53 protein-coding genes, 2 tRNA genes, 2 pseudogenes and 1 riboswitch (1 of these 58 only partly in view) are annotated in these 57,504 nt (G+C 63.5%); of the genes and pseudogenes, 47 read left to right on the forward strand and 10 right to left on the reverse strand.

The window, feature by feature from the left end:
• Positions 1–475 precede the first annotated feature (475 nt).
• From J7E82_RS05570 to J7E82_RS05605, 8 genes are all read left to right on the forward strand, one after another.
• The gene (locus tag J7E82_RS05570) at positions 476–1,174 is read left to right on the forward strand and encodes a hypothetical protein (RefSeq protein ID WP_214861309.1); all 699 of its coding nucleotides are present in this window, start codon (positions 476–478) and stop codon (positions 1,172–1,174) included.
• An 86-nt stretch (positions 1,175–1,260) separates the two neighbouring features.
• Positions 1,261–2,091 (forward strand): class F sortase, encoded by an 831-nt coding sequence (locus tag J7E82_RS05575; RefSeq protein ID WP_251041503.1) that lies wholly within the window; start codon positions 1,261–1,263, stop codon positions 2,089–2,091.
• Between the two features lie 259 nt (positions 2,092–2,350).
• Positions 2,351–3,415 carry a 3-isopropylmalate dehydrogenase gene (locus tag J7E82_RS05580; RefSeq protein ID WP_214861311.1) on the forward strand — a complete coding sequence of 355 codons (1,065 nt, stop codon included), beginning with the start codon at positions 2,351–2,353 and terminating at the stop codon, positions 3,413–3,415.
• Positions 3,416–3,560: 145 nt separating this feature from the next.
• Positions 3,561–4,673 carry a branched-chain amino acid aminotransferase gene (locus J7E82_RS05585; protein ID WP_214861313.1) on the forward strand — a complete coding sequence of 371 codons (1,113 nt, stop codon included), beginning with the start codon at positions 3,561–3,563 and terminating at the stop codon, positions 4,671–4,673.
• An 87-nt stretch (positions 4,674–4,760) separates the two neighbouring features.
• The gene (locus J7E82_RS05590) at positions 4,761–5,543 is read left to right on the forward strand and encodes an MBL fold metallo-hydrolase (RefSeq protein WP_308113632.1); all 783 of its coding nucleotides are present in this window, start codon (positions 4,761–4,763) and stop codon (positions 5,541–5,543) included.
• Positions 5,544–5,584: 41 nt separating this feature from the next.
• Positions 5,585–6,361 carry a fumarylacetoacetate hydrolase family protein gene (locus J7E82_RS05595; RefSeq protein ID WP_214861315.1) on the forward strand — a complete coding sequence of 259 codons (777 nt, stop codon included), beginning with the start codon at positions 5,585–5,587 and terminating at the stop codon, positions 6,359–6,361.
• Positions 6,362–6,431: 70 nt separating this feature from the next.
• Positions 6,432–7,970: a glutamate--tRNA ligase gene (gene gltX, locus J7E82_RS05600; protein ID WP_214861317.1), complete on the forward strand. Its 1,539-nt coding sequence runs from the start codon at positions 6,432–6,434 to the stop codon at positions 7,968–7,970.
• A 12-nt stretch (positions 7,971–7,982) separates the two neighbouring features.
• The gene (locus tag J7E82_RS05605) at positions 7,983–8,699 is read left to right on the forward strand and encodes an HAD family hydrolase (RefSeq protein WP_214861319.1); all 717 of its coding nucleotides are present in this window, start codon (positions 7,983–7,985) and stop codon (positions 8,697–8,699) included.
• A 34-nt stretch (positions 8,700–8,733) separates the two neighbouring features.
• On the opposite strand, the gene J7E82_RS05610 is transcribed toward J7E82_RS05605, so the two are convergent.
• Complete coding sequence (locus J7E82_RS05610; protein ID WP_214861321.1) at positions 8,734–10,161, reverse strand: hypothetical protein; 1,428 nt, start codon at positions 10,159–10,161, stop codon at positions 8,734–8,736.
• Between the two features lie 342 nt (positions 10,162–10,503).
• On the opposite strand from J7E82_RS05610, the gene J7E82_RS05615 reads away from it, so the two are divergent.
• From J7E82_RS05615 to J7E82_RS05630, 4 genes are all read left to right on the forward strand, one after another.
• Positions 10,504–10,575: transfer RNA gene (locus tag J7E82_RS05615), tRNA-Gln, on the forward strand.
• A gap of 130 nt (positions 10,576–10,705) precedes the next feature.
• A tRNA-Glu gene (locus J7E82_RS05620) sits at positions 10,706–10,778 on the forward strand.
• Between the two features lie 203 nt (positions 10,779–10,981).
• Positions 10,982–12,805: a dynamin family protein gene (locus J7E82_RS05625; RefSeq protein ID WP_374223594.1), complete on the forward strand. Its 1,824-nt coding sequence runs from the start codon at positions 10,982–10,984 to the stop codon at positions 12,803–12,805.
• Positions 12,802–14,421, forward strand: coding sequence for a GTPase (locus J7E82_RS05630; protein WP_214861328.1), 1,620 nt, complete (start codon positions 12,802–12,804; stop codon positions 14,419–14,421). Before J7E82_RS05625 ends, J7E82_RS05630 begins: the two co-directional genes overlap by 4 nt.
• Positions 14,422–14,477: 56 nt before the next feature.
• Here J7E82_RS05630 and J7E82_RS05635 read toward each other — a convergent pair whose 3' ends face one another.
• Both J7E82_RS05635 and J7E82_RS05640 read right to left on the reverse strand, forming a co-directional pair.
• Complete coding sequence (locus J7E82_RS05635) at positions 14,478–15,020, reverse strand: DUF1697 domain-containing protein (protein ID WP_214861330.1); 543 nt, start codon at positions 15,018–15,020, stop codon at positions 14,478–14,480.
• A 31-nt stretch (positions 15,021–15,051) separates the two neighbouring features.
• Positions 15,052–15,771, reverse strand: coding sequence for an IclR family transcriptional regulator (locus J7E82_RS05640; protein ID WP_024817183.1), 720 nt, complete (start codon positions 15,769–15,771; stop codon positions 15,052–15,054).
• A gap of 110 nt (positions 15,772–15,881) precedes the next feature.
• Between J7E82_RS05640 and leuC the strand changes: the two genes are divergently transcribed.
• From leuC to J7E82_RS05670, 6 genes and pseudogenes are all read left to right on the forward strand, one after another.
• Entirely contained in the window at positions 15,882–17,330 is a 1,449-nt protein-coding gene (gene leuC / locus J7E82_RS05645; protein WP_214861332.1) for a 3-isopropylmalate dehydratase large subunit, read from the forward strand.
• Between the two features lie 9 nt (positions 17,331–17,339).
• The gene (gene leuD / locus J7E82_RS05650; RefSeq protein ID WP_214861334.1) at positions 17,340–17,939 is read left to right on the forward strand and encodes a 3-isopropylmalate dehydratase small subunit; all 600 of its coding nucleotides are present in this window, start codon (positions 17,340–17,342) and stop codon (positions 17,937–17,939) included.
• 169 nt (positions 17,940–18,108) lie between these two features.
• A complete protein-coding gene (murA, locus tag J7E82_RS05655; RefSeq protein ID WP_214861336.1) occupies positions 18,109–19,434 on the forward strand; it encodes a UDP-N-acetylglucosamine 1-carboxyvinyltransferase in 1,326 nt (441 codons plus the stop codon).
• Between the two features lie 12 nt (positions 19,435–19,446).
• Positions 19,447–20,199 (forward strand): annotated as a pseudogene (locus tag J7E82_RS05660) (lysophospholipid acyltransferase family protein); the annotation flags it as partial.
• A gap of 161 nt (positions 20,200–20,360) precedes the next feature.
• Positions 20,361–21,413 (forward strand): NAD(P)H-dependent glycerol-3-phosphate dehydrogenase, encoded by a 1,053-nt coding sequence (locus J7E82_RS05665; protein ID WP_214861340.1) that lies wholly within the window; start codon positions 20,361–20,363, stop codon positions 21,411–21,413.
• A 2-nt stretch (positions 21,414–21,415) separates the two neighbouring features.
• Complete coding sequence (locus J7E82_RS05670; protein ID WP_214861342.1) at positions 21,416–22,561, forward strand: D-alanine--D-alanine ligase family protein; 1,146 nt, start codon at positions 21,416–21,418, stop codon at positions 22,559–22,561.
• Between the two features lie 18 nt (positions 22,562–22,579).
• Here J7E82_RS05670 and J7E82_RS05675 read toward each other — a convergent pair whose 3' ends face one another.
• Positions 22,580–23,011: a DUF3515 domain-containing protein gene (locus tag J7E82_RS05675; protein WP_251041511.1), complete on the reverse strand. Its 432-nt coding sequence runs from the start codon at positions 23,009–23,011 to the stop codon at positions 22,580–22,582.
• A 237-nt stretch (positions 23,012–23,248) separates the two neighbouring features.
• Between J7E82_RS05675 and J7E82_RS05680 the strand changes: the two genes are divergently transcribed.
• From J7E82_RS05680 to rsmD, 4 genes are read left to right on the forward strand one after another with little or no spacing between them, the layout of a single operon-like run.
• Positions 23,249–24,262 (forward strand): thiamine-phosphate kinase, encoded by a 1,014-nt coding sequence (locus tag J7E82_RS05680; RefSeq protein ID WP_214861522.1) that lies wholly within the window; start codon positions 23,249–23,251, stop codon positions 24,260–24,262.
• 22 nt (positions 24,263–24,284) lie between these two features.
• Positions 24,285–25,289 (forward strand): DAK2 domain-containing protein, encoded by a 1,005-nt coding sequence (locus J7E82_RS05685; protein WP_214861524.1) that lies wholly within the window; start codon positions 24,285–24,287, stop codon positions 25,287–25,289.
• Positions 25,279–27,594, forward strand: a complete 2,316-nt coding sequence (locus tag J7E82_RS05690; RefSeq protein ID WP_214861346.1) for an ATP-dependent DNA helicase RecG — start codon at positions 25,279–25,281, stop codon at positions 27,592–27,594. Before J7E82_RS05685 ends, J7E82_RS05690 begins: the two co-directional genes overlap by 11 nt.
• Positions 27,595–27,603: 9 nt before the next feature.
• Entirely contained in the window at positions 27,604–28,170 is a 567-nt protein-coding gene (gene rsmD, locus J7E82_RS05695; RefSeq protein WP_214861348.1) for a 16S rRNA (guanine(966)-N(2))-methyltransferase RsmD, read from the forward strand.
• On the opposite strand, the gene J7E82_RS05700 is transcribed toward rsmD, so the two are convergent.
• Together J7E82_RS05700 and J7E82_RS05705 are read right to left on the reverse strand one after the other, a co-directional pair.
• Positions 28,167–28,895 carry a fused MFS/spermidine synthase gene (locus tag J7E82_RS05700; protein ID WP_308113634.1) on the reverse strand — a complete coding sequence of 243 codons (729 nt, stop codon included), beginning with the start codon at positions 28,893–28,895 and terminating at the stop codon, positions 28,167–28,169. The genes rsmD and J7E82_RS05700 overlap by 4 nt on opposite strands.
• Before the next feature lie 101 nt (positions 28,896–28,996).
• Positions 28,997–30,166, reverse strand: a complete 1,170-nt coding sequence (locus J7E82_RS05705) for an aminotransferase class I/II-fold pyridoxal phosphate-dependent enzyme (protein ID WP_214861526.1) — start codon at positions 30,164–30,166, stop codon at positions 28,997–28,999.
• 152 nt (positions 30,167–30,318) lie between these two features.
• On the opposite strand from J7E82_RS05705, the gene coaD reads away from it, so the two are divergent.
• The 7 genes from coaD to ftsY all read left to right on the forward strand — a co-directional run bounded on the left by coaD (position 30,319) and on the right by ftsY (position 38,475).
• Positions 30,319–30,801, forward strand: a complete 483-nt coding sequence (coaD, locus tag J7E82_RS05710) for a pantetheine-phosphate adenylyltransferase (protein ID WP_214861352.1) — start codon at positions 30,319–30,321, stop codon at positions 30,799–30,801.
• A gap of 208 nt (positions 30,802–31,009) precedes the next feature.
• Positions 31,010–31,534 (forward strand): DUF177 domain-containing protein, encoded by a 525-nt coding sequence (locus J7E82_RS05715; RefSeq protein ID WP_214861528.1) that lies wholly within the window; start codon positions 31,010–31,012, stop codon positions 31,532–31,534.
• A 37-nt stretch (positions 31,535–31,571) separates the two neighbouring features.
• The gene (gene rpmF, locus J7E82_RS05720) at positions 31,572–31,775 is read left to right on the forward strand and encodes a 50S ribosomal protein L32 (RefSeq protein ID WP_214861354.1); all 204 of its coding nucleotides are present in this window, start codon (positions 31,572–31,574) and stop codon (positions 31,773–31,775) included.
• Positions 31,776–31,791: 16 nt separating this feature from the next.
• Positions 31,792–32,538, forward strand: a complete 747-nt coding sequence (gene rnc / locus J7E82_RS05725; protein ID WP_214861356.1) for a ribonuclease III — start codon at positions 31,792–31,794, stop codon at positions 32,536–32,538.
• Positions 32,539–32,562: 24 nt separating this feature from the next.
• Positions 32,563–33,516 carry a bifunctional DNA-formamidopyrimidine glycosylase/DNA-(apurinic or apyrimidinic site) lyase gene (gene mutM, locus J7E82_RS05730; RefSeq protein WP_214861358.1) on the forward strand — a complete coding sequence of 318 codons (954 nt, stop codon included), beginning with the start codon at positions 32,563–32,565 and terminating at the stop codon, positions 33,514–33,516.
• A gap of 88 nt (positions 33,517–33,604) precedes the next feature.
• On the forward strand, positions 33,605–37,246 hold the full coding sequence (gene smc / locus J7E82_RS05735; RefSeq protein ID WP_214861530.1) for a chromosome segregation protein SMC: 3,642 nt from the start codon (positions 33,605–33,607) through the stop codon (positions 37,244–37,246).
• A 20-nt stretch (positions 37,247–37,266) separates the two neighbouring features.
• On the forward strand, positions 37,267–38,475 hold the full coding sequence (ftsY, locus tag J7E82_RS05740; RefSeq protein WP_214861360.1) for a signal recognition particle-docking protein FtsY: 1,209 nt from the start codon (positions 37,267–37,269) through the stop codon (positions 38,473–38,475).
• 65 nt (positions 38,476–38,540) lie between these two features.
• On the opposite strand, the gene J7E82_RS05745 is transcribed toward ftsY, so the two are convergent.
• A complete protein-coding gene (locus J7E82_RS05745; protein WP_251041504.1) occupies positions 38,541–39,767 on the reverse strand; it encodes an MFS transporter in 1,227 nt (408 codons plus the stop codon).
• 231 nt (positions 39,768–39,998) lie between these two features.
• On the opposite strand from J7E82_RS05745, the gene J7E82_RS05750 reads away from it, so the two are divergent.
• Both J7E82_RS05750 and J7E82_RS05755 read left to right on the forward strand, forming a co-directional pair.
• Complete coding sequence (locus J7E82_RS05750; protein WP_214861362.1) at positions 39,999–41,330, forward strand: ammonium transporter; 1,332 nt, start codon at positions 39,999–40,001, stop codon at positions 41,328–41,330.
• A complete protein-coding gene (locus J7E82_RS05755; protein WP_214861363.1) occupies positions 41,327–41,665 on the forward strand; it encodes a P-II family nitrogen regulator in 339 nt (112 codons plus the stop codon). The genes J7E82_RS05750 and J7E82_RS05755 overlap by 4 nt, the downstream gene beginning before the upstream one ends.
• Before the next feature lie 63 nt (positions 41,666–41,728).
• Here the strand turns inward: J7E82_RS05755 and J7E82_RS05760 are convergent, their stop codons facing one another.
• Positions 41,729–43,117, reverse strand: coding sequence for a glucose-6-phosphate dehydrogenase (locus J7E82_RS05760; protein ID WP_214861365.1), 1,389 nt, complete (start codon positions 43,115–43,117; stop codon positions 41,729–41,731).
• 168 nt (positions 43,118–43,285) lie between these two features.
• Here J7E82_RS05760 and ffh point away from each other — a divergent pair, with 168 nt between their 5' ends.
• Both ffh and J7E82_RS05770 read left to right on the forward strand, forming a co-directional pair.
• Entirely contained in the window at positions 43,286–44,866 is a 1,581-nt protein-coding gene (ffh, locus tag J7E82_RS05765) for a signal recognition particle protein (RefSeq protein WP_214861373.1), read from the forward strand.
• Positions 44,867–44,971: 105 nt separating this feature from the next.
• Positions 44,972–45,688, forward strand: a complete 717-nt coding sequence (locus tag J7E82_RS05770) for an alpha/beta hydrolase (protein WP_214861374.1) — start codon at positions 44,972–44,974, stop codon at positions 45,686–45,688.
• Between the two features lie 27 nt (positions 45,689–45,715).
• Here the strand turns inward: J7E82_RS05770 and thiC are convergent, their stop codons facing one another.
• Positions 45,716–47,542 carry a phosphomethylpyrimidine synthase ThiC gene (thiC, locus tag J7E82_RS05775; RefSeq protein ID WP_214861377.1) on the reverse strand — a complete coding sequence of 609 codons (1,827 nt, stop codon included), beginning with the start codon at positions 47,540–47,542 and terminating at the stop codon, positions 45,716–45,718.
• Positions 47,537–47,643, reverse strand: a riboswitch (TPP riboswitch). (Overlaps the previous gene by 6 nt.)
• 107 nt (positions 47,644–47,750) lie before the next feature.
• Between thiC and J7E82_RS05780 the strand changes: the two genes are divergently transcribed.
• From J7E82_RS05780 to J7E82_RS05835, 12 genes are all read left to right on the forward strand, one after another.
• Positions 47,751–48,833 carry an amidohydrolase family protein gene (locus tag J7E82_RS05780; protein WP_214861380.1) on the forward strand — a complete coding sequence of 361 codons (1,083 nt, stop codon included), beginning with the start codon at positions 47,751–47,753 and terminating at the stop codon, positions 48,831–48,833.
• A gap of 142 nt (positions 48,834–48,975) precedes the next feature.
• Complete coding sequence (locus J7E82_RS05785; protein WP_251041519.1) at positions 48,976–49,803, forward strand: VOC family protein; 828 nt, start codon at positions 48,976–48,978, stop codon at positions 49,801–49,803.
• A gap of 95 nt (positions 49,804–49,898) precedes the next feature.
• A complete protein-coding gene (locus tag J7E82_RS05790) occupies positions 49,899–50,336 on the forward strand; it encodes a hypothetical protein (protein WP_214861384.1) in 438 nt (145 codons plus the stop codon).
• Positions 50,337–50,556: 220 nt separating this feature from the next.
• On the forward strand, positions 50,557–50,979 hold the full coding sequence (rpsP, locus tag J7E82_RS05795) for a 30S ribosomal protein S16 (protein WP_214861534.1): 423 nt from the start codon (positions 50,557–50,559) through the stop codon (positions 50,977–50,979).
• A 1-nt stretch (position 50,980) separates the two neighbouring features.
• The gene (locus J7E82_RS05800; protein WP_214861386.1) at positions 50,981–51,223 is read left to right on the forward strand and encodes an RNA-binding protein; all 243 of its coding nucleotides are present in this window, start codon (positions 50,981–50,983) and stop codon (positions 51,221–51,223) included.
• Between the two features lie 142 nt (positions 51,224–51,365).
• The gene (gene rimM, locus J7E82_RS05805; protein WP_214861388.1) at positions 51,366–51,902 is read left to right on the forward strand and encodes a ribosome maturation factor RimM; all 537 of its coding nucleotides are present in this window, start codon (positions 51,366–51,368) and stop codon (positions 51,900–51,902) included.
• Positions 51,899–52,708 (forward strand): tRNA (guanosine(37)-N1)-methyltransferase TrmD, encoded by an 810-nt coding sequence (trmD, locus tag J7E82_RS05810; RefSeq protein WP_214861396.1) that lies wholly within the window; start codon positions 51,899–51,901, stop codon positions 52,706–52,708. Before rimM ends, trmD begins: the two co-directional genes overlap by 4 nt.
• A 260-nt stretch (positions 52,709–52,968) precedes the next feature.
• Complete coding sequence (gene rplS / locus J7E82_RS05815) at positions 52,969–53,328, forward strand: 50S ribosomal protein L19 (protein ID WP_214861398.1); 360 nt, start codon at positions 52,969–52,971, stop codon at positions 53,326–53,328.
• Positions 53,329–53,407: 79 nt separating this feature from the next.
• On the forward strand, positions 53,408–54,100 hold the full coding sequence (gene lepB, locus J7E82_RS05820; protein ID WP_214861405.1) for a signal peptidase I: 693 nt from the start codon (positions 53,408–53,410) through the stop codon (positions 54,098–54,100).
• On the forward strand, positions 54,101–54,943 hold the full coding sequence (gene lepB / locus J7E82_RS05825; RefSeq protein WP_214861412.1) for a signal peptidase I: 843 nt from the start codon (positions 54,101–54,103) through the stop codon (positions 54,941–54,943). It abuts the gene before it with no gap.
• Entirely contained in the window at positions 54,943–55,860 is a 918-nt protein-coding gene (locus tag J7E82_RS05830) for a ribonuclease HII (protein WP_214861414.1), read from the forward strand. Before lepB (J7E82_RS05825) ends, J7E82_RS05830 begins: the two co-directional genes overlap by 1 nt.
• A gap of 73 nt (positions 55,861–55,933) precedes the next feature.
• A complete protein-coding gene (locus tag J7E82_RS05835; protein WP_214861416.1) occupies positions 55,934–56,278 on the forward strand; it encodes a DUF2469 domain-containing protein in 345 nt (114 codons plus the stop codon).
• 70 nt (positions 56,279–56,348) lie between these two features.
• On the opposite strand, the gene J7E82_RS05840 is transcribed toward J7E82_RS05835, so the two are convergent.
• On the reverse strand, positions 56,349–56,630 hold the full coding sequence (locus J7E82_RS05840; RefSeq protein WP_214861418.1) for a hypothetical protein: 282 nt from the start codon (positions 56,628–56,630) through the stop codon (positions 56,349–56,351).
• A 149-nt stretch (positions 56,631–56,779) separates the two neighbouring features.
• Between J7E82_RS05840 and J7E82_RS05845 the strand changes: the two genes are divergently transcribed.
• Both J7E82_RS05845 and J7E82_RS05850 read left to right on the forward strand, forming a co-directional pair.
• Positions 56,780–57,136 (forward strand): YraN family protein, encoded by a 357-nt coding sequence (locus tag J7E82_RS05845; protein WP_214861419.1) that lies wholly within the window; start codon positions 56,780–56,782, stop codon positions 57,134–57,136.
• Positions 57,136–57,504: pseudogene (locus J7E82_RS05850) on the forward strand (magnesium chelatase domain-containing protein) (its annotated part continues 315 nt past the right edge of the window); the annotation flags it as partial. The gene J7E82_RS05845 and the pseudogene J7E82_RS05850, both read left to right, overlap by 1 nt.

The following is a 57,504-nucleotide window of genomic DNA, read 5'->3' on the forward strand; positions in this document are numbered from 1 at the left end:
ACTAAAGACTCAGCCCACTAGAGGCGAAGAAAGCTTCATTTTCCCATTATGCGGACGCCCTCACGTGGACTTGCATTCACGTGGGGGCGTCCGTTTTTTGTACCGCGTCGCCGGGCTGAATTCCCGTTCCAAGGGTCTTCCCTGAATGTGGAAAAAGATCGTGGTTTAGCTTGATCCAACAATGCGACCAATCTTGATCCAACATTTCGCGCACCTTGACCCAATATTGCCGAGCATATGGAACTAAGTAGTGGCGTCCCGGTGGGGCCCCAGTAATCGAGTACTGACTACTCGGGCGTGAAATAAAACGGCACTCTAATCTAAAAAGGCAAGCGAACTGATGACACTTTCTGGGGAGTAACTGTCACCAATCATGTCGCTGTTTGAGGTCTCAAATAGTTGTCTTTCTTTTCCTAATTTGGTTACTCCGCAAAATTGTTCGGTTTAAATCAAATTTGGATTGGAGGGACCTGACATGAAAAGAACTATTGCTGCGGTAGGGGTCGCGGGCCTCGGGATGTTTGGCGTGACGCTGGCCGCTACGGTATCGGCTAACGCTGCGCCCGGCGATGACAAAAAGATCACTATTTGCCACGCCACGAGCTCGGAAGGCAACGCCTTTGTCCCTGAGACCATCAGCGTGAGCGCCCTGAGGGCGCATACGCGGGACACGCTGGACATCGTTCCAGTAAATGACGGCGACGTTATGCCGAACGGCAGGAACCTGACGCCTGCGAACATCGCAATCCTCGAAGCAGACTGCGTGACCTCGGCTGTGCCGACGCCGACGCCGACTGTGGAGCCGTCAGTGGAGCCGTCGGTGGAACCGACAGAGGAGACGGCCGTAGTCGTCCAACCGCCCGCAGAGCAGCCGGCCGCGGTACAGCCGGCCGCGGTACAGCCACCAGCGGTACAGCCGGCTGCGGTACAGCCACCAGCGGTACAGCCACCAGCGGTACAGCCGGCCGCGCCAAAGCCGGCAGCTGTGAAGCGCGCGCCCGCTGCGGCTCCTGCTTTAGCGGCAAGCAATGTGGGCTACAACGTCCAAACCGCTGCAGGCGGAACCTCCGCCGGCATTCCCACATGGCTAACCGCCCTGACTGCTCTCTTCACCGCCGGCGCCGCGCTGGTGCTTTGGAGGGGTGGAGCACGAGCAAGGAACGCCAACGGCTAGATCGGCCACCGGCCTAATAGAAACGGCCTAATAGAAACGGCCAAGTAAAACGGCCCAGGTAAAAGTAAAAGTAGCGGGCGGGTGTCATGGAAGATCTCCACGGCACCCGCCCTTACAACCTCACGATCCACCTGGAGGGTTCCATGGCAAGTCACCGCAGGATCCGGCAGTCACCGGGGGATGTGGTCCGCGGTCTGCTCCTGAGGCGCGTGGATGTGCTCATGCTGGCGATCTGCGCACTGGGCCTGCTGACCGCCTGGCTTATCTATGGAACTACCGGTGCTTATGGAGCCGCCAGCTCCGCAGGATACAGCAGCAGTTCAGCGATAGTCGTTAATGCCGTTCCAACCGCCGGCGCGTCTGCAACCACGGGCCCAAGCATGTCGCCCACAGCGATCGAAGGCCCGAATCCAGCAGTGCCAGCCGACGCACAGGGAACACCCGAGTCTCTGGCAGCCGACCCTGAAGCCGCCTTTCCTGCAGCGTCGGCTCCGCTGCGCCTGAATTATCCGGCGGCCGCCATGGACGTGGCAGTCCACCCACTGGCGCCAACCGCTGGCAGCCAGAGCATCGAACCGCCGGCTACCAAGGAAGGTTACTGGCTAACACCCTTTGGCGTCCCCGGAGGCGGATCGACGAACACTACCTACATCATCGGGCACAGCTGGTTGGACCAGGATGCCCCCTTCAACCACCTGAGTTCGGCTGCGGCCCCAGGTCACGAGCTCACGGTAACCACTTCAACCGGCGTCATGACCTACAGGGTGGATTCGGTCACCACGTATTCAAAATCGGCGCTGAAGGACAGTCCTATTTGGGAAGTCGCGCCCAACCGCCTTGTCCTTGTCAGCTGCTATTCGCAAGACCCTTGGGGCCAGAACGTGACGGTGGTGGCCTCGCCGATTCCCGGCCGGTAACCCGACACCGTCCCGGACGCTCTCACCTTCCCGTCTTCCCGTCCGGATGCTCCCTCACCTTCCGTCCCTCCTGTCTGGATGCTCTCCCGAGTTCCGTCCCCTCCATGGAACGGGGTGAGCGAGAGTCAGGATTTCCTCGGCGGGAGGTGGGAGAGGATCACGGGTGAGGGGGCGGGTAGTGAGAGTGGATCCTGAGATTCAGTTCGGATAATGAGACAATTTTGACCAGCATGTGGATGGTTTGGCTAAGCTGAACGCCATGAGCGCACCGTACCCGTCCTCGACAATTAATCTTGCCGTTATCCCCGGTGACGGCATTGGCCCCGAGGTTATTGCCGAGGCCATCAAGGTCCTCGAGAAGGTCGTCGCCACCGAAGGCGTCACCCTCGAACAGACCCACTACAAGCTCGGTGCCCAGCACTGGCTTGAAACGGGAGAAACCCTGCCGGACGAGGTGCTCGCCGATCTGCGAACCAGGGACGCCATCCTCTTTGGAGCCGTTGGCGCCGCCCCCGGAGACACCAGGATCCCTTCCGGAATTATTGAACGGGAGATGCTGCTCAAGCTCCGGTTCAGCCTGGACCACTACGTAAACCTTCGGCCGTCCCGTCTCTATGGAAGCGTGGGCAGCCCCCTTGCCAACCCGGGGAACATCGACTTCATTGTTGTGCGGGAAGGTACCGAGGGGCCCTATGTCGGCAACGGTGGAACCCTGCGTGGTGGCACCCCCCACGAGGTGGCCACCGAAGTCTCCCTCAACACTGCCCACGGCGTGGAGCGGGTTGTGCGCGACGCCTTCCGCCGCGCCAGCGAACGTCCCCGTAAACACGTAACGCTCGTCCACAAGCACAACGTCCTGGTTTACGCCGGACACCTCTGGAAGCGAACCGTCGAGGCTGTCGCCCAGGAGTTCCCCGAAGTAACCCACGATTACCTGCACATCGACGCCGCCACGATATTCCTGGTCACGGATCCACAGCGCTTCGATGTGATTGTCACGGACAACCTCTTTGGCGACATCATTACGGATCTGGCCGCGGCAGTCACCGGCGGAATTGGGCTGGCGGCGTCCGGCAACATCAACATGGACCGTACGGCGCCCTCCATGTTCGAACCCGTCCACGGCTCAGCACCGGATATCGCCGGCCAGCAGAAGGCCGATCCCACCGCCGCCATCCTCTCGGCCGCCCTGCTCCTGGACCACCTCGGCTACACCGAAGCCGCGCGGAAGGTTGAAGCAGCCGTGGCGGCCGACGTCGAAAGCCGAACAGGTGAGACGCGCAGCACCGCCACGATTGGTGACGCGATTGCCGCCGTCCTTTAGGCCCTTTCCTCAGGCGTAAGCTTGAGCTGAATCACTTATATACTGCCGTGGTCCGGCATTGAGACAAGCCTGCATTGAGACAATGCTGTTGAATAAGCAGGCGCGACTCCCTTTCACGGACCATGCAGCCGACCGTGGAGGAACCATGACTCAGACTGCCCATGGCGTCGAATTCACCCAGCATCTTTCGGCCAACCCGAAGTCTGCTGAAGAGCGTGCAGCCATCCTGGCGAACCCGGGCTTTGGCGATCACTTCACCGACCACACGGCAATTGTCGACTACAAGGTAGACGCCGCAGGAAACGGTGGCTGGCACGATGCCCGGGTGGAGCCCTATGGCCCCATCAGCCTGGATCCCTCCGCTGCTGTTCTGCACTATGGCCAGGAAATCTTTGAAGGGCTCAAGGCGTACCGCCATGCGGACGGTTCCGTCTGGTCCTTCCGTCCTGAGGCTAATGCTGCACGACTGAACAAGTCGGCGCGACGCCTCGCCCTCCCGGAGCTGCCTGAGGAGTACTTCCTCGGGGCTATCCGCGAGCTTGTCGCCTTGGACAAAGAGTGGGTGCCCTCCGGCGACGGTGAAGCCCTCTATTTGCGCCCGTTCATGATCGCCACCGAGGCATTCCTCGGCGTACGTGCAGCCCGTGAAGTCTCGTTCCGGGTGATTGCGTCGCCAGCCGGGAATTACTTCGGCGGCGAACTGAAGCCGATCTCCATCTGGATTTCCCGTGAGTATGCAAGGGCCGGACGCGGCGGTACGGGTGCAGCCAAGTGCGGCGGCAATTACGCGGCATCCCTGATTGCGCAACAGGAGGCCGAAGCCAACGGCTGCAAGCAGGTTCTCTTCCTGGACCACTTCAATGACGATGCCGTTGAGGAACTCGGCGGAATGAACGTCTTCTTCGTGCTGAAGGACGGCTCGCTGGCCACGCCCGCGTTGACGGGCACAATTCTGGAAGGTGTCACGCGCTCCTCGATCATCCAGGTGGCCCGGGACATGGGCCGCGAAGTCAGCGAACGCAAGATCACCCTCGCCGAATGGCGTGTTGGCGTGGCCTCCGGTGACATTGCCGAGGTCTTCGCCTGCGGCACTGCCGCCGTCATCACTCCGATCGGTGTGCTGAAGGACGCTACGGAGTTCATTGGCTCGGAGGACGCAAAGGCCGGTGAGACCACCATGGCCATCCGTGAGAAGCTGCTCGGGATCCAGACCGGCACGGTTGAAGACACCCATGGCTGGCTGACCCGCCTCGCCTAAACAGCAGGAACTGAAAAGACTCGACGGCGGCCCGTCCACCTCAGTGGACGGGCCGTTGGCCTTCCCACTCGATGCAAAGATGGAACCGTGAAAGAGCACAGCACATCCGCGCTCAGGCGCAGCACCGACCTCACCCGCTTCCGTTTGGCCCCCAATCCCGGACCCATGAGCCTGGAGGGAACGAATTCATACGTCATTGCGGCAGAGGCAGCGGAGGGATGCGTCATCGTGGACCCCGGCCCCCTTGACGAGCCACATCTTCGGGAGCTCGGGCGGGCCGGCAACGTTGAACTGGTCCTGATCACTCACCGCCACCCCGACCACACCGCCGCAGCTGCCCGATTCCATGAACTGACGGGAGCGCCCGTCCGCGCCTTGGACCCGGCCCACTGCCATGGTGGCGGGCAACTGCGCGACGGCGAAGTCATCCAAGCCGCCGGCGTTGAGATCCGTGTTCTCGCCACCCCCGGCCATACCTCCGACTCTGGCTGCTTCCATCTGCCCGACGACGGAGCCCGGGGTTCCGTCCTGACGGGAGACACCATCCTGGGTCGCGGCACCACCGTGCTGGAATACCCGGATGGCACGCTCGGCGATTATCTGATTTCCCTGGACAGGCTCGAGGCTTTGGGTCCTGCCACGGTGCTCCCGGCCCACGGACCAGTGCTTCCGCAGCTGGACGTGGTCTGCCGCCAGTATCGCCAGCACCGACTTGAACGTCTGGACCAGATCCGGGCGGCGCTTCGACAGCTTGGTTCAGATGCCGGCATAGCAGCCGTCGCAGACGTGGTGTATGCCGACGTCGACCCTTCCGTCCGGCCGGCCGCCGAAAACTCCGTGGCGGCCCAGCTGCAATACCTGCGGGGATGATCCGGCGGTGAGGGCCACGGGCGGACGGTAGGCTTGGAGCCATGCGTATTGCCCGTTTCGTAGTCGATTCTGATCCCCTGTACGGCATTGTGGAAGGTGACTCCGGAAGCGAGGAAGTCACTGTCATCCACGGCGACCCCTTCTTCCATGGGGTCGAACGCACCGCAGTCAGGCACAAGCTTGAGGACGTGCGGCTGCTGGCTCCCATTATTCCCCGCAGCAAAGTGGTCGGAGTGGGCCGCAACTTCGTCGAACATGCCCACGAGCTTGGCAACGACGTTCCGCAGCAGCCACTGCTGTTCCTGAAGCCCAACACCGCCGTCGTTGGTCCCAACGATCCGATCGTGCTGCCGGAATTCTCGGAAGAAATCAGCTATGAAGCTGAACTCTGCGTGGTGATCGGGCGGATCTGCAAGGACGTTCCCGAGGAACGGGTGGACGACGTCATTTTCGGCTACACATGCGGAAATGACCTCACCGCCCGTGATGTCCAGAAGAGCGACCTTCAGTGGACCCGGGCCAAGGGATTCGACACCTCGGCTCCGCTGGGTCCCTGGATCGAGACAGAGCTGGACCCGGAGGACGTTGCCATCAAAGGCTGGCTGAACGGTGAACTGCGCCAGGACGGCAGCACGTCCCAGATGATCCGCGGCGTGCGCGAGCTGGTCTCCATTGTTTCCCAGGCCTTCACGCTCCTGCCCGGGGACGTCATCATGACCGGCACCCCGGCCGGCGTCGGGCTCGTCCGCGAGGGCGACCGGTGCGAGATCGAAATCGAGGGCATCGGCAAGCTCTCGAATCCCGTGGTGCGCCGCTAAACGGTGCCGCTAAACCGCGCCTCGGGCGTGCGTTTCCGGCCTGCTGCAAGACGGTAAAGTTGGAACCACTATGACTACCTCTGCCTCCGATTCCAGCGCTGGATTTAACAGACCAAACCCAGCCACGATCCCCGCCGTCACCGCTGAGACCCCTGTACGGGTCAGGTTTTGCCCGTCTCCCACTGGCACGCCGCACGTCGGACTGATCCGCACCGCCCTGTTCAACTGGGCCTATGCCCGGCATACCGGCGGAAAGCTCATTTTCAGGATCGAGGACACCGATTCGGCCCGTGACAGCGAGGAAAGCTACCACCAGTTGCTGGAGGCCCTGAAGTGGCTTGGCATCGACTGGGACGAGGGCGTTGAGGTTGGCGGACCGCACGAACCGTACCGGCAGTCACAGCGGGGGGAGCTCTACCAGGACGTCATCGCCAAGCTGAAGGCCGGCGGCCACGTGTACGAGTCCTACTCCACTCCGGAGGAGATCGAAGCACGCCACCGGGCAGCCGGCCGCGACCCCAAGCTCGGCTACGACGGCTTCGATCGCCACGTCACCGAGGAACAGCTGGCCCAGTACAAGGCAGAGGGCCGTGACGCCGTGCTGAGGCTTCGCATGCCTGACGAAGACATCACGTTCACTGACCTCGTTCGCGGCGAGATCACCTTCAAGGCTGGATCGGTACCGGACTTTGCCGTTGTGCGTGCGAACGGAGCCCCGCTCTACACCCTGGTCAACCCGGTTGATGATGCCCTGATGGGCATCACGCATATCCTTCGTGGTGAAGACCTCTTGAGCTCGACACCCCGGCAGATTGCGCTCTACCGCGCCCTTTACGCCATTGGCGTTGCCGAGTACATGCCTGAATTCGGGCACCTGCCCTACGTCATGGGCCAGGGCAACAAGAAGCTCTCCAAGCGCGACCCCGAGTCCAGCCTCTTCCTGCATCGCGAACGGGGCTTTATCCGCGAGGGGCTGCTCAACTACCTTTCCCTGCTGGGATGGTCCCTGAGCGCCGACGAGGACATCTTCACTGTTGAGCAGCTGGTGGCTAACTTCGATATCCACGACGTCCTCGCCAACCCCGCCCGCTTCGACCTCAAGAAGGCCGAGGCCATCAACGGCACCCATGTGCGGATGCTGGAGCCGGCCGACTTCCGCGAGCGTCTCGTCCCCTACCTCCGCGCGGCCGGGCTTGTGGGCGAAATCCTGAGCGACCGCGAGGAGGAGATCCTCGTCGAGGCTGCCCCCCTGGTCCAGGAACGGATCACGCTTCTGGGCGAGGCGCCCGAAATGCTCGCGTTCCTGTTCAAGGACGACGACAAAATCGATATCGCCGACGACGCCCGCAAGGGACTGCCCGAGAACCTCGCCGAAGTGCTCGACGCCGCCATCGCCGCACTCGAGCCGGTGGAGGACTGGAGCGCCGAGAACATCCAGACTGCCCTCAAGCAGGCACTGGTGGAGGACCTGGGCATCAAACCGCGGCTCGCTTTCGGCCCGGTTCGTACCGGAATTTCCGGACGTCGGGTCTCGCCGCCGCTCTTTGAATCCATGGTGATCCTGGGCAAGGAGTCCTCATTGAAGCGGCTTCGGGCCTTCCGCGGCTGAAACGGGCTACGAATGCAGCAAGTCCTGGCTACGGCCTTCGGCAATGTCCAGGGTGTCCTCTTCGACATCGACGACACCCTGGTGGACCTCGAGTTCGCCATGACGACGGCGCTGCGGGACGCCAGCGAGCATCTCCTGCCCGGCCTCGACACGGCGGGGTGGGAGAAGTTCGGCAGGATCTTCACGCATGAAACCACCCATTTCTACGACCGCTACCTCGCGGGAGAGCTGACTTTCAATGAGCAGCGACTGCTGCGAGGGAGGGCGGCGCTTGGCCACTTCGGCGTAGTGCTGGACGACGGCGAAGAGTCCCATGCCTGGCTCACCCACTATGCCAGGCTGCAGCCCACCTATGTCCGGGCCTTCCCGGATGTGGTGCCCCTGCTTGACGCGCTGGACGCGGCCGGAATCCCTTATGGTGCGGTCAGCAACAATGTCCACGACTACCAGCGCGCCAAGCTGGATGGTGCGGGGCTTTCGCGGATTTCCACGCTGGTGGGAACGGACACTATGGGAGTGCCGAAGCCTGACCCCGCCATCTACCTGGAAGGGGTCAGGCTGTTGGGCACCAGTCCCGAGACGACCCTTTACATCGGGGACAATCGCTTGCTTGACGCTGAAGGCGCCGTCGCCGCTGGGCTTTTGGGTGTGTGGCTCAACCGGATCGGCGAGCCGGCCCCCGGCTTCGCAGGCCATCAGATCCGGTCACTCGATCGGCTGCTGGGCTAGCCGCCGCTGCGGGCCTAGGGCCGCTGCCGTGGGCCTAGGACCGTCGAAGCCGCAGCTTCCGCAACACCGCGAACGCCCCAACGGAACCAACGCCCATGGCGCCCAAGAGCGCGGCTGCAGTTCCGGCGTCGGACGTTCCGAGCATTCCCGACGGTGAGACGGCTGCGGCGCCTGAGTGTAGTTGTTCGGTTCCCGCGGCCAGGCGGTCGTTGCCGTCTGCCAGCTTCTCCGCTCCTGCAGCGAGGCGGGTGGAACCATCCGCGAGTGCATCGTTCCCGTCGGAGAGGCGACCAGCCCCTTCCGCAAGCGCACGCGATCCGTCCAGCAGGGTGGGCGTCCCAGGGTCGGCAGCAGCAACTCCCTGAATGCCGTTGTTAAGCGAGGTGGCACCCTCGGCGAGCCGGGCTGTTCCTTCCGTGAGGTTCGCCGTCGCCTTCAGGAGTCCTGGCCTGTCGGGGTCACCGGGAACGCCATCCATTCCTACACGAATCTTCGCAGTGCCCTCCGCAAGCTGCCGGGTTCCCAGGACGACGCCGGGGGAGGCCGGGTCCTCGCTGTTAAGCTTCCCCGAGAGTACGGAGAAGCCCTCCGTCAGCCGGGCCGCTCCGGCGTCAAGCTTGACTGTCCCATCCCGTAGCGCGCTGGTACCCGACTTCAGCTGGCCCGCCCCGGCCTGGAGCTGGCCTGCGCCGGCATCCAAACGCTGCGCGCCGTCCCTTAGCGCCCTGATCTTGTCCTTAACAACGGCGAGCGGAACCAGTCCTTCCGGTCCGTCGGCGGCTTCGAACAGGTTCTGCAGGCCCTGTGCCAGTGCGGCCGAGCCTGTTCCCAGCGTGGGATCGTTGCCGGCGCCGGGGTATCCCTTGAGCTGCGCAGTGCCCGCGGCGAGACGCTCAGCCCCGGCGTCCAACTGGCCCGCACCAGTCTTGAGCTGTGTGGCTCCGTTGAACAGCCGCGTGGCGCCGTCGGCCAGGTTGTTCTCTGCGTTGGCGCCAGGGGTCGGAGTCAGCGCGGCGGAAAGCTGGAGTGCTCCAGCGGAGAGCTTGCGGGCGCCGTCATCGACTTTGTATACGCCGGGAGCGAGTTTGGCATTGACATCATTCTGGATTTTGAGGGCGCCGGCGGAGAGCCTGCCGGCGCCTTCCTGCAGTTTGTCGGCACCGGGCGCCAACTTGCCTTGGATGCCGGCCAGGAGCTTGCCCGCGCCCACGGAGACCTGTTCGGCACCAGCGTCTGCCCGGGCGGCACCGTCCGCAAGCGTGAGGGCACCGTCCTTGAGCTGTGTCGCGCCTGCAGAGGCCTGCCCCGCCCCCTCCTTGAGCTGCTCCGATCCGCCCGTGATCCGTGCGGTGACAAGTGTGTAGAAGGCCAGCAAGGCAGTGACAAGAAGGGCCAGGATGGCCAGGGCGATAGTTTGACTGCGGCTCCGCAGGCGCGGAGCAGTGGCACGACTTTGTGTCACGGAACTTCCTCTCGACGATTCCCGCGTCTCTTCCCGGAGGGATCTTGCCGCGGGCCAACCCCCATGTGATTCAGCCAACAGCAAGGAATGCGGTGGCCGGTGATTACTTCTGGATGGACAGCGAGTAGTTACTGATTAGTAACTTACCGAGAGTAAACTTAGAAGTGCCGGATTGGCAAGGAGCTTTCCTGTCAACCCACGATCCTGGTGAGTATCGAGGAGCCCTGAAGGGGATGGGTCGTGCCGATTTGTGATGCCGGAACCTGTCGGGTAAAGTAATTACTCGTGCTGAGGGGCACGGAGAGCTGGCGGGGGCCGGTTCGACCGTCCTGAAAGTGCCATTGGGATATGGTGTAATTGGCAACACTACGGTTTCTGGTACCGTCATTCTAGGTTCGAGTCCTGGTATCCCAGCTCTGAATAATCCGCGGATTTATGCAGAAAAATCGGAGGCTTTAGCTCGGTAACACCGATTTGGAGCAAAGCTGAATGTGTGAAATACTCATTGAGCTTGATTGCCGGATGGCAACAAAATAAAGTGCAAGGCCCCATCGTATAGCGGCCTAGTACGCCGCCCTCTCACGGCGGTAACGCGGGTTCGAATCCCGCTGGGGTCACAAATTCCCCGGAACCTCCCAAAGGTTCCGGGGGATTTTTTCTGTTCCGGGGGCTTTCTGTTCCCGAGGTTCTCTTTGGCAATTGTGGGGCTGAATTCCCTTGGCTTTCTTCCAGGGCCCTTTCGGCTGAACTTCCGCAGGCCATTCGGCTTGACCGGTCCTGAAACGAACCAAATCCGGATCCCAACTGGCATGATAAAAGTGTGAGTGCACAGGACGCTCCTGTTCCTTCGGAGGGGAATTCATCGGCAGCCGGTTCGCTGGAGGCGGTGAAGCTGCTCGAGGCCGTGCGGTCCAGCCTCGGACGGACCTTGCTGCCCCTGGACCTTCCGGGTTCGGAGGACGCCCGGATGCTCGTCCGGGACTCGCTGGCCCAACTGGATGATTACGTCCTTCCGCGGTACCGCAGCCTGGATGCACCGCTACTGGCCGTCGTCGGCGGTTCTACCGGTGCGGGAAAATCAACCCTCGTGAACGCACTGGTGGGGCATCCAGTGACCCGCGCTGGCGCCATCCGCCCTACCACGAGACAACCGATCCTTCTTCACCATCCAAGGGATGCCTCATGGTTTCAGGGCCAGCGCATCCTGCCCGGCCTGAGTCGAATCCAGGGGACTCTCGCAGAGCGGCCTTTCAAGCCTGAGGCCGGCAAACAGGGGGAGCCGGATGCCGTCACGTCGCTGGTCCTGCTGGGAGACCCGGCGATCCCGGAAGGAATCGCACTCCTGGACGCGCCGGACGTTGACTCGATCTCAGACGAGAACCGGAAGCTCGCGGGCCAACTTCTCGCCGCAGCAGACCTTTGGCTCTTTGTAACTACGGCCAACAGATATGCCGACGCTGTCCCCTGGCGGCTGCTGCTCGACGCCGCATCCCGCGACATCTCCGTCGCCGTGGTTCTGGACAGGGTCCCTCCACCCGCCGAGCAGGAGGTACGAGCAGACCTCCGGGACATGTTGCGCAAAGAAGGGCTGGGGGAGTCGCGGCTCTTCGTGATCCATGAGTTCGCCCTTACTGCTGATGGCATGCTTCCTGCCAAAGCAACGGTGGAAATCGGCGACTGGCTTCGGGAAATCGCCGCAGATTCTGCGGCCCGGGCGGACATCGCCCGTCGGACACTTAGGGGCGCGGTCAAAGCACTCAGCGGCAAGGTCAGAGGCATAGCACGGGCTGTCCAGGACCAGGACGACGCCGCGGAGGCGCTCACTGGCCACGCCACCGAAGCCTACGACCATGCAGCGGATCGCATCCTGGACGCCACGAAGGATGGAGCCCTCCTGCGCGGCGAGGTACTGTCGCGTTGGCAAGACTTCGTCGGAACAGGCGAGTTCTTCAGGGCACTGGAACAGAACGTCGGGCGCGTACGCGACCGGATCGGGGCGTTCTTCCGCGGCGAGCCGGCCCCTGCCGTGAAGGTGGAAACAGCCATTGAAAGCGGGCTGCAGGCTGTCATCCTGGCCGAGGCGGCCAATGCCGCCGAAGAAACAGACAGGCGATGGCGTGCCGATCCTGCAGGACGCCAGCTGCTTGGAGGGAGCGACTGGTCCGCCACACGCCCCGGATTCGATGATCGCGTCGCTGCAGAGATCCGGGACTGGCAGGAGGCCCTCATGGAGCTAATCCGTACTGAAGGCCAGGACAAACGCACCCAGGCCCGGTGGCTGTCGTTCGGAATCAACGGCCTGGGGGCGGCACTGATGATTGTGGTTTTCTCGATGACTGCCGGACTGACCGGCCTGGAGCTGGGAGTCGCGGGCGGCACCGCCGTTGTCGGACAGAAGCTGCTGGAGGCAATCTTCGGAGAAGACGCCGTGCGACGGCTCGCCAAGACTGCGCGCGACGACCTTTCCGTCCGCTGCAGGAAACTGCTTCGGGAGGAAAAGCAGCGTTTCCTGGACAGGCTGGCGGAGGCTCGGGGCGGTCCCCCCGATGCCGCGCCGGAATCGACTGGCATGACCCAGGCGCAACAATCGATCCTCCTTGAAGAGCATGCCGCAGCCCTTGGGGCATTGGCGGCAGCCGCATGAGCCGGCACGGCCTTGCCCGTCAGGCTTCGCAACTGGACATGCGCCTCGAAGCGCTCAATACGGCGAGGGAACTGGGCGACGGCGTTCTGCCCGCCCGCTCGCTCGAGGCGGCCTACGGAGTCCTCGAACGTGCGAGTTCGCGCAGGTCCCTGTCTGCCGACCACACGGTAGTGGGTTTCTTCGGTGCGACAGGCAGCGGCAAGTCATCCCTCTTTAACGCTGTGAGCGGGACCTCCCTGGCGACGGCGGCCGCCCGCCGGCCAACGACGTCCGAGCCGCTCGCCGGCATCTGGGGATCAGACGGAAGTGAACCCCTGCTGGACTGGCTGGGGGTTCGGCAGCGGCATCCGCTCGCCGCAGTTCCCGGTTTCGCGGACGAAGACACGGGCCTGATCCTCCTGGACCTGCCGGACTTCGATTCAACGCGGGCCGCAAACCGCCACACGGTGCAGCGATTCGTGGGGCTCGTTGATGTCCTTGTCTGGGTGCTCGACCCCCAAAAGTACGCGGACGCAGCCCTGCATTATGGCTTCCTGGCCCCGCTGTCGGCCCACGGCGCCGTCACGATTGTCGTCCTGAACCAGATCGATCGGCTGCCGCCTCAGGACGTGCCGCCAGTCCTGGCGTCGCTCAAGGGAATTCTGTCCCGCGATGGCCTCGGCAACGTCCAGGTCCTTCCCGCTTCAGCACTGACGGGAGCAGGCGTGGACGAGGTGCGCTCGGCGATCAGGGCAGTGGCACTGCGGAGGGAAGCGATGTCCCTGCGGCTGGCTGCCGACGTCGATACCTCGGCCCGGCAGCTGGCAGAGGCGTCAGGAGAAGGACGGGCGGCGGGTGTCACGCAATCCGCGCGGGACCTGCTCACCGAAGAGCTGTCGACGGCGGCCAACGTGCCCGTGGTGGTAGACGCCGTCGAGCGTTCCTACAAGCGTGAGTCCGTGAGGCGAACCGGCTGGCCTGTGACGCGTTGGCTTGTTCGGTTCCGGCCCGACCCGTTGCGCCGGCTGAACCTTGGCCGCACTGGCACCAATCCGCAAGTTAACAGGACATCGCTGCCTCCCGCTGGTGCTCCAGAACGGGCACGCACTGACGCCGCCGTCCGGGACTTTGCCGATGCCGCATGCGCGGGCGCCCCGGGGCCCTGGCGGGCCGTCATCCGCGCAGCAGCGCGGGATGGACGGGAGGAGTTGCCGGATGCCCTGGACCAGGCAATTGCGGGAACGGACCTGGCGAGCGCCCGAAAGTCATGGTGGTGGCCAGTCTTTAATCGTGTCCAATGGCTGGCTTTGCTGGCGGCCGTGGCAGGCCTCGGCTGGCTGGGCGTGCTGGCCGGCCTGGGATATCTGCAGCTGCCCGTTCCAGAGGCGCCACGCGTAGAGGGCTGGCCAGTTCCCACTCTCCTGCTGCTGGCAGGAATTGTCGTGGGAATTTTCCTGGCAATCACGGGCAAAATCATCGCCTCCGGTGCCGCTCGGGCTCGGGCGGGATCAGCAAGGAAACGGCTGAGGGCCGCTGTGGCAAGGGTAGGGGAGGAGCGCATCGTGGAGCCAGTTCAGCGAGAGATCGCCAGACTGGAATCGTTCAGTGCCGCACTGAGGAAAGCGCTGGGGAAGTAGCGGACCCGCTGCGTCTCAGCTGCTATTTCTCCCCGGCCCTTCCTTCTGAATGGCCGCTATTTCTGAATGGTCGCGGCGGCGTCGCGGACCTTGATCAGGGTGCGCAGATTGCGCGTGGTGGTGGATGCCTTGTAGCGCGGCTTTGCCGAGATCTTGCTGAAGGGACTGTCGATGGTTCCTCCGGCTGGAGCCAGCCAGGCCAGCGCCCCGGGAGCCAGCCGGAGCTGTTCCACACCGCCGGCCGCAGTCACCGCGGCGAAGAGTTCGTCCAGCATGGCGGGATCGGAGGAGAGGGTGACGTAGCTGTGGGTGGCCTTGTCATCGGCCGGATAGGGACACTTGTCCACCAGTTCCCCGACTTGTTGGGGCATGAGGACCACCACCCAGGCGTCATAGCCGAAAGCTTCCCGGAGACGGGCTTCTACCGCATTCTTGACAGCGGTGGCGTCCAGGTCGCTCTCCAGGACAACATTGCCGCTGGCCAGCAGCGTCTTCACGCCTGCGAACGGGAGGCTCTCAAGGGCGGATCGGAGTTCGGCCATCTTGATGTTGATGCCGCCGACATTGATTCCCCGCAGGAAAACCGCATAGCTGCTCATGCGGCCACCCTATAACGGGGATGAATCGCTGCTAGTCGTTATTCTTACGCAGTGCTTCCGTGAGCAAGCGGGCGGCGTTGCACACTACCTCGGCATGGAGCCGTCCAGGCTGGCGCGTCAGGCGTTCGATCGGCCCCGAGATAGAGACAGCCGCTATGACCCTGCCGGAAGGACCGCGGACCGGTGCGGACACCGAAGCTACCCCCGGTTCGCGTTCACCCAGGCTCTGGCCCCAACCACGACGGCGGACACCGGCCAGGACAGTCGGCGTGAAACGTGCGTTCTGCAGGCCTTCGAGCAGGCGGTCGTGATCTTCCCATGCGAGCAGGACCTGTGCCGCGGAACCGGCCTTCATGGACAGCTGGGTTCCCACGGGAATGGTGTCCCGCAGGCCGATGGGGCGTTCTGCGGAGGCAACGCATACGCGCCAGTCGCCCTGCCTGCGAAAGATCTGGGCGCTTTCGCCGGTGGCGTCCCGCAACTGGATCAGCACGGGCCCCGCCGAGGCAATCAACCTGTCCTCGCCGGCCGCCGAGGCGAGCTCCACGAGGCGGCTGCCCAGCACGAAGCGTCCTTGGATATCCCTGCTGACCAGACGGTGGTGGACCAGTGCCAGGGCGAGCCTGTGCACAGTGGGCCGGGCGAGTCCGGTTGCCGCTACGAGCTGCGCCAGGGTGGTAGGCCCGGCTTCCAGTGCATCAAGCACCTGGGCCGCTTTATCGATAACGCCGACTCCACTAGAATTGTCCATGTACTGATATTGCCGTCTCAATATCTGAGATGCAAGTTGTTTCACTAGCGTACTCCGCGGCCCTGCTGGTTCAGTGGAGGAGTAGAGCAATCCGTTGAAGGGAGCTGGCCGTGGGAAAGACACTGGCCGAGAAGGTCTGGGATGCGCACGTGGTGCGCAAGGGCGAGGGCGAAGGAGCCAACGCACAGCCCGATCTTCTTTTCATTGACCTGCACCTCGTCCACGAAGTGACTTCTCCCCAGGCTTTTGAGGGCCTCCGTCTCGCGGGGCGTCCGCTGCGCCGGCCCGACCTCACCATCGCCACCGAGGACCACAACACCCCGACGCTCGATATCGACAAGCCCATTGCAGACCTCACCAGCCGGACGCAGATCGAAACGCTGCGCGCCAACTGCAGGGAGTTCGGGGTACGCCTTCACTCCCTGGGCGACGCCGAGCAGGGCATTGTGCACGTTGTCGGGCCGCAGCTTGGCCTGACCCAGCCCGGGATGACCATTGTCTGCGGCGACTCCCACACTTCCACTCACGGTGCATTCGGTGCACTGGCGATGGGCATTGGCACTTCAGAAGTAGAGCACGTCATGGCCACCCAGACGTTGTCACTGAAGCCGTTCAAGACCATGGCCATCAATGTCGAGGGAACCCTTCGTCCGGGGGTCACCGCCAAGGACATCATCCTGGCCGTCATTGCCAAGATCGGCACTGGCGGAGGCCAGGGGTACGTGCTGGAGTATCGCGGTTCGGCCATCCGGGCATTGTCCATGGAGGCCCGCATGACTATCTGCAACATGTCCATTGAGGCAGGGGCCCGCGCCGGACTCGTGGCTCCGGACGAGACCACTTACGCCTATATGCATGGCCGCCCGCACGCCCCCGAAGGCTCCGAGTGGGATGCAGCGGTGGAGTACTGGAACACCCTGCACACGGACGAGGATGCAGTGTTCGACGCCGAGGTGGACCTGGACGCCGACACCCTGGAACCTTTCGTAACCTGGGGAACAAACCCGGGCCAGGGCGTCTCCCTGTCCCAGTCCGTGCCGTCCCCCGAAGATTTTGGCGACGAGAACGCCAAGCTGGCCGCTGAGCGTGCCCTGCAGTACATGGGACTCGAGGCGGGGACCCCCATGAAGGACATCCGTGTGGACACAGTCTTCCTCGGTTCCTGCACCAATTCCCGGATCGAGGACCTCCGCGCCGCGGCCGACATCATCCGCGGCCGGGCCAAGGACCCCAATATTCGCATGCTCGTGGTTCCCGGTTCCGCCCGGGTAAGGCTTGAGGCTGAGGCAGAGGGACTGGACAGGGTCTTCAAGGATTTCGGTGCCGAATGGCGTTTCGCCGGCTGCTCAATGTGCCTGGGCATGAACCCGGACCAGCTGGAACCTGGCGAACGCTGCGCGTCCACGTCCAACCGCAACTTCGAAGGCCGGCAGGGCAAGGGCGGGCGCACGCACCTCGTCTCACCGGTGGTGGCAGCCGCTACGGCAGTCCGCGGAACGCTCAGTTCGCCGTCGGACCTGGACTTTGTTCCCGCCGCCCTCAACACCGACGCCGCCTAGGAGGTCCCCATGGAAAAGTTCACCACCCACACCGGCATCGGCGCGCCCCTGCGGCAGAGCAACGTTGATACGGACCAGATCATCCCTGCCGTGTACCTCAAGCGCATCACCCGGACAGGCTTTGAAGACGCGCTCTTCGCAGGATGGCGCAAGGACAGCTCCTTCATCCTGAACCAGGAGCCCTTCAAGAACGCCTCTGTCCTCGTGGCAGGTCCGGATTTTGGAACAGGATCCTCCCGGGAGCACGCGGTCTGGGCCCTGAAGGACTACGGCTTCAAGGCCGTCCTGTCTTCCCGTTTTGCCGACATCTTCCGCGGCAACTCGGGAAAGCAGGGCCTGTTGGCGGCCCAAGTCGCGCAGGACGATATCGAACTGATCTGGAAGGTGCTGGAGAATGCTCCGGGCACCGAGATTAAGGTCGACCTTGTTTCCAAGACCGTTGAATGCGGGAACGTCGTAGCCCCTTTTGACATCGACGACTACACCCGCTGGCGGCTCCTGGAAGGCCTGGACGACATCGGACTGACCCTCCAGCACGAGGAAGACATCACTGCCTACGAGGCCACAAGGCCTTCCTTCAAGCCCAAGACGCTGCCGGCGCGAAGCTAGCCTCGGCAGAAAAGAACGCGGGTCACTTAAGGCCCATTCCCGACGCGGGATGGGCCCTAAGTGACCCCGCGTCGCTTAAGGTGCATTTCGGTTCGGTAGAGCCAGCTTTTATGCTTAGCTGGAGCCTTTGTAAGTGTGGGGGCCAAATCTCGTGAGGAAACCGGTATAGATGAGTAGTGTCCTGACAATCCGCGGCGGAGTCCCGCTGACCGGTCGCGTAACCGTACGCGGCGCCAAGAACCTTGTCCCCAAAGCCATGGTTGCGGCACTGCTTGGAAACGAGCCCTCCGTCCTGCGCAACGTCCCGGAAATCAAGGATGTTGAGGTTGTCAGAAGCCTGCTCGAACTCCATGGTGTGACGGTGGACAAGGATCCCGTCAGCGGTGACCTGACCATGGATCCCAAGGACGCCAAGACGGCTCCCAGCACCGCAATCGACGCCCACGCAGGGGATTCGCGTATCCCGATCCTCCTGTGCGGCCCGCTCATCCATGCCATTGGAGAAGCCTTCATCCCTGATCTCGGCGGCTGCAAGATCGGCGACCGCCCCATCGATTACCACCTGAACGTCCTGCGGCAGTTTGGGGCCGTCGTCGAGAAGCGGCCCGGTGGCATCCACATCTCCGCGCCGCGGGGGCTTCACGGTGCCAAGATATCCCTGCCCTATCCGTCCGTCGGCGCGACGGAACAGGTGCTGCTGAGTGCAACGCGGGCAGAGGGCATTACGGAACTGAGCGGCGCAGCTACTGAACCTGAGGTGATCGACCTCATTTCGGTCCTGCAGAAGATGGGCGCCATCATCAGCGTGCAGACCGATCGCACTATCAGGATCGAGGGTGTCAAGGATCTCGGCGGGTACAACCACCGTGCGCTTGCGGACCGCAATGAGGCCGCCTCATGGGCGTCTGCGGCACTCGTCACCCGTGGCGACATCTTTGTCGAGGGCGCTTCCCAGCGCGACATGATGACGTTCCTGAACACCTACCGCAAGGTCGGCGGAGGAATGGATATCGGCGACGACGGCATTCGCTTCTATCACCCGGGTGGCAAGCTGTCGCCGCTGGTGCTGGAGACTGACGTGCACCCCGGGTTCATGACGGACTGGCAGCAGCCACTGGTGGTCGCCCTCACACAGGCTGAGGGCGTGTCGATCGTGCACGAAACCGTGTATGAAAACCGTTTCGGCTTCACCGACGCCCTGGCACGCATGGGGGCAACCATCCAGGTTCACCGCGAGTGCCTGGGTAGCGTCCCTTGCCGCTTTGGCCAGCGGAACTTCCTGCATTCAGCCGTGATTTCCGGCCCCACTCCGCTGTCCGGGACCGACATCGACATCCCGGACCTTAGGGGCGGGTTCAGCCACCTGATTGCCGCACTGGCGGCCACCGGCACCTCCAAGGTCACCGGGATCGACATCATCAACCGCGGCTACGAGCGCTTCACCGAAAAGCTTGCCGGCCTGGGCGCAGATTTCGACATAACCACAGCAAAGTAACGGGGGACCCCTTTGAAGGAGACGGCCAAGAGCCGCGCCACTTTTGTGATCCTTGCCGGGATTGCACGTCCGCTGCTGAACCTCCTGATGGACAAGAAGTGGGAGGGCACCGGGAAGCTGCCCGCCGGAGGCTTCATCGCAGCCCCGAACCATTGCACCGAAATCGATCCGCTCGTCGTCGGACACATGCTGTACAACCAGAAGCGGCCGCCGCATTTCCTTGCCAAAGCCGGACTCTTCAAGGCACCGGTCCTGGGGTCGCTGCTGCACGCGACCAGACAGATTCCGGTGGAACGTTCGACGGCGGGAGCGAACCGCTCGCTGCAGGTCGCCCAGGAGGTGGTGGACGCCGGTGGGGCCATCATCATCTATCCGGAAGGCACGCTGACCCGGGACCCCGACTTGTGGCCTATGAAGGGGCACACTGGGGCGGCCCGGCTTGCGCTGCTGACTGGCGCACCCGTGGTGCCCATGGCGCATTGGGGTTCCCACGAAGTGTTTCCGCGCTACGCCAAGCGGCTGCATATCTTTCCCAGGAAGACCTCCCGCATCCTTATTGGCGATCCCGTGGACCTCAGCGAGTTCGCCGACCGGCCTCTCGACCGTGCGACCCTCCTGGCCGCAACCGACGTGATCATGGATTCGATCACCGCGTTGCTGGCAACACTCAGGGGGGAAGAACCGCCCGCCGAACGCTGGGACCCGAGCGCCCACAACCAGGCAAAACACGGCCGTTTCCACCACCGGGGCCATGGTGGAGCGCCAGCGCCGTCAGGGTCTGCCGAACCGTCGGATTCGGCTGCACCGTCAGGTCAGGCCGGGCCGTCGGGTCAGGCTGAACCGTCAGGTCAGGCCGGACCGTCGGGTCAGGCTGAACCGTCTGGCGAGGCCGCGCCGTCGGATTCTGTAATCGGGGACGGCAGTAAATGACAGCCGACGAACGTGGGTCATCGTCGCCGTCGTCAGTGGCGGTCCTCGGGGCCGGTTCCTGGGGAACCACGTTTGCGAAGGTCCTTGCGGATGCGGCCCGTGCCTCCGGCGTCGAACGAAGCATCAGGATTTGGGGCCGGCGGAGCGACGTCGTTGATGAAATCAACATCAGGCACCGCAACGACCAGTACCTCAAGGACATCGTCCTGCCGCCCAACATTACGGCGTCTACCGACGTCTCTGAGGTGCTGGACGGGGCGGAACTCGTAGTCCTGGCCGTGCCTGCCCAATCCCTGAGGCCTCAGCTAAGCGACTGGAAGCCCTACCTGGCACCCGACGCCATTGTTGTATCCCTTATGAAGGGCCTGGAGCTCGGCACCGACTCCCGTATGAGCGAAGTCATTGCCGAAGAGCTTGGCCTTCCGCCGGAACGGGTCGCAGTGGTCTCCGGTCCGAACCTGGCGATGGAAATTGCCCGGCAGGAGCCGACGGCGTCAGTGGTTGCCTGCCGGGATGAGGCTACGGCAAGCTGGATCGCGCACTGCTGCACGGCCCCGTATTTCCGCCCGTACACCAGCACTGACGTTGTCGGCGTGGAAATCGGCGGAATCGTCAAGAACGTCATTGCCTTGGCGGTGGGCATCTGCGAAGGAAAGCAGATGGGCGATAACACCAAGGCCTCGGTCATCACGCGCGGGCTTGCCGAAACGTCGCGGCTGGCTCTGGCCTTGGGCGGGGAAGCCCACACCATGGCGGGCCTTGCGGGCCTGGGTGACCTTGTGGCTACATGCTCCTCCCCGCTGTCCCGCAACCACACTGCCGGCAGGCTCCTGGGAGAGGGGCTTACCCTCGAACAGGTCACGGCCCGCATGACGCAAACCGCCGAAGGCATCAAATCCGGCCATGCCGTGCATGAACTGGCCGGCAAAGTAGGCGTTGAAATGCCCATTACGGCGGCAGTCGTTGCAGTGCTGGAAGGCAAAATGTCCGTTGATGAACTGGGACCACGACTCCTGTCCCGCGAACTGAAGTCCGAAGGCGATAACTGACTGTGACTGAATCCTTGACCTCCCAGAACACTGTCGCAGGCAGACGTCCGCGCGTCGCAATCCTTTTCGGGGGACGCTCAAGTGAACATGCAGTCAGCTGCGTCACCGCAGCCGGCGTCATGGGTGCCATAGACACCAGCAAATACGACGTCATCCCCATTGGAATTGCGAAGTCCGGCCAATGGGTGCTCGCCTCGGGGGACACCAGCAAGTGGTCCCTCAGTGCCAAGGCGCTGCCCGAAGTTTCACCGTCCGGGCAGACCGTTACCCTGGCCGAAGTGGGCGGGGAACACCAGCTGGTGGTGACGGCTCCCAACGAACTTCCACGCGAATTGGGCGCAGTGGACGTCGTCTTCCCGCTCCTGCATGGACCATGGGGAGAGGACGGAACCATTCAGGGCCTGCTGGAGCTCTCCGATACCCGTTACGTCGGCGCCGGTGTGCTGGCTTCCGCCGTCGGCATGGACAAGCACTACATGAAGGTGGTCTTCGAGTCCGCCGGCCTGAGGGTGGGACCCTACATTGCCGTCACGGACAGGCAATGGACTACCGACCCTGAGGCCGTCCGCAAGCGCGTTGACAGGCTCGGCTACCCGGTCTTCGTCAAACCTGCACGCGCCGGTTCATCCATGGGCATCTCCAAGGTCGATTCGCTTGAGGGCCTGGACGAAGCCATTGAGGAAGCGCGCCGCCATGACTTGAAGCTTGTCATAGAGGCCGGAATTACCGGGCGTGAAATTGAATGTGCGGTGCTGGAAGGCCGCGGAACCGAGCCCCCCAGGACGTCCATGCCGGGCGAAATCGTCGTGGCCTCCGGAGAGCACGAGTTCTATGACTTCAATGCAAAGTATGTAGAGGATGATGCAGCAGCCCTGAGTTGCCCTGCCGATATTCCGGATGAGGCAATAGCACGCGTTCGCGAGCTTTCGGCAATGGCTTTCGACTCCGTCGGGGCAGAGGGACTGAGCCGGGTGGATTTCTTCTACACTCCGGATGGCGAATTGATCATCAATGAAATCAACACCATGCCCGGCTTCACGCCCAAGAGCATGTATCCGCAAATGTGGGCAGCTTCGGGGTTGGGCTACGCGGAGCTGATCGACGAGCTCATTTCCCTTGCCCTCAATCGCAAAACCGGGTTGCGGTAAGGCGCTCTTGCACGGGAGCTAGCCAGTCGGCAGGTCCTGAAGTTCTTCCTGTCCAACGCAGCCCCGGCTGGCGGGGATCTTCCCCGCCGCCGCCGCCAGTTCAGCCAGCACGGTTGCGGAACTTATTTGGTCCGGATCCATCAGGATTTCGGTTGCAGGCTCCCTGCCAAAAGTAGTCAGGGTCCACACGGGATCGCCTTCCTTGATCACCCAGTCGATTCCGTTGACGCTGACGCACCGGTCCGTCGTCGGGCCTGGAACGTTGACGCCGCACCGCAGGATCACCTTCGAAGGCTCGCCCCACGCCGCCGTCGCCTGGCTGTTGGTCTTGCGCAGGGCTGCGTCCCCCAGGGCATCGGGAAGTGCCACCATCATTGGGGCGCATGCCGGATTTGCGGAGTCTTGTGCAGGTTCAACGTCGACGGCGGGGGAGCAGGCGGTAAGTGCCATGGCCGAAAAGACCAGGGGTGCGGCGACATGTCGCTTCCTGGTGTCCCGGCGGGAGTGGTTCTTTGGCATCATCCCAGCCTATCCCGGTCCTTGAAGCTCCCGTTTCCACAAGTGCTTCGGGGTCGTGAGCGGCCCGGCTGCGCCGGCAGCCTGCGTCTTGTTGTCACCGCTTCGCGATAGCGTAGAGCTGTGCCCGATGAACAACCCCTCGATGAAAAACCACTCGATGAACAACCCTTGGACGAGCCAGCACTGACCGTAGCTGCCCTGTCCGAAGCCGAACTGCTGGAGCGGATCTTTCCCCGGCTCACGGACGGCGACCACGTCCTTCTTGGCCCCGGCGACGACGCCGCTGTCGTCGCTGCGCCGGACGGGCGGGCGCTCATTTCCATCGATACCCAAACCCAGGACCAGGACTTCCGGCTGGAGTGGCGGAACGGTTACCGCACCACAGGTTTCGACGTCGGGTGGAAGGCGGTGGCCCAGAACCTGAGTGACATCAACGCCATGGGAGGCCGGGCAACATCCCTGGTAGTCAGCCTGACCATGCCTGGCAGCACTCCCGTGGACTGGGTTGAGGATTTTGCCGATGGACTGATCGCCGGCATTCACGAGCTGGGGGCCGACGGGTGCTCCGTCGCCGGAGGAGACCTCGGCCGGGGCCGTGAGATTGCCGTGACCGTTGCCGTGATCGGCACCCTTGACGGTCGTCGGCCGGTCCTGCGCTCCGGCGCAGTTGCGGGGGACACCCTTGCCCTCGCCGGATCCCTCGGACGTGCCGCGGCAGGCCTGGCGCTGTTGGAAAGCACTGTGGTGCTGGATTCCCTGTCACCGCTGCAGCGCGCACTCGTGGACACCCAATGCCGGCCCGTTCCACCCCTTCCGGCCGGACCGGAGGCGGCTCGGGCGGGAGCCACGGCCATGATGGACGTCTCAGATGGCCTGCTGCGTGACGGTGGCCGCCTTGCGAAGGCCAGTGCCGTGGTCCTCGATCTCGACCCTGTTGCCCTCAAGACCCTGGCCGACCAACTCGTCCCGGCGTCGTCCCTCGTGGACGCAGATCCCCTGGACTGGGTGCTCGGTGGCGGCGAGGACCATGGCCTCCTCGCCACATTCCCGGCGGATGTTCAGTTGCCGTCCGGCTTCACTGCGATAGGCTCAGTCCAGGCCGTTGGCGCGGGAGAGCGCAGCGGCGTCCGGATAGCGGGACAGCCCGCTGACACCGTGGGATGGGATCATTTTGCAGACTAAGATTGCCGCCAACGCGCAGGCGATGAAACGGTGGTTGGGCAAGGCCGAAACCACTCTCGGCAATCACAGCGACCGCCTGAACGCCATCAATATCTTCCCGGTGGCTGACGGTGACACAGGAACCAACCTCTACCTCACCGTGCGGGCTGCGAAACTTGCTGTCGAGGAGGCCCCGAACGACGTCGGCGCCCTTTTAGCCCAGGCGGGCCAGGCAGCCATGGAACAGGCCCGCGGCAACTCCGGCACTCTGTTCGCCGTCTTTCTTTGTGCTGCCGCTGAGCCTCTGGTCGGTAAGCAGCGGCTCAGTGCGCCGTTGCTTGCCACTGCGTTGAACCGGGCACAGATCCGGGCTTGGTCTGCTCTGAGCGAGCCCGTTCCGGGAACGATGCTTTCGGTACTGGAAGCGGCCGCCATTGCCGCCGGAGCTGTGGATTCCGCCCAGAACGGGGACGACAGCAATCACTCCTTGGCCCAGGCGCTGGATGCCACTGTTGGCGCAGCCTTCGAAGCCGTGGTCCGAACGGAGGACCAGCTCGCGCCCCTGCATGAAGCCCATGTTGTGGATGCGGGCGGGGTGGGGATGCTGCTGATCCTCGATTGCCTTCGTTCGGCGGTGCTGGGGGAGGAGATCGGCGAGGACCTCCTGGACGGGCTGCACGGCTACAGGCTGCAAGACCCCCACATCCACACCGATATGCCGGATGACGACGGCGTAGAGGTCATGTGCACGATCTCGCTGTCGCCGCTTGACGCGGCCATGCTCCGTCAACGGCTCGACGAAATCGGAGACTCCGTCATCATGAGCCAGGTTGGAGGACAGCCCGGCGAGGAGCCCGACGAGCAAAGCTATCGTTGGCGCGTTCACGTCCATGTGCCCGACGCCGGACCTGCCGTCGCCCTGATCCGCTCACTGGGGGAACCCGCTGACATCAGTGTCAGCCAGCTGGCCCTGCCCCGTGATCCGGCGGCCCTGGACCCGGTAGCCCTGGACTCCGTAGCCATGGACCAGCAAAGACATGACGCCTGAGCACCTCAACAAGGCCGGGCGTCCGAACGAGGAACCACGGCTGCCGCTTGAGCGGAGGATCGGCAAGCGTTCGGCCGCTGTTATCGAAAAGAACCTCGGCTTGCACACCGTGGGCGAACTGCTGAACTATTTCCCGCGGCGATACCTCAGCCGCGGCGAACTAACCCCGATCAGCCAGCTCCCCCTCGACGAGGAAGTGACACTCGTCGCCCGCGTTTTGTCCAACTCCACCCGCCAGATGCGCGCCAGGCGGGGATCCCTGACTGATGTGGTTGTCACGGACGACACCGGAGGGGGCGGCCGTCCGGGCATGCTGAAGATCAGTTTCTTCAACGGCTTCCGCGCCAGGAGCGAACTCCAGCCCGGACGCCGTGCCATGTTCTCGGCGAAAGTCACCCGTTACGGCGGATCGCTCGGGCTCACTAATCCCGACTTCATGCTGCTTGACGACGACCCCGAACTCGCCGGGTCAATGGACCCGGAGAAGCTCGCCGCCATGCCGATCCCGGTCTACCCGGCCACGGCCAAACTCACCAGTTGGTCCATCCACAAAGTCATTTCGACGCTCCTGGACACCGTGGACCTCGACGCCCTGGAAGATCCCCTGCCGGACGGGATCGTCCGCCGTGAGGGTTTCCTGAACATTGCACGGTCCTACCGCCTGATCCACTCGCCGGAAACGGCAGTTGACTGGCAGCTCGCGAGGGATCGGTTCCGTTACCAGGAGGCGCTGGTCCTGCAAGCCGCCCTGGCCCGTCGTCGGGCACAATTGGCGGCCGAGGAGGCGACAGCGAGGCGTCCCCGGCCGGACGGATTGCTTTACGCCTTCGATGCCCAGCTTCCCTTCACCCTGACAGCCGGCCAGTCCGCCGTCGGGAAGACCCTCTCGGAGGAACTGGCGAGGGACACTCCCATGAACCGCCTCCTCCAAGGCGAGGTTGGCTCGGGCAAGACCATCGTGGCCCTGCGTGCCATGCTGCAGGTGGTGGACGCCGGGGGACAAGCCGCGCTGCTGGCCCCCACCGAGGTACTCGCCGCCCAGCACTACGAGTCGATCAGGCGAACGCTTGGTTCGCTGGCGCGCGACGGACTTTTCGGCGGCGCCGGAATGCTCGGGGCCAGTGGCGGCTCGGATGGCGTGCAGGTCACGCTCCTCACCGGTTCCATGCCGACGGCGGCCAGGAAGCAGGCGATGCTGGACGCGGCTTCAGGCAATGCCGGCATCATCATCGGAACCCATGCCCTGTTAAGTGACAAAACCTCCTTCCAGGATCTAGGCCTGATCGTCGTCGACGAGCAGCACCGCTTCGGAGTGGAACAGCGCGATGCCTTAAGGGCCAAAGCCAGCAGGCCTCCGCACCTGCTCGTCATGACAGCCACCCCGATCCCGCGGACTGTGGCCATGACAGTCTTCGGCGACCTGGAGACCTCCATCCTCGATGAACTGCCTGCGGGCAGGGCGTCAATTTCCACGCACGTTGTCGGGCTCGCCGAGAACCCCGCCTGGGCGGACCGGATCTGGACCCGCTCCCGGGAAGAGATCGACGCCAGCCATCAGGTCTATGTCGTCTGCCCCAAGATCGGAGATGACGACGACGGCGACTTCAGTCCGGGCGAAGAAGAACTGGATGCAGAACCGGGCGATGTGGAACTGGGCGAGTCGGACCTCGAAGGCGAAGCCGCGTCCCGGGTGCTCGCCTCAGTGAACGGCGTCGTGGAGCTCCTGCGGGAAGAACCGGCGCTGCGCGGTATCCGGATCGAACCACTGCACGGCAGGCAGGACCCGGCAGTGAAGACCACAACGATGGCCTCGTTTACGGCCAACGAAACGTCCGTACTGGTTTCGACGACGGTCATCGAAGTGGGGGTGGACGTCCACAACGCCACCCTCATGGTGATCCTGGATGCGGACCGCTTCGGCATCTCACAGTTGCACCAGCTGCGTGGCCGCGTAGGCCGCGGTGGCCTGCCGGGGACGTGCCTGCTTGTCACGACGCTTGAACCAGGCCATCCCAGCCGGCGTCGCCTTGACGCCGTGGCCGCAACAACCGATGGCTTTGAGCTGTCCCAGGAGGACCTCAAGCTCAGGCGTGAGGGCGACATCCTGGGCGCGTCCCAGTCCGGAGGGCGATCAACGCTGCGGCTGTTGCGAGTCCTGGAACACGAAGAGGTCATTTCAAGGGCTCGGGAGGATGCCCAGGCGATCGTTGCAGCAGATCCGGACCTCGCCGGCCACTCCACCCTGGCAGCCGCCATCGATGAGTACTTGAACCCCGAAAAGGAGGCGTTCCTTGAACGCGGCTAGGAACAGCGGATGAGCCGGATTATTGCCGGAGTTGCCGGAGGTACGCCCCTTGCCAACGTGCCCGGTTCCGCCACGCGACCCACCACAGATCGCGTGAAGGAGGCACTCTTTTCCCGGCTGGAAGCCTTGGACGCCATTGTGGATGCCCGAGTCCTCGATCTCTTCGCGGGGTCGGGTTCGCTGGGCGTGGAGAGCGCCAGCCGGGGTGCTGCTTCAGTAGACCTGGTGGAGTTCGATGCCCGCGCCAGCGATATCTGCCAGCGGAATGCCGACCTGATCAACCAAGTGCTTGGCGGCAAGACCGTGACCGTCCACCGCTCCAAGGTCGAGTCATTCCTTGACCGGACCCAGGACGGCATTCGGTGGGATCTCGTGTTCCTGGATCCGCCGTACCCCCTGGATGAATCCGCGCTGGGGTCAGTGTTGTCCAAGCTCGCCCCGTTCCTGGACGCGGCCGCCGTCGTGGTGGTTGAGCGTTCTTCCCGAACGCCGGAGCCGGATTGGCCGGAGACCCTGGAGCGGTTCGCGGAAAAGAAATACGGCGAAACCCGGCTCTGGCTCGCAGAACCAGCCTAGCCAGCGATCCTGTCCAGTTCGACGCCGGCCAGCACGGTTGCCGGGTGGGGGCCGCGCGCGGTGAGCTCCTCTGACCAGCCGGATGGCCAGCGTGCCTGGGTCCCGATGAGGATAATGTTGCCGGGGTAGCGGCCGTCAAACATCCCGCTCTCGGCGAAGGCCGCAACGTCAGGCATGGCCTCCCGCAGCGCGGCGACCTGGCTTCGGACCAGCGTCAGTCCGGGTTCGTCGCCGACATTGACGATCAGAACGCCATCCGGTTGGAGCCTGGCGGCCACCTCACGATAGAACTCGGCGCTGGCCAGATGTGCGGGCGCCTCCGGCCCGGAGAAGATGTCCAGGATCACGACGTCGAACCGGGATTCGGAGGGGAAGCGGTTGAGGACGTCCCTCGCGTCACCGATGTAGGTCTGCAGCTTGGTACCGTCCGGCAGCGGCAGGCGCTGAAGCACGAAATCGAGGAGTTCGCGCTCTAGCTCCACGGCAAACTGCTCCGACCCCGGTCGGGTCGCCTGGATGTACCTTGCCAATGTAAGGGCGCCCGCACCGAGGTGCATAGCTGTTATCGGCTGCCCTGCCGGCGCGGCAAGGTCGACCACATGGCCTATCCGACGGAGGTATTCGTAGAGGATCTCCGCGGGAGAGGCGAGATTGACGTGCGACTGTTCGGCGCCGCCGATACTCAGCACGTAGGCACCGTCCGTGAAGGTGTCCGGCTCAATCACGGCATGCTGGCCGGAAGCGCGCAGGAAACGTGTTCCAAGCGGGGACTCTGGATCGCTACGTTTTGGACCCGGGCGATCCCTGTGAGATCTGCCCACCCCGATCAGAGCCTGTCCCGTAGCGTGGCCAGCCTGGCTGCGGCTTCCTCCAGGACCTCGGTCTTCTTGCAAAAGGCGAAACGCAGGAGGCTGCGAGTTCTGGCCTGGCCCTCCGGGTGGCAGAACACGGGCACGGGGATAGCTGCGACGCCCACCAGCGACGGAAGCCGCCGTGCCAGCTCAACTGAATCGGCGGTGCCCAGGGGCGCCGTATCGACGTTGATGAAATATGTTCCCTGGGGGAGGAAAACGTCCAGCCCCGCGGCCGAGAGGCCCGCCGCAAGGATATCGCGCTTGTGCTGGAGGGCGGCCGCGATGCCTGAGTAGAACTCATCCGGCAGGCCAAGGCCCACCGCGATGGCAGGTTGGAATGGCGTCCCCGAGCTATAAGTAAGGAACTGCTTGACAGTACGGACGGCCGCGACCAGTGACGCCGGGCCGCTCAGCCAACCGACTTTCCAGCCAGTGAACGAGAACGTCTTGCCGCCCGAGGAAATCGTAATGGTGCGGTCCGCTGCCCCTGGCAGGCTGGCCACAGGGACATGCCCGACGCCGAAGGTGAGGTGCTCGTACACCTCATCGCTGACGATGATGGCCCCATATTCGCCGGCCATTTGCACCACGCGTTCCAGTACCTCGCGGGGGAATACCGCACCGGTCGGGTTGTGCGGGTTGTTGAGGAGCACCACCTTCGTCTTTGCTGAGAGGGCGGCTTCCAAGGCATCCAGGTCGGGCATGAAATCCGGCGCCAGCAGGGGGACTGTGCGATGTGTTGCTCCCGCCAGTCCAATCATTGCGCCGTAGGAATCGTAGAAGGGTTCAAAGGTGAGGACTTCGTCCCCGGGCCGGATGAACGCCATGAGGGATGCCGCGATGCCCTCGGTCGCGCCGGTGGTGATGATGACTTCGGTCTCCGGATCAGGGGTGAGCCCGTAGAAGCGCTCCTGGTGGGCGGCCACGGCTTCGCGAAGTTGGGCGATGCCCTTGCCCGGCGCGTACTGGTTGGCTCCGGCGGCGATCGCCTCCTGCGCCGCAGCCTTGATTTCTGCGGGGCCGTCCTCGTCGGGAAACCCCTGCCCAAGATTGATGGCACCGGTAGCGACGGCGAGGGCGGTCATCTCCTCGAAAATGGTTATGCCCAGGGCGCCGTCGGGGGAAAGGAGGTTCGCTCCCATAGCCGCGCGCTGCCACGGCGCTGGCGTCTCCAGTCGGGATGAGGCCGGGCTTGTCACTGGCTGCTGCCTTCCTGCGGGCACGGGTCTCGGCTGGTCCGGACCTGGCGCTTCAGTCATGGTATCCCGGAGGCTGCATGGGGTAGGTTCGAAGCATGAGACGCGCAGTGTGCCCTGGCTCCTTCGACCCCATCCACAACGGCCACCTTGAGGTCATTGCGCGGGCCGCAGGTCTCTTTGATGAAGTCATCGTCGCGGTATCCACTAACTACACCAAGAAGTACCGCTTCACCCTTGACGAGCGTATGGACATGGCCAGGGAGACTCTCGCGTCGTTGCGTGGAATCATCGTCGAGCCTATGGGTGAGGGGCTGCTCGCGGAGTACTGCAGGCACCGTGGCGTCTCCGCCATAGTCAAAGGCCTCCGCTCCTCCTCGGACTTCGACTACGAACTGCCGATGGCTACCATGAACCGTCAGCTCACGGGCGTGGAGACGGTCTTCCTCCCGGCGGAAGCCCACTACGTTCACCTGTCGTCCACCCTGATCAAGGAGGTCTCGCTCCTCGGCGGAGACATTTCTGACTTTGTGCCTCGATCAGTGCTGAAAAGGCTTCTCGCGGGCGAGTCCCGCCCCTGACCGGAACTTCAACAGGTAAGCTGTTTCGGTACCTTAGGAGCCCGGACCCATCTGCTTTCGGGGACGATGGTTTCTATGGGGCCCGATCGGCCTGGGGAGAGCACGCCGGACCCTGTCCGGTTTGAGTCCCTTGGCGGGATCAGGCTAAGATAGTACGTCGGTCATATGTTCTACAGGAGTTCTCATCAAACGTGATGCTGGTTCGCCCCTGACGCTCGACGTCAGGGATCTCGGACGCAGTCCGGGAACCATGCGGACACTCAAGGAACATGTACCTGCACCAAGTGACCTTGGTGTAGCGCTCATTGGCGTTCAGGAAGGCTCGGATATCGAGCTCGACCTGAGGCTTGAGGCCGTACACGAAGGAATTCTGGTATCAGGAACCGCGCTAGCCGAAGTTGTGGGCGAGTGCGGTCGATGCCTGGATCCCCTTGCGTATGACCTTGAGGTCAATGTGCAAGAGCTTTTCTTCTACGAAGGCATTCAGCTTTCCGACGGAGAAGACGATGAAGAGCAACGTCGAGTCGAGCACGATCTAATCGATCTTGAGCCGGTGTTGCGGGACGCAGTGGTGACCATGCTGCCGTTCCAGCCGGTGTGCCGGGAAGACTGCCAGGGTCTTTGCTCCGAATGTGGAGTTCGCCTGGAAGATGAACCGGGGCACCACCACGAGGTCTTGGATCCTCGCTGGGCTGCCCTGGCTGACCTGGCTAAGCCTGACCGGCAAAATTGATTAACAAGTGTTGGACTAAGAGAGAAATGAGTTAGCCGTGGCTGTTCCCAAGCGGAAAATGTCTCGCGCAAATACCCGCGCACGCCGCTCCCAGTGGAAGGCAACTGCCCCCCACCTGGTAAAGACCATCGAAAACGGCCAGGTTACCTACAGCCTGCCGCACCAGGCAAAGGTCGTTACCGACTCCGCCGGCACCGCGCTGTTCCTTGAGTACAAGGGCCGCAAGGTCGCTGACGTCTGATCTGCCAGCAGGTCTGATGCCTTCAACTGAAGAGCTTCTGAAGCGTCTCGGCGTCGATATCGACGCCGAGACGCTTCGTCTTGCTCTAACTCATCGTTCATACGCCTACGAGAACGGTGGCATTCCCACTAACGAACGGCTTGAGTTCCTCGGGGACTCCATTCTGGGTTTCTCCGTCACGGACGCCCTCTACCGTGACAACCCGGACCTGCCCGAAGGCGAACTCGCCAAGCGGCGCTCCGCCGTCGTGAGCACGCGGGCACTGGCCGCTATTGGCCGTGAGCTGGGCATCGGGGAATACATTTACCTTGGCCAGGGCGAAAAGCTCACGGACGGCAAGAACAAAGCGTCCATCCTGGCGGACACCATGGAGGCCCTCATTGGCGCCACCTACCTCTCCAACGACATTGAGACTGCCCGCCAACTGGTCATGCGGATGGTCGGTCCGCTCCTTCGCGACGCCGCCGCCCTCGGCGCGGGTACTGACTGGAAGACCAGCATCCAGGAGCTGACGGCCAGCCGCCAGCTCGGCGCCATCTTCTACGCGGTGGAGGGTTCCGGCCCCGACCACGCCAGGACCTTCGAGGCGATATTGCAGATCGGCGGCGTCGCGTACGGCAAGGGCTTTGGCCATTCGAAAAAGGAAGCCGAACAGGAAGCAGCGGCCGATGCCTGGCGCTCCCTGAGCCAGCAAGGCGCCGCGACTCGCTCTTCCGGAGGCCACAGCCGCTCCACAGGCACCCCCGGCACCCTAAGCAACTAATCCACTGCGCCTGAGTAGTCCACTGTGCCCGAGCTTCCTGAAGTCGAAGTAGTACGACGCGGCCTGGCGCGCTGGGTTCGCGGCCGGACTGTCACGAGTGTCGAGGTAATTGATCCGCGATCCATTCGGCGGCATGCCCTGGGTGTTGAAGACTTCATCGGCAATCTCGAGGGCGCAACCGTGACGGACGTCGTCCGTCGTGGAAAATTCCTGTGGTTGCCACTAGAAGCGCCTGGATCCGATGACGGCCAGGAACTTCCCGGCGTGGCCCTCATGGCGCACCTGGGCATGAGCGGGCAGCTGCTCGTGCAGGATCCCGCTGTGCCGGATGAGAAGCACCTGAAGGTGAGGCTCCGGCTGAGCGATTCCGAAGGCATGCCTGAGGAACTGCGTTTTGTCGACCAGCGGATCTTCGGCGGTCTTTTCATAACGTCCCTGGTGCCCACTCCCGACGGCGGTCCCGGCGGCCTCGGGGAGACCCCCCTTCCCGAAATTGCCGAGGAAGCATCGCACATCGCGCGGGATCCGCTGGACCCCTATTTCGACTTTGAAGCTTTCTTCCGACGGCTTCATGCTCGCAAGACCGGCCTGAAACGCGCTCTCCTGGACCAAGGGCTGGTGTCAGGCATTGGCAACATCTATGCGGATGAGGCGTTGTGGCGGGCACAGCTTCACTATGCGAGACCGACCGACACGATGCGGCGCAAGGACGCCCTCAGGATCGTGCAAGCGGCGACGGATGTCATGAGGGATTCCCTGGCGGCAGGAGGCACGAGTTTCGACTCGCTGTATGTAAACGTCAACGGGGACTCGGGGTACTTCTCCCGGTCCCTCAACGTCTATGGCAGGGAAGGCCAGCCGTGCCGCCGCTGCAGCGCTTCGGGTTTGCCCGGCATCATCAAGCGGGAACAGTTCATGAACCGGTCCTCCTATACTTGCCCGGTGTGCCAGCCACGTCCGCGGAACGCCCGCCTCTAAGCCGTCAATTCCAGGCAATTCCAGCGGGGCGCAGTAGATTTGGGTGGAAACAAGCACCTGCCGCGCCATCCGGGAGTACCGAACCACCTTGCATTTGAAAAGCCTGACTGTACGAGGATTCAAGTCGTTTGCGTCAGCCACGACGTTCGACTTTGAGCCCGGCGTGACCGCGGTGGTTGGCCCTAACGGTTCCGGAAAGTCCAATGTCGTTGACGCCCTGTCCTGGGTCATGGGCGAACAGGGCGCCAAGACACTGCGCGGCGGCAAGATGGAGGACGTCATTTTCGCCGGCACATCGGGGCGGCCGCCCCTTGGCCGCGCCCATGTTTCCTTGACCATCGACAACACCGACGGCGCCCTTCCCATCGAATACAGCGAGGTGACCATCTCGCGCACCCTCTTCCGTACTGGAGGGTCGGAATACGCCATCAACGGCTCTTCGTGCCGGCTCCTGGACATCCAGGAGCTCCTGTCGGACTCGGGCCTCGGCCGAGAGATGCACGTAATCGTGGGCCAGGGCCAGTTGGACAAGGTCCTTCACGCGACCCCGGAGGACCGCCGCGGCTTTATCGAGGAAGCCGCCGGCATTCTCAAGCACCGCCGCCGCAAGGAAAAGACGGTCCGTAAGCTCGAAGCCATGCAGGCCAACCTCCAGCGCCTCAGCGACCTCACCGCCGAGATCCGGCGTCAACTGACTCCCCTTGGCAAGCAGGCGGAAATCGCCCGCCGCGCCCAGGGCGTCCAATTCGACGTACGGGACGCGAAGGCCAGGCTGCTCGCGGATGACCTGGTGCAGTTGCAGACGGCCTTGGAACAGGAAGTGGCCGACGAGGCCGCCCTCAAGGAACGCCGGACGCAAGTAGAGGCCGGGCTCCGCGAAGGAAGGCAACAGCAGGCGCGCCTTGAGCAACTGGCGGCCGAAGCTACTCCGCGGCTCAATGCCGCCCGCGACAACTGGTACCAGCTCTCGACAACACGGGAGCGGCTGCGTTCCCTGGGCTCCCTCGCCGAGGAGAGACGACGCCTTCTCGGATCGTCTGACGCAGTCCCCGATTCCGGCCGCGACCCTGAACAACTCGAACAGCAGGCAGCCCGCGTCCGCCAGGAACAAGCCGGCCTTGAAGCTGAAATCGTGGAGCGGCGGGAGGCCCTGGAGGATGCAACAACGGCGCGGGCAGAAGCCGAACTCGCAGCCGCAGACGAAGATAAGAGACTCACCGCCCTGCTCCGGGCCGCGGCGGACCGACGCGAAGGGCTCGCCAAACTTGCTGGTCAGGTCGGGGCAGCCCGTTCCCGGGTGGAAGCGGCCGAGGCCGAACGGGGGAGGCTTCGCGACTCGCTGGCTGCGGGGGAGGAGCGCAGGCGCCATGCCCAGCAAGAATTCGTCGCCCTCGAATCCCAAGTTGCGGGGGCCGAAGACGGCGAGGAGGGCCTCGATGCCGATTACGAAGAAGCCTGCGAGGCAGTGGATGCTGCCGTGGCCGATATCGAGGCACTCAGGGCTGAAGGACGCGATGCTTTACGGGAAAGGGATTCCCTGGCCGCACGCCGGGATGCCCTGCAGCTCGGCCTGAACCGCAAGGACGGCTCCGGTGCGCTTTTGGCCGCTGGCGGGAAATCAGTCAGGGGATCCCTTGCGCAACTGCTTGCTGTTGAGCCAGGCTACGAAGCTGCCGTCGCCGCCGCTCTTGCGGATTCTTCTGAAGCTGTTGTTGTTGACAGCATGCAGGCTGCGGTCGATTCCCTCCGACTGCTGAAAGATGACGACGCCGGCCGTGCCTCCCTCCTGCTGGCGGCGCAGGCTCCGCCTGCTGATCCTCGCGACGGCGACCTTCCCCCGGTCGAACTACCAGAGACCGAACTTCCAGAGACCGAACTTCCGGTTGGCGCCCGCTGGGCCGCCGGACTAGTGAGCTTCCTGGAAACCCAGGCGGGCCACGCCGATGCCGGGGGCGTGCTCAGGCTCCTGCGGCAGGCCGTCGTCGTCGACGACCTTGATGCGGCGGCGCGCCTCATTACTCAGCACCCCAACCTGAAGGCCGTCACCCTCGCCGGTGATGTCTTCACAGCTTTGACCGTCACGGGCGGCTCGGCGGGCGCGCTATCCCTCCTGGAAATCCAGGCGGCGGTGGAGGACGCCACCACCAGGCTGCAAACGGTCACGGCGACAATTGAGCGCAACCGCTTCGCCCTCGCGGACGCCGAACGCCGGCGAGCCGAGGCGCAGCAGCGGGCCGACGCCGCGCTGGAGAAGCTCCACGACTCCGACGCACGGCTTGCCGCCGTATCCGAACGGCTCGGTCACCTCAACTCCATGCTCCGCAGCGCAGTGGGGGAAAGCGAACGGCTCGCGGCCTCCCTTGCACAGGCCGAAGCGAACATCCAGGCCGAGGAGATGGCCCTCGAGGTAGCCCTGGAGCGGCTTAGCGCAGCGCAGGACACACCCGACGACGGCGAGCCGTCCACGGCGCATCGGGATGCCTTGGCCCAAGCTGCCACGGCGGCACGATCTGCCGAAATGGAGGCCAGATTGTCCCTCCGAAGCGCCGAGGAGCAGCTCGGGGCCATCATCAATAGGGCTGCTTCACTGCAACGTGCGGCAGCCACCGAACGCCGCGCGAGGGAGGAGGCCGCCCGCAGGGCAAAGCAGCGCCGGGCCCAGGCAAGGCGTGCGGGAAGCGTGGCGGTCGCCGTCGAACAGGCGTTGCGGTTCATCGACACCTCGCTGGCGCAGGCAGGGCACGAGCGCGACCTCGCCGAGGAAAACCGTGAACTCCGGGAAGCGGAACTGTCCCGCCTTCGCAGCGAAAATGACACATTGGCCCGCGAGCTGGCTGAACTGACCGATTCTGTGCACCGGGATGAGCTGGCACGGGCGCAGCAGCGACTCAGGATCGAGGCTCTTGAAACGCGCTCCGTCGAGGAGCTGGGCCTTGCAGCTGGGCAGCTGGTGGAGGAATACGGTCCCCATCGTCCTGTCCCCGTCCGTCCCGCGGCAGGCCAGGACAAATGGGCCGAACTCAGGACACCGGTGGATGAGGAAGGCAACTCCCTGATCGAGGGCATTCCTTTCGACCGCGTCGAGCAGGAGAAGCGGCTCAGGAAGGCTGAACGGGAGCTCTCTGCCCTGGGCAAGGTCAACCCCCTTGCCCTCGAAGAGTTCGCCGCACTGGAAGAACGGCACCAGTTCCTCAGCACGCAGCTTGAGGACCTGAAGTCCAGCCGGAAGGACCTCCTGGACATCATCAAGGAAGTGGATAACCGGGTCCAGCAAGTTTTTGCCGAGGCGTTCGCAGACACCGCAGCCCAGTTCGACAGGGTCTTCGCCCGTCTCTTTCCCGGCGGAGAAGGCCGGCTGGTTTTGACTGAGCCGGGCGATATGTTGTCCACCGGGATCGAAGTCGAGGCCCGGCCGGCGGGAAAGAAGATCAAGCGGCTCTCGCTCCTATCCGGCGGCGAAAGGTCCCTGACTGCCGTGGCGCTTCTCGTGGCAATTTTCAAGGCCCGTCCATCGCCTTTCTATGTGATGGACGAAGTGGAGGCGGCCCTGGACGACACCAACCTGGGGCGGCTCATCACCATCTTCGAGGAGCTGCGGGAGTCCAGTCAGCTGATCGTCATCACCCACCAGAAACGAACCATGGAGGTTGCTGACGCCCTCTACGGCGTGACAATGCGTGGCGATGGGGTGTCCACAGTCATCAGCCAACGGCTCGCAGCCGAGGTCTAGCTTTATGAGAAGCTAGGGGTGTGAATGAACTCCTCCCCGTGATTCTGTCCGTTCTCGCTGCCCTCGTGGTTCTTGGTGGGCTCATCCCGGTCCTGATGAAGGCCCGGAAATCGGTGTCGAAATACCCGGAGCAGCGTGATGCCAATGACCCGACCCCAACTGCAGGCGGTACCGGGACGCTCGTGGAGGCACCTCCGGCTGAAGCCGGACAGGGAACCCGGACTGAACCTGGGCTGGCCGAGGAACCCACGGTTGAGGTTCCGGACGACGCCGCCGGCCTTGAAACCATCCCCGTCGAGACTCCGGCCCCCGTGGAAGGGCGGCTGAACCGCCTGCGAGCGAGGCTCGTGAAGTCGAACAACATCCTCGGCAAGGGCCTCCTGGCGCTCCTGTCCAGCGACAACATCGACGAAAACGTCTGGGACGAAGTTGAGGAAACACTGCTGCTGGCGGACCTCGGCACGGAACCCACCATGCAACTGGTCGATGCCCTTCGCGAGCGGGTCAAGGTCCTCGGCACGCGATCGCCTGAGGACGTCAAGGCACTCCTGCGCGAAGAGCTCATCAAGCTTGTCGATCCCACCATGGACCGGGCCCTGAATGTCCAGCGCCCCGCCGACCGTCCTGCCGTGATGATGGTGGTGGGAGTCAACGGCGTCGGCAAGACCACTACTGTGGGCAAGCTGGCACGTGTCCTCGTAGCCGAAGACAAGGACGTCCTTCTCGGCGCGGCAGATACCTTCCGTGCCGCTGCCGCCGAACAGCTCGCCACGTGGGGGCAGCGCGTCGGCGTGCCCACAGTGAAGTCGGACATCGACGGCGCGGACCCGGCATCTGTCGCTTATGAAGCGGTGAAGGCCGGAATTGAGCAGGAAGTCGACGTCGTCATGATCGACACCGCTGGCCGCCTGCAGAACAAGGTCGGCCTCATGGACGAACTTAGCAAGGTCAAGCGGGTCATCGGAAAGCTTGCGGAAGTGGATGAAGTCCTGCTTGTCCTTGATGCCACCACAGGGCAGAACGGGCTCAACCAGGCGCGCGTGTTCTCGGAGGTCGTGAACATCACCGGCATCGTCCTGACCAAGCTCGACGGCACCGCCAAGGGCGGCATCGTCGTCGCGATCCAGAGGGCCCTCGGGGTACCAGTCAAGCTGATAGGACTGGGGGAAGGACCTGACGACCTCGCCCCATTCGAGGCAGAGGCCTTCGTGGACGCGCTGCTGAACTAAAGCCCTTCAAAAGAGGGGGACTGCTGTACGAACAGTTCTGCCTGATGATTTTCGACGGCGGCCGGCTAGCCCGGCCGCCGTTCCAGTGTCTCCCGTGACCACAGCCAGAATGCCGCGGACAGCAGCAGGATGCCTCCGGTCACCCCAAACGCCCAGCCATAGCCGAAGCTGTCTGCGACAAGGCCCGCCAGGACGGGACCCACGATCGCACCCGTGTCGGCCGCCATCTGGAAGACGGCCAGGACACGTCCGCCGGAGCGCCCCCTGCCGATGACGTCCGCCACCGCTGCCTGCTGGGCAGGGCCGAGAAGGCCGGAGCCAAACCCCGAGACTGCCGAGGCAAGCAGGAACGTGAGGAGGTCGCCCGTGAAGCCGATAGCTGCTGTCGACAGGCCCGTGACCACAAGCCCGGTGAGCATCATCGGCTTGCGGCCGAATCCATCGGCCAGACGACCGGAGAAAGTCAGTGCAAGGGCATTGCCGGCCGCGAACACAGCGAGGGCCCAGCCAGCCGCTTCAGGCCCCGCGCCAAGGGCAGCCACGGCGAACAGCGGGACGGTGGCCATTCGTACCCCGAAAGTCGCCCAGCCGTTGGTAAAGCTTGAGGCGAGCGAGGCACGGTAGGCGGAGTTGGCGAGGGCCTCCCGGAGTGGCATGGGCGCCATCGCTGTCCCCTGGGGGTCTGCGGTTCCGCCGACCCTGTGTAACTGCGTGGCTACTACGGCAGCGGCGACCACAAGTGCGGCGGCATAGGCAAGGAAGGGAACACGGAGCCCGTACCCGGCCAGGAAGCCGCCAACGACAGGTCCGCAGACGCTTCCCAGTAGAAACGCCGAGGCATAGGCTCCGGAGACCCTGCCACGGCTTTCCGCTGGAGCCAGCCGCACCAGCAGGGCCATCGCAGCCACTGTAAACATGACGGAGCCGGCCCCTCCCAGCCCTCGGAAGACGAGGAGTTGCCAGTAATTCTGGGCGAAGGCGCAGGCCGCCGTAGAGGCCGCGACGATGAGCAGTCCTGTGACATAGACACTGCGCTCGCCCAGCCGGCCGATCAGGGCTCCACCTGCCGGCGCGAAGAGAAGCCGCATGAACGCGAAAATGCTCACGATCACTGCGGCGGCGGTTGCTCCGACGTCGAAGGTGGTTGCGAATTGTGGCAACACGGGGGCAACGAGCCCGAAGCCAAGGGCAATAAGGAAGGCTGCGACCAACATCACCTTGATGTCTCGGGGCAACGCCGTCTTTTGGGGCCGTAGCCCCCGTGTTCTAGCGGCTGTGGAACCTTCGGTCATTCCTGGTGGTCCTTTGGCATGAGCGGCTCAGGGAGAGCTCGGTGGATCGGGTGAAACATGTCTGTAACAAGAAGGATATGCACCATTTACTTCGGCGAGGTTCTTGTAACAATCCAGCAATCTAAATCCTTCGCGGGCGAAACACTACGCCGCAAAAATCTTGTGTAGAACGCAAAACGGCGTTGGGACAGGCGGAGAACTCCGCAGGATTAGCAAGAGAGGACGTGCACCATGGAACTTACCGCAGGTCACGTATGGGTCATGGTGGCGGCAGCGCTTGTGCTGTTCATGACACCTGGTCTGGCATTTTTCTACGGCGGCATGACGCGCGCCAAGGCAGCACTGAACATGATGATGATGAGCTTCATCTCGATTGGCATCGTGGGTGTTGTCTGGGTTCTCTGGGGCGCTTCCATGAGCTCCGGCGAAGGCTTCATGCAAATGGTCGGCAACCCCTTTGCAACGTTTGGGCTGGAGGGTATCACCGACCCTGACGGGCTGATCATGGTCGGCTATGGAGCAACCTTCGCTATCATCACGGTTGCCCTCATTAGCGGTGCTATCGCGGACCGCGCCAAGTTTGGAGCCTGGAGCCTGTTTGTTCCGGTCTGGGTCACCCTCGTCTATGCACCTCTTGCCTACATGGTCTGGGGCGGCGGACTCTTCAGCGCCGAGGGTGCAATCGGACAGGCCCTCGGCCCGGCCATCGACTTCGCAGGCGGCACCGTTGTCCATATCAATGCTGGTGTGGCGGCCCTGGTACTCGTCTTCATCATTGGTAACCGCCGCGGCTTCGGCAAGGACCCCAACCACCGCCCGCACAACGTCCCCTTCGTCATGCTCGGCGCAGCTATCCTCTGGTTCGGCTGGTTCGGCTTCAACGGCGGCCTCGCAGCAACCGCCGAGCAGGGCGGCCTGATCTGGGTCAACACCCTGGCAGCCCCGGCAGCGGCCATGCTCGGCTGGCTCATCACCGAACGCATCCGCGATGGACACCCGACTTCCCTCGGTGCCGCTTCCGGTGTGGTTGCCGGCCTGGTTGCAATCACCCCCGCCTGCGCCAACGTCAGCCCCGTCGGTGCCCTCGGACTCGGCCTCGTGGCCGGCGTTGCCTCAGCCCTGGCGGTAGGGCTCAAGTTCCGGTTCGGCTTCGATGACTCCCTGGATGTTGTTGGCGTCCACTTGGTCTCCGGCATCATCGGCACCGTTGCCCTGGGCTTCATTGCCCTCCCGACGGACGGTGTGGGCGGCGGCCTCTTCTACGGCGGCGGCCCGGCCCAGCTCTGGGCACAGCTCGCAGCCGCTGGTATCGCCATCGCTTACTCGGCTGTGCTGACCGCCATCATCGGTCTCGCCATTCACAAGACCATGGGCTTCCGGGTCTCCCAGGAGCAGGAAGCCGTGGGTGTGGACCTCAGCCTGCACGCTGAGACTGCCTATGAATTCGGCGTCGGCGGACACGGCGGCAGCTTCCAGCCGCTGCATGAGATCGTCACCGGCAAGTCCAGCGAAGAGGCCAAGGAATCTGCTACAGCATCGGGTAAGGAGAGCGTTCAGGCATGAAACTCATCACAGCCATAGTCCGTCCGGAGAAGCTCGATTCGATCAGGGAAGGCCTCGAAGCATACGGAGTGCAGGGCCTGACGGTCAGCGCGGCCAGCGGTTATGGCCGGCAGCGCGGCTACACCGAGGTGTACCGCGGCGCCGAATACAACGTGGATCTCCTTCCCAAGATTCGCATCGAAGTTCTGGCCACTGATGAGCAGGCAGATGACATCCTGGACGTCATCATCGCCAGCTCCAATACGGGCCGCGCCGGAGACGGCAAGGTCTGGACTGTGGAAGTGTACGAGGCCGTTCGGGTTCGCACAGGCGAACGCGGAGCCGCAGCCATCTGATCCGAAGCCAGGCAAAGCAGGGCGGGCCGGGTACCTGACAAGGTACCCGGCCCGCCTTTTCTGTCAGTTCTGCCAGCCCTCTGGGCCGGAACTGCCGGCGTCGTACTCCTCCAGGGGAACATCTCCGCGGCCCCAGGCCTCAAGGACGGGCTCAACGATGCGCCAGCAGTCCTCGGCGGTGTCTCCACGGACTGACAGGAGCGGATCGTCCGTGATGACGCCTTCGAGTACTTCCCCGTAGGGAAGCAGTTCGGAGGCGCTGAGCTCGGCATTGAGGGTCACGCGATCCAGGGTGAAGATATCTCCGGGTCCATTGACGTCGACGTCGAACTGGAGGGTGTCCGGGCCGAAGCCGATGCGGAGCTGGTTCGGAGCATCCTGGCCCAAGAACCCGGTCGGGAGGTGCGGCACAGGCCGGAACGTCACCACGGCTTCCTTCCGCTTGCGTCCGAGGGCCTTGCCGGATCGCAGAATGAACGGCACGCCCTTCCACCGCCAGTTATCGATGGCAACCCGCACCTCCGTGAGCGTTTCCGTATTCCGCAGGGGATCCACGCCTTGTTCCTTGACATAGTCGGGTACCTCGCGTTCACCGAGGCGCCCGGCTGTGTATCTCGCCCTTCGGGCGGTTTCAGGATAGGGGCCCGGGATGCTGCTGGCCCGCAGGAGTGTTGCGACGGCGTCGCGCAGGTCGCGTTCGCCGATGCTCGCCGGCGGTTCCAATGCGATGAACGCCATCACCTGCAGCAAGTGGCTTTGAACCATGTCCCGGAGCGCTCCGGCGCCGTCGTAGTACCTCGCGCGGCCCTCAAGCGCCAGGTCCTCATCGAAGATGATCTCCACCTTCTCGATGTGGTCGCGATTCCAGACGGGCTCCAGGAAATTGTTGGCGAAGCGCAGCCCGAGGATGTTCAGGACCGTGGCCTTGCCCAGGAAGTGGTCCACGCGGTGGATCCGCTCCTCAGGAACGAGGGAAGAGAGCGTCTCATTGAGTTCCCGGGCCGACGCCGCGCTGGAACCGAAAGGCTTTTCCATTACCAAACGTGTGCCTGCAGGCAGGTCCTGCGGCGTGAGTACTTCACAGGCCTTCTGGCTGACTTGCGGCGGCAGGGCAAAGTAAACGGCAATGGGTTCATCGAGTTGTGCCAGGAGCGCTGCCAGCTGACCGGGGGAGGTGACGTCCAGCTGGTGGTAGGCGGACCCGTCCGCCAGCTCCTTCAGGGCAGTACGGCCCGCCGAATCGGCGGTCTCCGCCGCCGTTGAGAAGGATGATGAGACCCGCTCTGTCCACTGCGCAGGCGTCCAGGGGTCAGAGCCGGCCCCCAGGAGGCGCAGCCCCTCGGCGCGGCCGGTGGCCACGAGCCTTGCCAGCCCGGGAAGGAGCAGGCGGCCCGTGAGGTCTCCGGAAGCACCAAGGATTAGCAACGTTTTTACAGTTGTTTTGCTGGTCACTGTGCCAGCATGCCATCTTGCCGGCCTGTCTTGGTACCCTAGATAGTCGAGTCCCGTTGTTGAGACACACCCGTAGTTGAGACAAAACAGTCCGGGCAAGATCCGTCAAAGTGATGGAGGGCCGGACCGGCCACCATCCGCAGACCCACCGAAAGAAGTGCACGGCGCGTGTTCAATTCACTCTCTGACCGGTTGACAGCAACCTTCAAGAATCTCCGTGGCAAAGGCCGCCTCCCCGAGGCCGATGTCGATGCCACAGTTCGCGAGATTCGTCGTGCCCTTCTGGACGCGGACGTTGCCGTGCCCGTGGTCCGTGAATTTACCGGCCGGATCCGGGAGCGTGCGCTGGGGGCCGAGGTCTCCGGAGCGTTGAACCCAAGCCAGCAGATCGTGAAGATCGTCAATGAGGAACTCGTTGAGATCCTCGGTGGCGAAACACGTCGTATCCGGCTTGCCAAGCAGGGTCCAACGGTGATCATGCTCGCCGGCCTCCAGGGTGCCGGAAAGACCACCCTCGCCGGAAAGCTGTCCAAGTGGCTGAAGGCCCAGGGACACAGCCCCATGCTTGTTGCCTGCGACCTGCAGCGGCCCAACGCAGTCACGCAGCTTCAGGTTGTCGGCCAGCGTGCCGGCGCGCCGGTTTTCGCACCGCATCCGGGCACGACGTCCGAAGTTGACGTCCCCACCGGCGACCCCGTCGCAGTGGCCCGGGCCGGCGTCGACGAGGCGCGGCAGAAACTGCACGACGTCGTCATTGTGGACACCGCCGGACGTCTCGGCGTCGACGCCGAAATGATGGACCAGGCCCGCCGCATCCGGCAGGCCATCATCCCCAATGAAGTCCTGTTCGTCATCGACTCCATGATTGGCCAGGATGCCGTCAACACGGCCATGGCCTTCGATGAGGGCGTCAACTTCACGGGCATCGTGCTGTCCAAGCTCGACGGCGATGCCCGCGGCGGTGCCGCTCTTTCGGTGGCGTCGGTCACCGGCAAGCCGGTCATGTTCGCGTCCACAGGCGAAGGCCTGGACGACTTCGAGCTGTTCCACCCCGACCGCATGGCCTCGCGCATCCTGGACATGGGCGACGTCCTGACCTTGATCGAACAGGCAGAGAAGGCCTGGGACAAGGATGAAGCAGCCAGGATGGCGAAGAAGTTCGCCGACCAGGAAGACTTCACCCTGGATGACTTCCTCGCCCAGATGCAGCAGATCCGCAACATGGGCTCCATGAAGAAGATGCTCATGATGATGCCCGGTGCCCAGAACATCAGGCAGCAGCTGGAGCAGTTCGACGAGCGGGAAATCGATCGCGTCGAGGCCATCGTCCGCTCCATGACCCCGCACGAGCGCGTCGCGCCGAAGATCATCAACGGATCCCGCCGCGCACGTATTGCCCGGGGTTCCGGTGTTCACGTGTCGGAAGTCAACGGCCTCCTTGAGCGCTTTGCCCAGGCCCAGAAGATGATGAAGAAAATGGCCCAAGGCGGCGGAATTCCTGGCATGCCGGGCATGCCTGGCCAGGGCGGTTTCTCCGGCGGTGGCAAGAAGGGCGCCAAAAACACCCCAAAGAAGAAGGCCCGTTCCGGCAACCCGGCAAAGGCCGCACAGCAGCTGCGCGAAGCCGAGCAGAAGCGGGCCAGCTCCGTTCCCACCGGTTCGTCGTTCGGGGCCCAGCCCGGCGGTGACTTCGATCCCTCCCAGCTGAACCTGCCCAAGGGCTTCGACAAGTTCCTTGGCGGCAAGTAACCTCCGCCCACCCAACTAGTCCGCACTTAACGTCGTTTTGAGCCTTCATAACGACCATTACTGCCAGCCAGTTAGGATGTCAGGGCCGTGGAATAGGGTGGATGCATGCACAAGCAGCGCGTAGTCTTCGTCCACGGGGCGGGCGCCTACGGGGCTGCTGCCTGGCCAAAGCAGCACGGCATGGCACTGGACTATGACGCGCTGTTCCTGCGCCGTCACGGTTATGATCCGGTGGCCGAACCACTGGCCTCGGATTTCGACGCCGACGTCGGGATCGTCCTGACGTCGCTCGGTGCCGGCGGCCACGTCGTGGCCCATGCCCAAGGGGCCGTGTCAGCCACGATGGCCGCCGTCGAGCAGCCTGACCTTGTGCATTCCCTAACCCTGGTCGAGCCCGCCTGCCTGTCCCTGACTGCGGAACTCCCGGCCACCGCGGCACACAAGGCCCTCATGCAGCCGCTTTTCGACGTTCGGGACCGGCTCAGCGATGAGGATTATGAGCGTGAATTCGTGCGCCGGGCATTCTCGAGCGGCTCACCCGCGCCCGACTCACCAGAGGCACTGCGGACTGCGCGTCGCCTGCGGCTTCAGGCTCCGGCCTGGGAAGCGCCACTGCATATCGTCCCGGGTGTTCCTACCCTGGTGCTCACGGGCGGCTGGGAACCGCTCTATGAAGAAATCGCCGGCTACCTGAGGGAAACCGGCGCCCTCCACCGCCATGCGGCAGGAGGGCACCGGCCCCAGGACTCAGTCGAAGGAGACAGGATCATCCGCTCCTTCATCGCCGGCGTCACGCGCAGCGAGTCAGCCCGGGCTTCCTAAGGCCTGCTTCAGGAAGCCAAGCTATCGTCACGAGGTTTGTCCGGCAGGCGCCGGGACCTGCAGTTCCGGCAGGTAGACCTTCCCGCCGGCCGCGAGGAACTCTTCGCTCTTTTCGCGCATCCCGCTGTACATCTCCGCGATCGCTGCCTGGGATTCGGCGGACCCGTATTCGTTCCGGATATCCTGGCTGATCTTCATGGAGCAGAACTTCGGGCCGCACATGGAGCAGAAATGGGCTGTCTTGGCAGGTTCTGCCGGCAGCGTTTCATCATGGAACGCCTCCGCTGTCACCGGATCCAGGGAGAGGGCGAACTGATCCCGCCAACGGAACTCAAAGCGGGCCTTGGACAGGGCATCGTCCCGTTCGTTGGCACCGGGGTGGCCCTTTGCGAGGTCTGCCGCATGGGCGGCAATCTTGTAGGTGATGACTCCGGTCTTGACGTCATCCTTGTTGGGCAGCCCTAGGTGCTCCTTCGGAGTCACATAGCAGAGCATGGCAGTGCCGTAGCGCGCGATCTCCGTGGCACCGATGGCCGAGGTGATGTGGTCATAGCCGGGGGCAACGTCCGTGACCAGCGGGCCCAGTGTGTAGAACGGGGCACCCTTGCACAGCTCCTGCTGCCGCTCGACGTTCTCGCGGACAAGGTGGAAGGGGACGTGCCCCGGTCCTTCCACCATGACCTGGACGTCGTACTCCCAGGCCCGCTGGGTCAGCTCGGCCAGGGTATCCAGTTCGGCGAATTGGGCAGCGTCGTTGGCGTCCGCCGTCGCGCCCGGACGCAGACCGTCGCCGAGCGAAAACGCGACGTCGTACTTGGCGAAGATCTCGCAGAGTTCATCAAAGTGCGTATAGAGGAAGTTCTCCTCGTGATGGGCCAGGCACCAGCCGGCCATGATGGATCCGCCGCGGGAAACGATCCCGGTGACCCGGTTGGCGGTCAGCGGGACATACCGCAGCAGGACCCCGGCGTGGATGGTCATGTAGTCCACGCCCTGCTCGCACTGTTCGATCACGGTGTCGCGGAAGATCTCCCATGTGAGCTTGTTGGCCTCGCCATTGACCTTCTCCAGTGCCTGGTAGATCGGCACGGTCCCGATCGGGACGGGGGAGTTGCGGATGATCCATTCGCGTGTGGTGTGGATGTCGTCGCCGGTGGACAGGTCCATGACGGTGTCCGCGCCCCATTGCGTGGCCCACTGCAGCTTGTCGACTTCCTCCGCGATGGAACTGGTGACGGCCGAGTTGCCGATGTTGGCGTTGATCTTCACCAGGAAGGCCTTGCCGATGATCATCGGCTCAGATTCCGGGTGGTTGATGTTGTTGGGGATGATGGCCCGCCCGGCGGCGACTTCGCTGCGAACCAGTTCCACGTCGCAGTTCTCCCTCAGCGCCACGAAACGCATTTCGGGAGTGATGACGCCCTGCTTCGCGTAGTGCATCTGGGTTACGGTCCTGCCTTCGACGGCGCGGCGGGGCACCGGCTGAGCGCCCTTCCATTCAGCCGACGCTGCGCCGCGTCGCACGGCCGACTTGCCGTCGTCGAGCAGGTTCCGTTCGCGGCCGCTGTACGGCTCTGTGTCTCCCCGGGCTTCGATCCATTCCGAACGGAAGGGGGCGAGCCCCACCACGGGATCACTTCCGGGACCGGCCGTGCGGTAGACCCGCAGTGGGGCGTTCTCCTCGCCGTTCGGCGATGGCTCCAGGGCGATCTCGGTTACGGGAACCCGCAGGCCGTCAGCCTCCAGATATGCCAGGGAGTGCGACTTCAGGGACTGGGTTTCATTGCTGGCCTGGGTTTTGTTCTCGGCCGTTTCATTTTGGATAGGGCTGTGCTGTGTTACTTGGGTATTCAAGGAATACTCACTTCCTTCGCCGGCATTACCCGGACAGGTTCGACGGTCCGGGCTGCATCAGCCCGATCTCAGCCCCTGCAGGGGCACCCGTGTGGTCGTAGACGAAGCTATCACAAGGGTTCCGTGCCCCCGGTAATAACCCGCTCGGTCGCCCCGTTGTTACTTGCTCCGTTGCTGACCGCACGGTGCCCCGGACTACGCTGTGGACATGGCCGGAATCATCAAATTCAGCGGGATTGCCTTGGTGGCTGCGGACCAGGAGAGATCCGGTCTGTGGTCGGTGGATGGTCACCTGACCTTCCAGGCGCCGCGCGAAGAGCCCGACGTCGTCCTCGAGGGCTGGGTCCTGCCCGGCTTCGTGGACGCACACTGCCACATCGGGCTCGGCAAGGGAGGAGCAGTCCCAGATACGACGGCGGCCGTGCAGGCAATCGCCGATCGGGACGCCGGAACGCTTCTGGTCCGGGACGCCGGCTCGGCGAGTGACACCCGTTGGCTCCAACAGCGCCCTGATATGCCGCGCATCATCAGGGCAGGGCGCCACATCGCTCGCGCCCGCCGCTACCTCCGCGGGCTGGCGGAGGAAGTCGAACCCGATGGACTCGTCGAGGCGGTGCGTAAACAGGCGCGGCATGGCGATGGCTGGGTAAAGCTCGTGGGCGACTGGATTGACCGCGACGCCGGGGACCTCGCCCCGTGCTTTCCCGCGTCCGTGGTCCGCGATGCCGTCCAGGCGGCCCATGATGAAGGTGCGCGGGTGACGGCCCACTGCTTCGCCGAGGAGACGCTCGACGACATGCTGGACGCGGGGATCGACTGCATTGAACATGCAACGGGACTGCTCCCGCGGCACGTGCCAAGGCTCGTGGATCAGGGGGTCCCAATCGTGCCGACCCTCATCAACATCGCCACCTTTCCCGGGATCGCCGACCAGGCGGAGGGCAAATTCCCGCAGTACGCACGGCACATGCGGAGCCTGTGGGAACGCCGGAACGAGCGCGTTCTCGAGGCCTTCGAAGCCGGAGTGAAGATCTTTGCCGGTACCGACGCCGGCAGCGTGATCCATCATGGGCGCATCGCCGATGAGATCATGGCGTTGCATCAAGCGGGACTTCCGGCTGCCGACGCCCTCGATTCGGCCTGCTGGTCGGCACGGGAGTGGCTGGGGGAGCCTGGAGTCAGCGAAGGCGCCAGCGCCGACGTCGTGGTCTGCGCGGAAGATCCCCGCGCCAACCTGGCCTCGGTGCGCAAGCTCAGCCATGTTCTTTTGCGTGGCGTCCTCGTCCACTGAATAAAGTGGATCAGTAGGAATAAATTGAAGCTTCAAGTAATTTAGATAGGTAGAAGGTTGTCGAAGGTCGGCAGCCACCAACCGGGAGCATTCAGTGACCACAAAACCCAGCAGCCAGGACCTGCTACCCGCCGATCTCGCGATGGGCACCGTGATGTTGAAGGTCGGCGACATGAAACTCATGACCGACTACTACCAGCGCGCCCTCGGCCTCGAAGTCGTTGCCGAGCAGGACGCCGGACTATACTTGGGGCGCCTCGGCAGGCCGATTGTCCATTTGTCGCCGGCCCCTGGACTCTCCATCCCGGGCCGCGGCGAGGCGGGCCTGTTCCACACCGCAATCCTCTTTGAAGACCAGGCCTCGCTTGCGGCCACCATCGCTACCGCCGCGCAGTACGAGCCGCGGGCCTTTGTCGGCAGCGCCGACCACCTCGTCAGCGAGGCGTTCTACTTCACCGACCCTGAAGGCAATGGCATCGAGCTGTACTACGACCGCCCCCGCACACAGTGGGCGTGGGAGGGCAACAACGTGGTCATGGACAGCCTCCCCTTGCCGCCCCAGCGCTACCTCCAACAGCACCTCAGCGAGGAGGCGGTGGCCGGGCAGCACGCCACGGCAGCCGGCGTCGGCCATGTCCACCTCCAAGTCGGTGACGTCAAAACCGCCCAGGACTTCTATGTCGGAACCCTCGGCTTTGAGAAGACTGCCGGCTGGCATGGCCAGGCTTTGTTCGTCTCCGCTGGCGGTTATCACCACCACATGGCCATGAACGTATGGAACAGCCGCGGAGCCGGCCCCCGCCGGGACACACTCGGACTCGGTGAGGTCCTGATCGAGGTCCCCTCCGGAGACGACGTCGGGGCACTCGCCGATCGCCTCAAAGTCGCCGGAGTCCAGTCCCACCACACAGGACTCGAACTGCGGTTCGAGGACCCGTGGAGGAACCGACTCCGGGTGGCTGTCCGCTGACGTGGCGGGTCGCTGGGCTAGGCTGGGCACGGGTCAATCGCGATCGCGCGACCGGCCCGCTGCTCCGCCACATCGACCGAATGAGAGTGATTCCCATGGGTTTTGCAGAAGTCTTCGTAGCCACCCACGACGAAGCGCTCAAGAGGGCCGGAGCCCTCGAGCGTGGAGCAGGCGTCTCCGGCGACGCCGTCCGAATTCCCGGGATCACCGACTTCGAAGTTGAACAGCTCGGCGACCTCGCAGGCACGGCCGTCCACGCGGCCGGTGCGGACTATGAACTCGCTATGGTGGATGTCACCTCCGACTCCCTGCTGGGAGTCCCCGCCGCAATGGTCAGGGCGCTCGCTGAACTCCTCACCTATGAGAGCGAAGGAGAGGCCAACGTCCTTGAAGAAGTGGCGGACAGTTGGGCCAAACAGGAGGACATGCCCTTTGGCTCTGAGGAGTCCAGGGAGTATGTCCATCGGCTGGCGGAGCTTGCCACCCGTGCCGAAGGGGAAGATCGCGCCGGACTGTACGTGTGGTCCATTTAGCTGCGTGTGGTCGATTTATCCGCTGCCCGCTGATGTCGCCCGCCGCGCGTGCGCCCAGCTCGAAATAAAGTCCCGCATCTGGCACAATGGACAGGTACTCGATCGGCACGGCCCCTCTCTCCGTGTGCGCATCTTGTCCTACGAACCCCCTAGTATGGCCCGCCCCACGGGTGCAGAACGCCGGGTTCACCCCGTTTCAGAACCAGGAGTGACCACAACAGTGGCCGTAAAGATTCGCCTTAAGCGCTTCGGTAAGATGCGCGCACCGTACTACCGCATCGTCGTTGCAGACTCCCGCACCAAGCGTGATGGCCGTGCAATCGAGGAAATCGGCAAGTACCACCCCACCGAGGAGCCTTCGTTCATCGAGGTCAACTCCGAGCGTGCCCAGTACTGGCTGTCCGTCGGCGCCCAGCCGTCCGAGCAGGTTGCCGCGATCCTCAAGATCACCGGTGACTGGCAGAAGTTCAAGGGCCTGCCGGGCCAGGAAGGCACCTTGAAGACCAAGGGTGCCAAGGAAGCCTTCGTGACCCCGGAGAAGGGCTCGGTCATCATTCCGGAAGCCATCACCAAGAAGGCCAAGCAGTCAGAGGAAGCCGGCGCTTCCGCTGAGGCCGAAGCAGAGACCACCGAGGCTGAGTAGATTGCTGGCAGAAGCGCTCGAGCACCTGGTCCGCGGCATCGTTGACAGTCCTGAAGATGTCAAGGTCAGTGCCAAGAACAACCGCCGTGGGGAAACCCTCGAGGTACGTGTTCATCAGGACGACCTCGGTCGGGTGATCGGTCGCCAGGGCCGTACGGCGCGTGCATTGCGTACCGTCGTGGCTGCACTGGCTGGCGGCGAGCAGGTCAGGGTCGACGTCGTCGACACCGACCGCCGCCGGTAACGCGCTCAGCAATACTTGTCTTAGATCCGGCCCCTCCACCAGCTTATGGTGGAGGGGCCGGATTGTTTTCGAAGCCATTTCTCCGGCATTACTTATTGCCCGGCAGATTCACGATGCAGAACATCACTACATAGAGGAACCCATGCAGCTTCAGGTGGCCCGAGTCGGCAAGCCCCACGGAATCCGCGGCGAGGTGACCGTACAGGTCCTCACCGATGCCCCCGAGGACCGGTTCGTGCCGGGGACTGCGTTCGTCGTTGAACCGGCAAAGGCGGGGCCTCTGACGATTAAGAGCGCCAGGTGGAACAAGGACATCCTGTTGCTTGGCTTTGAGGAAGTGGCGGACCGCAATCGGGCCGAGGAACTCCGCGGTGCCCGGCTCTTCGTCGAAACCGAGGAACTTGAGGACAATGATGAAGAGGGCTGGTACGAGCACGAGCTCGTCGGCCTCGAAGCGCGGGTCGGAACGCAGGTGGTTGGCCGGGTCAAGGCACTGAACACCATGCCCGCACAGGACCTGCTGGTCATCGAAGACCAGGATGGCAAGGAAATCCTCATTCCTTTCGTCGAGGAAATTGTGCCGGAAGTCAACACTGAAGAGGGCTACATTGTCCTGACGCCGCCCACTGGACTCTTTGAACTGAACACCGACGAGGGTGTGGCCGGAGACGCCGAGTGAGAATCGACGTCGTCAGTATCTTTCCCGAGTACCTTGCTCCGCTTGAGCTGTCACTGATCGGAAAAGCGCGGCAGGACGGACTGCTGCAGCTGAACGTGCATGACCTCCGTTCATTCACCACGGACAGGCACCGTACGGTAGATGACACTCCTTATGGCGGCGGCGCGGGCATGGTCATGAAGCCCGAACCCTGGGCCAAGGCGCTTGAAGAAATTGTTGGAGCCCGGGCTGGCGAGGGCGGGGCAGCGAAGCCGATCCTTATCGTTCCGTCGCCTGCCGGGGAACGCTTCACGCAATCTATTGCCCACGAACTCGCCGAAGAGGAGCAGCTTGTCTTCGCGTGCGGACGCTACGAGGGCATCGATGAGCGCGTGATCGAGTGGGCTTCGGAGCACTTCACCGTTCGCCCTATGAGCCTAGGCGACTACGTGCTCAACGGCGGCGAGGTCGCGGTGCTGGCCATGGTGGAGGCCATCGGGCGGCTCCTTCCCGGCGTGGTGGGCAACCCCGAGTCCCTTGTTGAGGAGTCCCACTCCGACGGCCTGCTGGAATACCCCGTCTACACCAAGCCATCCTCCTGGCGGGAAAGGGAGGTGCCGGCGGTGCTCCTGAGCGGCAACCACGGCAAGATCGCCCAGTGGCGTCGCCACGAGCAGTTTCGCCGCACTGCCGAACGCCGCCCCGACCTCCTGGCCGATTTCGATGCTTCGACGTTGACCCGGGCGGATCGGGAGGTTTTCGCGGAACTCGGATACGACGTCGTCGACGGTCGCCTTGAGCGGCGAGTGCTTGACGGCGACGCCTGACCCAAGCCGTGACCTGCGTGGTTGGTTGGTGGGCAGTTGGCCCGCAGCGGCCGGATGTGGCAAAATTAGACCTTGTGTCTACTGGGTTCACGCCTGCCACAGGGGGAGTGTAGCCAACAGCATGACAACCCGGCGCCGCCAATCACGGCCAAGCCGGGCTCTAACAATCTTCGGCGGTAATTTCCGGTTGGCTTCGTGCCTTGGGCTTGCCCGTCGTGACCCAAAGTGGATGACCTGTGGCGTTCACCAGGAGTGGATTAATGCATATCCTCGATAGCGTAGATGCAGCTTCGCTGCGCAACGATGTTCCCGAATTCCGTGCGGGTGACACCCTCAAGGTTCACGTGAACATCATTGAAGGCAAGAACACCCGTATCCAGGTCTTCCAGGGCTTCGTCTTGGGCCGCCAGGGTGAGGGCGTCCGCGAGACCTTCACCGTCCGCAAGGTTTCCTTCGGTGTCGGTGTTGAGCGTACCTTCCCGGTTCACTCGCCGATCATCGACAAGATCGAGGTCGTCACCAAGGGTGACGTTCGCCGCGCCAAGCTCTACTACATGCGTGCATTGCGCGGTAAGGCTGCGAAGATCAAGGAAAAGCGCGACTTCAACACCGCCAAGTAAGTCCTCGGACTTAGGTAACGGGTCCAGGATCCACGCCCGGGCAGCCGGAGCAATCCGTAACCCATCAGGGACAAGCATCATGGACCAGACGAAACGCCGGCCCCGGAAACAGGGCTGGCGTTTTGTCTTGCTGGCCCTCGCCCTGGCAGTAGCCATCAGTGGCCTGGTTCGGTCGCTGTGGATCGATGTCTACTTCATTCCCTCGGAATCCATGGAACCCCTGTTCGGAACCGGGGACCGGATCCTGGTCTCAAGGATCGACTTCGATGCCGAACCTATACGCCGCGGCGATGTGGTGGTCTTTGACGGCCGGGGGACCTACGCGCCCCTGAACAGCGGCAAGGGGCCAGTACTGGATGCGGCTTCCGCCGTTGCTCAGTGGCTCGGCGTCGCCGGCAGCGAGACCACCTATGTGAAAAGGGTCATCGGCCTCCCCGGGGACCAGGTAGTCTGCTGCGACGAACAGGGCAGGCTCACAGTAAATGGCCAGATTCTTGAGGAACCATATCTATACCCCGGGGACGCGGCCAGCGCTCAGAAGTTCAACGTGGTGGTGCCCGCGGATCGGTTGTGGCTCCTGGGCGACCACCGCTCACAGTCAGCGGATTCGCGCAGCCTCCTGGGGGCACCCGGCGGCGGAATGGTTCCCCTGGATCGGATTATCGGAAGACCGGTCCAGATTATTTGGCCGCTTGATAGATTTGCAGCAGTGCCACGTCCGGCCGAGGCCGGAACAACCGGGGCCGGAACAACAACGAAGAACGGACAGTAGATGCCGGACGAAACTCCACAGATTCCTGGGCGGCGCAGTGCCGCAGGACGGCACTCGGCTCCTGTGTCCGGATCCAGGGAAATCCCTGGGCCTGAAATGAACGGGGATCAGGAGGAGGAGCGAACCGGTGTCGCAAGGAGAGCCAGGGCCCGCAGGAAAGCTGGAAACCCGTTCCTGCTCTGGCTGAAGGAAATCGCTACTGTAGTTGCCATTGCCATCGTCCTTTCCTTCTTGATCAAGACCTTCCTGTTCCGGGCCTTCTACATTCCGTCTGAATCCATGGTGAATACCCTGGACATCAATGACCGGATTTTCATCAACCTTCTCGTGCCCGAACCCATCGCCCTCGAACGCGGAGACGTCGTCGTCTTCAAGGACTCCCAGGGCTGGCTCGAGGCAACCCCCAAACAGCCACCCGGTCCCTTCAAATGGGTCCAGGACGGCCTCGTTTTCGTGGGCCTCCTGCCGGATGACAACGAACAGCACCTGGTCAAGCGGGTGATTGGACTTCCTGGCGACAGGGTTGCCTGTTGCGACGCCCAGGGCAGGATCAGCATCAATGGGACACCACTGGACGAGACCTACATCAACCCGGCGGAGATTCCCGCCCCGCAGGCCTTCGACATCGTCGTTCCTGATGGAAAAATTTGGGTTATGGGCGACAATCGCAACCATTCTGCAGACTCCCGCAAACATCAGGAAGCCAACGGCGGATTCATCAACCTGGAGGATGTTGAGGGCAAGGCGACCGTCATAGCCTGGCCGCTCAATCGCTGGCAGGTGCTCGACAACCATTCAGAGGTCTTCCGCAACGTTCCGGAGCCCTCCAGCGCAGGCCAGTAATGTCCGATCATCCAGTTCCGGAAGCCGTTGTTGTTGACGCGCTGACGACGCCGATACAGCGCGGTGTGCGCAAGGCGACAAAAGCCGGGGCGGCGAAGCCCGGCGCGGCAAAGCCCCGCAAGCGGACAGATCCGGCTCCAACGCTCAAAGTCGAGCGTGGATTCCTGGCACCAGGCGTCCGGCTGCTTGCAGGGGTAGACGAGGTGGGCAGGGGAGCCCTGGCCGGTCCCGTCAGCGTGGGAATCACTGTTGTGGACCTTGAAAAACCACGCAGAATCGCAGGCGTTCGGGACAGCAAACTGCTCAAGCCCGAGGATAGGGAGCGGCTGGAACCACTTGTCCGGGCTTGGGCCGTGGCCTCGGCGGTCGGCCACGCCACGTCCCGGGAAATCGACCTGCTGGGCCTGACGGCAGCTTTGCGGCTTGCCGGTACACGAGCCTGGGAGCAGGTGCTCGACGCCGGCGTCGTTCCCGACGTCGTCCTCCTGGACGGCAGCCACAACTGGCTGTCACCCAATCCGCAAGGATCGCTCTTCGACGAAACAGACCTGTTCGATGACTCCGATGTGTTCGATGAAGCAGGAGCGTTGGCCGGTTCCGAACTTCTAGTAGTTCCCAGGGCGTCTGGAACGCTTGAGGGAGCGCCGGAAAATGTTGAAGCCCCGGAAATGCCCGCGGGAATACCCTGCGATGCGCCCGTTCATACGCGCGTGAAAGCGGATCTCAGCTGCCTGAGCGTTGCCGCTGCAAGCGTGCTGGCCAAGGTGGCGCGGGATCGCATGATGAAGGGATTCCACATCCAGTATCCGGGTTTCGGCTGGGACGAGAACAAAGGCTATGCCACTCCGGCACATCGTGAAGCCCTCCGTGCACTGGGGCCTTCCCCCTACCATCGGATCAGCTGGAACATTCTCTAACGGCTGTAAGTGCCAACGGCTAGGAGGCGGCACCAAAGCGTGGTTGTTGCCGTAGATAGGGCAAGATGGAGCTATGAGCGCCGAGGACCTTGAGAACTATGAAACCGACATGGAGCTGCAGCTCTACCGCGAGTACCGGGACGTCGTCGGTCTTTTCAGCTACGTCGTCGAGACCGAGCGCCGCTTCTACCTGGCAAACCACGTGGACCTGCAGGCGCGCAGCGCAGACGGTGAAGTCTACTTCGACCTTACGCTGCAGGATGCCTGGGTATGGGATGTCTACCGTTCAGCCCGTTTCGTGAAGAATGTCCGGGTCATTACCTTCAAGGACGTCAACGTCGAGGAGCTGCCTCGCAATGAGGATCTGGCCCTTCCCAAGGACGGCGACCTCGGCGATATCGGAGACCTCGGCACCTAACCATTTAGGGTTCCCCCGTCATCACTCCAATCGGCTGGCTCCAATGGCAGGCGTCTTGGACCGCTGGACCTCAGCCGGCCATGCCGAGCTGAGCGGCGAAGGCTGCAGTGTCGTAATACTCACGGCAGGCCATACTGAGCCCGGTATCAGACAGCTCGCACACGGCGACGAGAGGCGCCTCGCACGACTTGCCGCTCGGCGGGACCTCTTCGTCGGCCGTCATCATCGGCCCCGTGAAGGTCCCCTTGGTCGCGCCTTCCAAGACCACGACGTTGCCACCCCGGGCAGTGCCCTCGGCGGATGGTGCAGCCGCAGTGCCGACCTGGTACGCCCTGCAGGTAATGCGTACCAAGCAGAGTTGGCCCTGAACTGGACGAACTCTTCAACGCCCTCCTCCCACTTCTCCTCAACATCCCTGCGCTGACGCTGTTATCCACATAGCGCGGTATGCCCCTGCCCCTGTCCCGGCAGCTCCGTCAGGCTAGTGGCGGAGGTGGAGATATGAAAGCAAAGGACGTACTCGGACGGCATGGGGAAACGCTCGCAGCGGATTTTCTTGCATTGCAAGGGATGCGGATCATCGACCGTAATTGGCGATGCTCCGAAGGTGAGATCGACATCGTCGCCATCGACGGAGACACGTTGGTGGTTGCAGAAGTCAAGACCCGCCGGAGCCTGAACTACGGGCATCCGTTTGAAGCGGTGGGCATCGCCAAGCTGGCGCGCCTCCACCGGCTCGCTGGGTCCTGGTGCCGGGAACATGAGGTGCGTGCCCGGCGGCGTCGGGTGGACGTAGTGGCCATTGTGGACGACGGCATCGGTGAGCCTCTCCTGGAACATCTCAGGGGTGTCGGCTGATGGGGGTCGGACGCAGCTACTCTATAGCCCTGCTGGGCCTGAACGGCTACGTCGTCGAGGTAGAGGCGGACATCGGCCAGACTCTGCCGAATTTCGTGATCCTGGGCCTGCCGGACGCGTCGCTGAATGAGGCCAAGGAGCGCATACGCTCCGCGGCACAGAATTCCGGAATCCCGCTGAGCCGCCGCAAGATCACCGCCAACCTGATTCCCGCGTCGCTTCCAAAAAGAGGATCCGGATTCGATCTTGCCATCGCGATGGCAGTTCTGCGGGCAGCAGGAGACATCAAAACCACCGAGGGCACGGTCTTTATCGCCGAACTCGGCCTCGACGGCAGGCTGCGTCCGGTGCGTGGAATACTTCCGGCA

The sequence above is a fragment of the Arthrobacter sp. ISL-30 genome (genome assembly GCF_018613855.1).
Classification (GTDB): Bacteria; Actinomycetota; Actinomycetes; order Actinomycetales; family Micrococcaceae; genus Arthrobacter.

Bases quoted from the DNA above. Each gene is read 5' to 3' on its own strand.
- J7E82_RS05570 (WP_214861309.1), top strand. From the start codon at position 476: ATGAAAAGAACTATTGCTGCGGTAGGGGTCGCGGGCCTCGGGATGTTT.
- J7E82_RS05575 (WP_251041503.1), top strand. From the start codon at position 1,261: ATGGAAGATCTCCACGGCACCCGCCCTTACAACCTCACGATCCACCTG.
- J7E82_RS05580 (WP_214861311.1), top strand. From the start codon at position 2,351: ATGAGCGCACCGTACCCGTCCTCGACAATTAATCTTGCCGTTATCCCC.
- J7E82_RS05585 (WP_214861313.1), top strand. From the start codon at position 3,561: ATGACTCAGACTGCCCATGGCGTCGAATTCACCCAGCATCTTTCGGCC.
- J7E82_RS05595 (WP_214861315.1), top strand. From the start codon at position 5,585: ATGCGTATTGCCCGTTTCGTAGTCGATTCTGATCCCCTGTACGGCATT.
- gltX (WP_214861317.1), top strand. From the start codon at position 6,432: ATGACTACCTCTGCCTCCGATTCCAGCGCTGGATTTAACAGACCAAAC.
- J7E82_RS05605 (WP_214861319.1), top strand. From the start codon at position 7,983: ATGCAGCAAGTCCTGGCTACGGCCTTCGGCAATGTCCAGGGTGTCCTC.
- J7E82_RS05630 (WP_214861328.1), top strand. From the start codon at position 12,802: ATGAGCCGGCACGGCCTTGCCCGTCAGGCTTCGCAACTGGACATGCGC.
- J7E82_RS05635 (WP_214861330.1), bottom strand. From the start codon at position 15,020: ATGAGCAGCTATGCGGTTTTCCTGCGGGGAATCAATGTCGGCGGCATC.
- J7E82_RS05640 (WP_024817183.1), bottom strand. From the start codon at position 15,771: ATGGACAATTCTAGTGGAGTCGGCGTTATCGATAAAGCGGCCCAGGTG.
- leuD (WP_214861334.1), top strand. From the start codon at position 17,340: ATGGAAAAGTTCACCACCCACACCGGCATCGGCGCGCCCCTGCGGCAG.
- murA (WP_214861336.1), top strand. From the start codon at position 18,109: ATGAGTAGTGTCCTGACAATCCGCGGCGGAGTCCCGCTGACCGGTCGC.
- J7E82_RS05665 (WP_214861340.1), top strand. From the start codon at position 20,361: ATGACAGCCGACGAACGTGGGTCATCGTCGCCGTCGTCAGTGGCGGTC.
- J7E82_RS05675 (WP_251041511.1), bottom strand. From the start codon at position 23,011: ATGGCACTTACCGCCTGCTCCCCCGCCGTCGACGTTGAACCTGCACAA.
- J7E82_RS05685 (WP_214861524.1), top strand. From the start codon at position 24,285: ATGAAACGGTGGTTGGGCAAGGCCGAAACCACTCTCGGCAATCACAGC.
- J7E82_RS05690 (WP_214861346.1), top strand. From the start codon at position 25,279: ATGACGCCTGAGCACCTCAACAAGGCCGGGCGTCCGAACGAGGAACCA.
- rsmD (WP_214861348.1), top strand. From the start codon at position 27,604: ATGAGCCGGATTATTGCCGGAGTTGCCGGAGGTACGCCCCTTGCCAAC.
- J7E82_RS05705 (WP_214861526.1), bottom strand. From the start codon at position 30,166: ATGGGAGCGAACCTCCTTTCCCCCGACGGCGCCCTGGGCATAACCATT.
- coaD (WP_214861352.1), top strand. From the start codon at position 30,319: ATGAGACGCGCAGTGTGCCCTGGCTCCTTCGACCCCATCCACAACGGC.
- rnc (WP_214861356.1), top strand. From the start codon at position 31,792: ATGCCTTCAACTGAAGAGCTTCTGAAGCGTCTCGGCGTCGATATCGAC.
- J7E82_RS05745 (WP_251041504.1), bottom strand. From the start codon at position 39,767: ATGACCGAAGGTTCCACAGCCGCTAGAACACGGGGGCTACGGCCCCAA.
- J7E82_RS05750 (WP_214861362.1), top strand. From the start codon at position 39,999: ATGGAACTTACCGCAGGTCACGTATGGGTCATGGTGGCGGCAGCGCTT.
- J7E82_RS05755 (WP_214861363.1), top strand. From the start codon at position 41,327: ATGAAACTCATCACAGCCATAGTCCGTCCGGAGAAGCTCGATTCGATC.
- J7E82_RS05770 (WP_214861374.1), top strand. From the start codon at position 44,972: ATGCACAAGCAGCGCGTAGTCTTCGTCCACGGGGCGGGCGCCTACGGG.
- J7E82_RS05780 (WP_214861380.1), top strand. From the start codon at position 47,751: ATGGCCGGAATCATCAAATTCAGCGGGATTGCCTTGGTGGCTGCGGAC.
- J7E82_RS05785 (WP_251041519.1), top strand. From the start codon at position 48,976: ATGGGCACCGTGATGTTGAAGGTCGGCGACATGAAACTCATGACCGAC.
- J7E82_RS05790 (WP_214861384.1), top strand. From the start codon at position 49,899: ATGGGTTTTGCAGAAGTCTTCGTAGCCACCCACGACGAAGCGCTCAAG.
- rimM (WP_214861388.1), top strand. From the start codon at position 51,366: ATGCAGCTTCAGGTGGCCCGAGTCGGCAAGCCCCACGGAATCCGCGGC.
- rplS (WP_214861398.1), top strand. From the start codon at position 52,969: ATGCATATCCTCGATAGCGTAGATGCAGCTTCGCTGCGCAACGATGTT.
- lepB (WP_214861405.1), top strand. From the start codon at position 53,408: ATGGACCAGACGAAACGCCGGCCCCGGAAACAGGGCTGGCGTTTTGTC.
- lepB (WP_214861412.1), top strand. From the start codon at position 54,101: ATGCCGGACGAAACTCCACAGATTCCTGGGCGGCGCAGTGCCGCAGGA.
- J7E82_RS05830 (WP_214861414.1), top strand. From the start codon at position 54,943: ATGTCCGATCATCCAGTTCCGGAAGCCGTTGTTGTTGACGCGCTGACG.
- J7E82_RS05835 (WP_214861416.1), top strand. From the start codon at position 55,934: ATGAGCGCCGAGGACCTTGAGAACTATGAAACCGACATGGAGCTGCAG.
- J7E82_RS05845 (WP_214861419.1), top strand. From the start codon at position 56,780: ATGAAAGCAAAGGACGTACTCGGACGGCATGGGGAAACGCTCGCAGCG.